The 57,671-nt window shown below is 44.1% G+C and carries 54 protein-coding genes, 1 tRNA gene and 2 pseudogenes (1 of these 57 running past the window's edge); 12 read left to right on the top strand and 45 right to left on the bottom strand.

The genetic code is table 11. The features are described from left to right. Window positions 1–43 precede the first annotated feature (43 nt). From VYM24_RS10750 to VYM24_RS10690, 13 genes and pseudogenes are all read right to left on the bottom strand, one after another. Complete coding sequence (locus VYM24_RS10750; protein ID WP_044262406.1) at window positions 44–481, bottom strand: helix-turn-helix transcriptional regulator; 438 nt, start codon at window positions 479–481, stop codon at window positions 44–46. Window positions 482–506: 25 nt separating this feature from the next. After that, complete coding sequence (locus tag VYM24_RS10745; RefSeq protein WP_291555310.1) at window positions 507–2,189, bottom strand: O-antigen ligase family protein; 1,683 nt, start codon at window positions 2,187–2,189, stop codon at window positions 507–509. Continuing rightward, window positions 2,189–3,079, bottom strand: a complete 891-nt coding sequence (gene lepB, locus VYM24_RS10740) for a signal peptidase I (protein ID WP_044262336.1) — start codon at window positions 3,077–3,079, stop codon at window positions 2,189–2,191. Before lepB ends, VYM24_RS10745 begins: the two co-directional genes overlap by 1 nt. A gap of 40 nt (window positions 3,080–3,119) precedes the next feature. Beyond that, a complete protein-coding gene (locus tag VYM24_RS10735; protein WP_044262337.1) occupies window positions 3,120–5,003 on the bottom strand; it encodes a hypothetical protein in 1,884 nt (627 codons plus the stop codon). Window positions 5,004–5,045: 42 nt separating this feature from the next. Then, window positions 5,046–5,207 (bottom strand): annotated as a pseudogene (locus VYM24_RS10730) (DUF1573 domain-containing protein); the annotation flags it as partial. 138 nt (window positions 5,208–5,345) lie between these two features. After that, complete coding sequence (locus VYM24_RS10725; protein WP_044262338.1) at window positions 5,346–5,693, bottom strand: hypothetical protein; 348 nt, start codon at window positions 5,691–5,693, stop codon at window positions 5,346–5,348. Between the two features lie 21 nt (window positions 5,694–5,714). Beyond that, on the bottom strand, window positions 5,715–6,584 hold the full coding sequence (locus VYM24_RS10720) for a DUF1573 domain-containing protein (RefSeq protein ID WP_044262407.1): 870 nt from the start codon (window positions 6,582–6,584) through the stop codon (window positions 5,715–5,717). A gap of 28 nt (window positions 6,585–6,612) precedes the next feature. Then, entirely contained in the window at window positions 6,613–7,620 is a 1,008-nt protein-coding gene (locus VYM24_RS10715; RefSeq protein ID WP_330942114.1) for a 6-bladed beta-propeller, read from the bottom strand. 227 nt (window positions 7,621–7,847) lie between these two features. After that, a complete protein-coding gene (locus VYM24_RS10710; protein ID WP_044262340.1) occupies window positions 7,848–8,801 on the bottom strand; it encodes a BF3164 family lipoprotein in 954 nt (317 codons plus the stop codon). Window positions 8,802–8,948: 147 nt separating this feature from the next. Beyond that, window positions 8,949–9,197: an NVEALA domain-containing protein gene (locus VYM24_RS10705; protein WP_044262341.1), complete on the bottom strand. Its 249-nt coding sequence runs from the start codon at window positions 9,195–9,197 to the stop codon at window positions 8,949–8,951. Window positions 9,198–9,461: 264 nt separating this feature from the next. Beyond that, window positions 9,462–10,535 carry a BF3164 family lipoprotein gene (locus VYM24_RS10700; protein WP_044262342.1) on the bottom strand — a complete coding sequence of 358 codons (1,074 nt, stop codon included), beginning with the start codon at window positions 10,533–10,535 and terminating at the stop codon, window positions 9,462–9,464. Continuing rightward, the gene (locus VYM24_RS10695) at window positions 10,510–10,737 is read right to left on the bottom strand and encodes an NVEALA domain-containing protein (RefSeq protein WP_425286644.1); all 228 of its coding nucleotides are present in this window, start codon (window positions 10,735–10,737) and stop codon (window positions 10,510–10,512) included. The genes VYM24_RS10700 and VYM24_RS10695 overlap by 26 nt, the downstream gene beginning before the upstream one ends. Before the next feature lie 152 nt (window positions 10,738–10,889). Next, on the bottom strand, window positions 10,890–11,951 hold the full coding sequence (locus tag VYM24_RS10690) for a hypothetical protein (RefSeq protein ID WP_330942113.1): 1,062 nt from the start codon (window positions 11,949–11,951) through the stop codon (window positions 10,890–10,892). 570 nt (window positions 11,952–12,521) lie between these two features. Between VYM24_RS10690 and VYM24_RS10685 the strand changes: the two genes are divergently transcribed. Further along, complete coding sequence (locus VYM24_RS10685) at window positions 12,522–13,433, top strand: DMT family transporter (RefSeq protein ID WP_291555322.1); 912 nt, start codon at window positions 12,522–12,524, stop codon at window positions 13,431–13,433. A gap of 82 nt (window positions 13,434–13,515) precedes the next feature. Here VYM24_RS10685 and meaB read toward each other — a convergent pair whose 3' ends face one another. The 6 genes from meaB to VYM24_RS10655 form a co-directional block, all read right to left on the bottom strand. Then, window positions 13,516–14,616 carry a methylmalonyl Co-A mutase-associated GTPase MeaB gene (gene meaB, locus VYM24_RS10680; protein WP_291554206.1) on the bottom strand — a complete coding sequence of 367 codons (1,101 nt, stop codon included), beginning with the start codon at window positions 14,614–14,616 and terminating at the stop codon, window positions 13,516–13,518. Between the two features lie 66 nt (window positions 14,617–14,682). Beyond that, window positions 14,683–15,753, bottom strand: coding sequence for a DUF1573 domain-containing protein (locus VYM24_RS10675; RefSeq protein ID WP_291554204.1), 1,071 nt, complete (start codon window positions 15,751–15,753; stop codon window positions 14,683–14,685). A 71-nt stretch (window positions 15,754–15,824) separates the two neighbouring features. Next, window positions 15,825–21,617 (bottom strand): alpha-2-macroglobulin family protein, encoded by a 5,793-nt coding sequence (locus VYM24_RS10670; RefSeq protein WP_330942112.1) that lies wholly within the window; start codon window positions 21,615–21,617, stop codon window positions 15,825–15,827. A 727-nt stretch (window positions 21,618–22,344) separates the two neighbouring features. After that, window positions 22,345–25,272: a collagen-like domain-containing protein gene (locus VYM24_RS10665; protein ID WP_330942111.1), complete on the bottom strand. Its 2,928-nt coding sequence runs from the start codon at window positions 25,270–25,272 to the stop codon at window positions 22,345–22,347. A gap of 444 nt (window positions 25,273–25,716) precedes the next feature. After that, complete coding sequence (locus VYM24_RS10660; RefSeq protein ID WP_291554198.1) at window positions 25,717–26,664, bottom strand: tyrosine-type recombinase/integrase; 948 nt, start codon at window positions 26,662–26,664, stop codon at window positions 25,717–25,719. A gap of 222 nt (window positions 26,665–26,886) precedes the next feature. Then, a complete protein-coding gene (locus VYM24_RS10655) occupies window positions 26,887–28,344 on the bottom strand; it encodes an aminoacyl-histidine dipeptidase (protein WP_291554196.1) in 1,458 nt (485 codons plus the stop codon). Between the two features lie 436 nt (window positions 28,345–28,780). Between VYM24_RS10655 and VYM24_RS10650 the strand changes: the two genes are divergently transcribed. Both VYM24_RS10650 and VYM24_RS10645 read left to right on the top strand, forming a co-directional pair. After that, the gene (locus VYM24_RS10650) at window positions 28,781–29,191 is read left to right on the top strand and encodes a hypothetical protein (protein WP_330942301.1); all 411 of its coding nucleotides are present in this window, start codon (window positions 28,781–28,783) and stop codon (window positions 29,189–29,191) included. Between the two features lie 32 nt (window positions 29,192–29,223). Next, window positions 29,224–29,466, top strand: a complete 243-nt coding sequence (locus VYM24_RS10645; protein WP_291554211.1) for a hypothetical protein — start codon at window positions 29,224–29,226, stop codon at window positions 29,464–29,466. A gap of 538 nt (window positions 29,467–30,004) precedes the next feature. On the opposite strand, the pseudogene VYM24_RS10640 reads toward VYM24_RS10645, so the two are convergent. The 4 genes and pseudogenes from VYM24_RS10640 to VYM24_RS10625 all read right to left on the bottom strand — a co-directional run. Further along, a pseudogene (locus tag VYM24_RS10640) lies at window positions 30,005–30,475 on the bottom strand (ATP-binding protein); the annotation flags it as partial. 300 nt (window positions 30,476–30,775) lie between these two features. Beyond that, a complete protein-coding gene (locus VYM24_RS10635) occupies window positions 30,776–30,958 on the bottom strand; it encodes a PD-(D/E)XK nuclease domain-containing protein (protein WP_330942109.1) in 183 nt (60 codons plus the stop codon). Between the two features lie 177 nt (window positions 30,959–31,135). Next, a complete protein-coding gene (locus VYM24_RS10630) occupies window positions 31,136–32,032 on the bottom strand; it encodes an Rpn family recombination-promoting nuclease/putative transposase (protein WP_330942108.1) in 897 nt (298 codons plus the stop codon). A 268-nt stretch (window positions 32,033–32,300) separates the two neighbouring features. Next, window positions 32,301–33,293 (bottom strand): lysylphosphatidylglycerol synthase transmembrane domain-containing protein, encoded by a 993-nt coding sequence (locus VYM24_RS10625; RefSeq protein ID WP_330942107.1) that lies wholly within the window; start codon window positions 33,291–33,293, stop codon window positions 32,301–32,303. A gap of 113 nt (window positions 33,294–33,406) precedes the next feature. On the opposite strand from VYM24_RS10625, the gene rsmA reads away from it, so the two are divergent. The 3 genes from rsmA (at window position 33,407) to VYM24_RS10610 (ending at window position 37,637) form a co-directional block, all read left to right on the top strand. Next, complete coding sequence (rsmA, locus tag VYM24_RS10620; protein WP_330942106.1) at window positions 33,407–34,198, top strand: 16S rRNA (adenine(1518)-N(6)/adenine(1519)-N(6))-dimethyltransferase RsmA; 792 nt, start codon at window positions 33,407–33,409, stop codon at window positions 34,196–34,198. A gap of 125 nt (window positions 34,199–34,323) precedes the next feature. Then, on the top strand, window positions 34,324–35,664 hold the full coding sequence (gene mgtE, locus VYM24_RS10615; protein ID WP_291554184.1) for a magnesium transporter: 1,341 nt from the start codon (window positions 34,324–34,326) through the stop codon (window positions 35,662–35,664). A gap of 116 nt (window positions 35,665–35,780) precedes the next feature. After that, a complete protein-coding gene (locus VYM24_RS10610) occupies window positions 35,781–37,637 on the top strand; it encodes a DUF349 domain-containing protein (RefSeq protein ID WP_291554182.1) in 1,857 nt (618 codons plus the stop codon). 67 nt (window positions 37,638–37,704) lie between these two features. On the opposite strand, the gene VYM24_RS10605 is transcribed toward VYM24_RS10610, so the two are convergent. Continuing rightward, on the bottom strand, window positions 37,705–38,883 hold the full coding sequence (locus VYM24_RS10605) for a phosphoribosylaminoimidazolecarboxamide formyltransferase (RefSeq protein ID WP_330942105.1): 1,179 nt from the start codon (window positions 38,881–38,883) through the stop codon (window positions 37,705–37,707). A gap of 439 nt (window positions 38,884–39,322) precedes the next feature. Further along, window positions 39,323–39,715, bottom strand: coding sequence for a hypothetical protein (locus VYM24_RS10600; RefSeq protein ID WP_330942104.1), 393 nt, complete (start codon window positions 39,713–39,715; stop codon window positions 39,323–39,325). Window positions 39,716–39,922: 207 nt separating this feature from the next. Here VYM24_RS10600 and VYM24_RS10595 point away from each other — a divergent pair, with 207 nt between their 5' ends. Both VYM24_RS10595 and VYM24_RS10590 read left to right on the top strand, forming a co-directional pair. Next, window positions 39,923–40,066, top strand: a complete 144-nt coding sequence (locus VYM24_RS10595; protein WP_330942103.1) for a hypothetical protein — start codon at window positions 39,923–39,925, stop codon at window positions 40,064–40,066. A gap of 111 nt (window positions 40,067–40,177) precedes the next feature. Then, window positions 40,178–40,591, top strand: coding sequence for a hypothetical protein (locus VYM24_RS10590; RefSeq protein WP_330942102.1), 414 nt, complete (start codon window positions 40,178–40,180; stop codon window positions 40,589–40,591). Window positions 40,592–41,236: 645 nt separating this feature from the next. On the opposite strand, the gene VYM24_RS10585 is transcribed toward VYM24_RS10590, so the two are convergent. From VYM24_RS10585 to VYM24_RS10545, 9 genes are all read right to left on the bottom strand, one after another. After that, on the bottom strand, window positions 41,237–41,437 hold the full coding sequence (locus tag VYM24_RS10585; RefSeq protein ID WP_330942101.1) for a hypothetical protein: 201 nt from the start codon (window positions 41,435–41,437) through the stop codon (window positions 41,237–41,239). Between the two features lie 134 nt (window positions 41,438–41,571). Further along, window positions 41,572–41,871, bottom strand: coding sequence for a hypothetical protein (locus tag VYM24_RS10580; protein ID WP_330942100.1), 300 nt, complete (start codon window positions 41,869–41,871; stop codon window positions 41,572–41,574). A 126-nt stretch (window positions 41,872–41,997) separates the two neighbouring features. Further along, window positions 41,998–42,213: a hypothetical protein gene (locus VYM24_RS10575; RefSeq protein ID WP_330942099.1), complete on the bottom strand. Its 216-nt coding sequence runs from the start codon at window positions 42,211–42,213 to the stop codon at window positions 41,998–42,000. A gap of 328 nt (window positions 42,214–42,541) precedes the next feature. Beyond that, window positions 42,542–43,003: an HU family DNA-binding protein gene (locus tag VYM24_RS10570; protein WP_330942098.1), complete on the bottom strand. Its 462-nt coding sequence runs from the start codon at window positions 43,001–43,003 to the stop codon at window positions 42,542–42,544. Window positions 43,004–43,577: 574 nt separating this feature from the next. Then, window positions 43,578–43,700: a hypothetical protein gene (locus VYM24_RS10565; protein WP_330942097.1), complete on the bottom strand. Its 123-nt coding sequence runs from the start codon at window positions 43,698–43,700 to the stop codon at window positions 43,578–43,580. Window positions 43,701–43,802: 102 nt separating this feature from the next. Then, window positions 43,803–44,309, bottom strand: coding sequence for an N-acetylmuramoyl-L-alanine amidase (locus VYM24_RS10560; protein WP_330942231.1), 507 nt, complete (start codon window positions 44,307–44,309; stop codon window positions 43,803–43,805). A gap of 86 nt (window positions 44,310–44,395) precedes the next feature. Then, a complete protein-coding gene (locus VYM24_RS10555; protein WP_330942096.1) occupies window positions 44,396–44,791 on the bottom strand; it encodes a DUF4248 domain-containing protein in 396 nt (131 codons plus the stop codon). Continuing rightward, window positions 44,763–45,374, bottom strand: a complete 612-nt coding sequence (locus VYM24_RS10550) for a hypothetical protein (protein WP_330942095.1) — start codon at window positions 45,372–45,374, stop codon at window positions 44,763–44,765. Before VYM24_RS10550 ends, VYM24_RS10555 begins: the two co-directional genes overlap by 29 nt. Window positions 45,375–45,747: 373 nt before the next feature. Continuing rightward, entirely contained in the window at window positions 45,748–45,999 is a 252-nt protein-coding gene (locus tag VYM24_RS10545) for a hypothetical protein (RefSeq protein WP_330942094.1), read from the bottom strand. 229 nt (window positions 46,000–46,228) lie between these two features. On the opposite strand from VYM24_RS10545, the gene VYM24_RS10540 reads away from it, so the two are divergent. Next, window positions 46,229–46,762: a hypothetical protein gene (locus VYM24_RS10540; protein ID WP_330942093.1), complete on the top strand. Its 534-nt coding sequence runs from the start codon at window positions 46,229–46,231 to the stop codon at window positions 46,760–46,762. Window positions 46,763–46,789: 27 nt separating this feature from the next. Here the strand turns inward: VYM24_RS10540 and VYM24_RS10535 are convergent, their stop codons facing one another. From VYM24_RS10535 to VYM24_RS10510, 6 genes are all read right to left on the bottom strand, one after another. Beyond that, window positions 46,790–47,074 carry a hypothetical protein gene (locus VYM24_RS10535; protein ID WP_330942092.1) on the bottom strand — a complete coding sequence of 95 codons (285 nt, stop codon included), beginning with the start codon at window positions 47,072–47,074 and terminating at the stop codon, window positions 46,790–46,792. 106 nt (window positions 47,075–47,180) lie between these two features. After that, window positions 47,181–48,440 carry a DUF4373 domain-containing protein gene (locus VYM24_RS10530; protein ID WP_330942091.1) on the bottom strand — a complete coding sequence of 420 codons (1,260 nt, stop codon included), beginning with the start codon at window positions 48,438–48,440 and terminating at the stop codon, window positions 47,181–47,183. Then, complete coding sequence (locus tag VYM24_RS10525; protein WP_330942090.1) at window positions 48,421–48,696, bottom strand: hypothetical protein; 276 nt, start codon at window positions 48,694–48,696, stop codon at window positions 48,421–48,423. The genes VYM24_RS10530 and VYM24_RS10525 overlap by 20 nt, the downstream gene beginning before the upstream one ends. Continuing rightward, window positions 48,663–48,902, bottom strand: coding sequence for a helix-turn-helix transcriptional regulator (locus tag VYM24_RS10520; protein ID WP_330942089.1), 240 nt, complete (start codon window positions 48,900–48,902; stop codon window positions 48,663–48,665). Before VYM24_RS10520 ends, VYM24_RS10525 begins: the two co-directional genes overlap by 34 nt. 15 nt (window positions 48,903–48,917) lie before the next feature. Continuing rightward, complete coding sequence (locus VYM24_RS10515; protein ID WP_330942088.1) at window positions 48,918–50,174, bottom strand: site-specific integrase; 1,257 nt, start codon at window positions 50,172–50,174, stop codon at window positions 48,918–48,920. A gap of 181 nt (window positions 50,175–50,355) precedes the next feature. Continuing rightward, a tRNA-Gln gene (locus VYM24_RS10510) sits at window positions 50,356–50,426 on the bottom strand. 218 nt (window positions 50,427–50,644) lie between these two features. On the opposite strand from VYM24_RS10510, the gene rsfS reads away from it, so the two are divergent. Genes rsfS through VYM24_RS10495 form a run of 3 tightly spaced genes read left to right on the top strand, consistent with a single transcriptional unit; the run spans window position 50,645 to window position 53,973 of the window. Beyond that, the gene (gene rsfS / locus VYM24_RS10505; RefSeq protein ID WP_007212354.1) at window positions 50,645–51,004 is read left to right on the top strand and encodes a ribosome silencing factor; all 360 of its coding nucleotides are present in this window, start codon (window positions 50,645–50,647) and stop codon (window positions 51,002–51,004) included. Window positions 51,005–51,012: 8 nt separating this feature from the next. Then, window positions 51,013–53,109: an ATP-dependent zinc metalloprotease FtsH gene (gene ftsH / locus VYM24_RS10500; RefSeq protein WP_291554178.1), complete on the top strand. Its 2,097-nt coding sequence runs from the start codon at window positions 51,013–51,015 to the stop codon at window positions 53,107–53,109. A gap of 21 nt (window positions 53,110–53,130) precedes the next feature. Beyond that, window positions 53,131–53,973, top strand: a complete 843-nt coding sequence (locus VYM24_RS10495) for a phosphatidate cytidylyltransferase (RefSeq protein WP_330942087.1) — start codon at window positions 53,131–53,133, stop codon at window positions 53,971–53,973. 51 nt (window positions 53,974–54,024) lie between these two features. On the opposite strand, the gene VYM24_RS10490 is transcribed toward VYM24_RS10495, so the two are convergent. The 5 genes from VYM24_RS10490 to VYM24_RS10470 form a co-directional block, all read right to left on the bottom strand. Then, entirely contained in the window at window positions 54,025–54,786 is a 762-nt protein-coding gene (locus tag VYM24_RS10490) for a NigD1/NigD2 family lipoprotein (protein WP_330942086.1), read from the bottom strand. A 170-nt stretch (window positions 54,787–54,956) separates the two neighbouring features. Further along, window positions 54,957–56,111, bottom strand: coding sequence for a lipid-A-disaccharide synthase (gene lpxB, locus VYM24_RS10485; RefSeq protein WP_330942085.1), 1,155 nt, complete (start codon window positions 56,109–56,111; stop codon window positions 54,957–54,959). Window positions 56,112–56,219: 108 nt separating this feature from the next. Then, on the bottom strand, window positions 56,220–56,984 hold the full coding sequence (gene surE, locus VYM24_RS10480) for a 5'/3'-nucleotidase SurE (RefSeq protein WP_291554171.1): 765 nt from the start codon (window positions 56,982–56,984) through the stop codon (window positions 56,220–56,222). A 124-nt stretch (window positions 56,985–57,108) separates the two neighbouring features. Beyond that, window positions 57,109–57,600, bottom strand: a complete 492-nt coding sequence (locus VYM24_RS10475; protein WP_291554169.1) for a DUF4625 domain-containing protein — start codon at window positions 57,598–57,600, stop codon at window positions 57,109–57,111. Further along, window positions 57,597–57,671: the 3' portion of a TonB-dependent receptor gene (locus VYM24_RS10470; RefSeq protein WP_330942084.1), read on the bottom strand. 2,085 nt of this gene lie beyond the right edge of the window; the window shows 75 of its 2,160 coding nt (coding positions 2,086–2,160); its start codon lies off the right edge, out of view; it ends in the stop codon at window positions 57,597–57,599. Before VYM24_RS10470 ends, VYM24_RS10475 begins: the two co-directional genes overlap by 4 nt.

The following is a 57,671-nucleotide window of genomic DNA, read 5'->3' as shown; positions in this document are numbered from 1 at the left end:
TACAAGTAGGCGTTGGCGGAATTGATATCTATATTAGTGACAATCAGCATTGTTGTATATACTTATCCAAACTATCCGTAGCTGATAATGCCAACTTATTTTTAATGCGCTGTTTTGCTTTCAATACAGACCGGGGAACTATATTAAACAGAAGCGCGATTGTCCTATTATCCAAGTGAGCACGTAACAGATAACACAACCTCAACTCCTGGGCACTTAAACGAAATGGCACTAATTCTTCTGACAGGCACCCACCATAAAACAAGTCTATGACGATAAACAGATCCCTCCATTCAGCCTCATCCTTGACTATACCATAAGCAGGTTTTTGATGAAGACACAGCAACTGCCCCATTGCCACTATCAAAGAAGAAGAACATCCGGCTAATGCCGAAGCCTTCTGATAATCCTTCAATTGTTTTGTCAACTGTTTATTGCGGTACAGCAGACAAGCATTCCAACTATCCTTATACGTATCCATATCCACCATGTTATATCATATTAACCTATTCAATCTTCGTATTACACCAGTCGTTCCCTATCTTTTCCACTTCGCCCCTCATTTCCCTGATAGCGGTGGAATGCACTTTCGGCTCTTTAGTCAATACAATCCGTTGCATCTTCTCAAACTTCTCCCTATTCCGATAGCCCGGTTCCGCATAAAGTTTTGCCAGCAGGTAGTAGGGATAAATCCGCCCCGGCAACCGGCGGACCGATGCCAGGTAATAAGTTTCAGCCTTTTCATAGTATTGCATTTCCTGATAATTCTTACCTATAATATTCAATACCATTGGATCAGCACTATATAAGACAGCCTGTTCCAGAAGCAAATTAGATTGATCATAACGACCGGACTTATGCAAACTATGCCCATATTCAAATAAGAATTCCCCCCTTTCTTCCAACTGCGGGTAGAGCTTACGGTAAGCCTCATCGGCAGCAGTATAATTTCCCTGATGATAAATCATCCTCGCATACACCCAACCCCGGCATGCATCTTCCTCCCGTTGCCATTTACCGTTAAGCCCCACTACCCATATCAGTGCACAAGCGCTGCAAATAAGAATTTTTCCGCCCACATCACCGGCTCCACAAGCAAACAGCAGACATATACCGGTTACCACGAAAACCGGAAAATACATGGGATAAGAAGAAAAAGAGAAAACAAGCAAGGATATGAGTGCTCCGCAAATTTCATAACGCCCCCATTTTGTCCCTAACCACAGAACTATCCCAATAGTCAAGAGGAACATGACACAAATTATAACTCCGGCTGTTAACGCCAGTTCCAGATATTCATTGAAAGCATATTCCGGACTTCCGGCCACGCGCTCTTCCCAAACAGCATAGTCTCCGCTACCAAAATATTTTTCCTGCGCTTCGCCATAGGCATAGGCAAATCCTTCATAACATCCCCAAGGATGTTCTACGATAGCTTTACAAGTAATTTTCCACATAAACAGACGTCCCATGGCAGAGTCAGGCTTCAAAAAGAAAATACCAGCACCTCCCAATATCAGAACAAAAAGCCCGACCACTCCCCATGTAAGGTAACGTTTCTTATATCTCCGCCACAATACGCCCCACTTACGTCTGTCACGATGCATATACGCCACCCATGCACAGCTTATTGCAGCAGCAATCCAGGCAGAACGGCTCATTGTAGCCGGTAGTACACATAAGATGAGAATGCCGGCAAGCCCTGCCGTCACTTTTTCTATTTTATGAAGAACATCTGTGCTTTTCCACTCACAAACACGTAAATACAAATGCAGGCAAACAGGTAATATCATCGCTAAATATCCCCCATACGGACCGGGATTGAAGAAAGAGCCTGTCAGTGCATACCGTGAATGCCCGGAAACAGAAAATCCATATAATTGCCGCAAGCCCCAAACGACTTCAATAGTCCCCAATAATACCAAACTCCAAGCCACATGAACAAAGAAATTCCGGAAAAACAAAATATCTGTCCAGGAAGCTTTTCCTAGAAGTTGTAGCAAACAAGAAGCAGTGATACAACCGGTCGAAACCAATACAGCTTTTCCAAACCACACCCATTGGCCGATGGTTTCGCCTGCAGGCAGTTCAGGAGTTGTCGCACATACCATACTCAACAAGGAGCAAACAGCTACAAACTGTAGCAAAACAACTGTAGCCTCTCTTATTTTATGTGTCCATCCTATCATTATTCTATCTTTTTGAATATCCTATTCCACCGCACTCTATCCGTCCTCTTATCCACTGATTTCCATATCCTGACAGCCTTTCCAACAATATATTCTTCTGGCAACAGCCCCCAATAACGGGAATCTTTTGAGTTTTCAGCTCTATCTCCAGCCATGAAATAATAGTTTTTTAAAAAACGATATTCAGCAATAAGGCTATCGCCCAAATACACATTCCCCGCTTCATGACGGAGGTTTCCTTGCCGCTCCCACTCCACTATATTCCCATAAAGTTTAACAGTGCGTCCATCCATCGGGATGGCGTCACCTGATTTGGGAATATACAGAGGCCCAAACTCTTTCACCGTCCATCTTATCAAAGAATCTTCGGGATATGCCCTCACACCGATTGCATCATCAGCAAGCGCCTGTTCATTTATCAGTGCCATGAACCTGTCCTGCGCATCCACGTACCCCAGTGTTCCGGCATAGCCATCCACCTTATAGCGTCCGTTTACAATGCGGAACGTATCTCCCGGCAACGCAACACACCGTTTCACATAATACTGCATCACATCCATTTCAATCCGCTTCCACTGTTTAGGACAAGGATAGTTAAAGACTACTATATCATTCCTCCTCATTCCACCCATTCCCAGCAAGCGTTTTATCTCCACTTGCTTTCCTGCAACGGCATCCATCACATTGAAGAGCCTTGCCCCATACGTTAGTTTATCCACCAATATCACATCACCAGCCAATAGTGCCGGCTCCATCGAATCACTTGGAATATGGAACGAGGTCACACAAAAGACTTGCGCCAACAGCCACAATACCACAATGCCACAGAACCAAAGGAAAAGATCAATTCCCTTATTTACGATTTTCTTCAAAGATGCACTTCTCTTCATCCCTCCATGAAATTAAAATCAAAACTATAGTTCCCGGTATTCATCTCACATAACTCAAATTACTGATAAATACTTGTTTCCCATCTTTTATGTGAAATACCTGTTCTTCTTCACCACGTGTCAAGCAACGCAAATGGAACAGTGCTCCACGAGGCATATTATCATAGACCAGTTCCGGCGCTGAAGCCGTTTTGCGTCCTAACGAAACCCATCCGTCCTTGCCGTCATGGTAATATAACTCGTAGGTGTCGCCAATGCGGATAAAATTGTCGTCGTTACGAGGGATAAAGATAAAACGATCCATTTCCACCTGCTTTCCAAAATCCATCAGCAAGGTGGCTCCCGGCAATCGCGTACTATAATAAGTCAACGGATCATCATCAAACATCCGCTCCTGCACATTCACCGGATTTTCCGCAGGTGCTCCTTTAACGGTTTCAGGATAATACCTTGTCTCCCCTCCCCAGAACAGCAACTCGCCTATGTTTGTGTTCTTCCATTCCATAGCCTGATATCGCACGTATCTACATTTCAACTGTTGCGGAAGCACCACTTCATTGTAACAGATTCTTGGGGTGTCCGGAACCTGATAAGTATACTTTATATGCCTAAAATCCTCCGTATCGGAAAAATCGAAGCGACCACCGCAGATCTCATCCAAATAAATGCCTATCCAGCCCATCAGGGGATGTTTGCGGTACAAAGTGACCTTCTCTTCGCGTTCCTTGTCGGGAATGTAGAAATGGAGATTCTTCCCGTCAAAATAAAACGGATAGTCCACTGTGGCGAAACTGCCGTCCTCCTTTTTCTCCAATACCGCATAAATGGCATCAGACTCCACATGCGGAAAAACCGCCTCGCCACGACGTACCTCCGCGACATCGGCAACCACCCATCTCCCCTTAGGATGAAAGATGCCCAGAAACAGATAATCCGGACTTCTATCCGGTACCCTCACCCTCAGCGTATCGGGAAAGTAGTCGGCAGAGGCATCCATATAACGGGGCGTACCGAAACGCTTGCGAAAGATCTTGCCCGATTTCCGGCCGTCACGGTACACCTGTCCGCGTTTCCACTCCTTGGCTGTCACCCACATGCCCCAGAAGGCTCCCGTGGTGTCGCGCACGGAGTTCCACGTATGTCCCTTCCGTGTTTCCGAGCTATATACATAATAATCCACGGCTACCGGAATGCCTAGAGAACGCATGGTATACAGGGTGAGGTCGCATGCATCCACGCAGGTTCCCGCGCGGTGATCCATCAGAAAAGAGGCCCCCAGGTGCGGCAACCCGAACTCCCAGTTATACTCAAACCCTTCCGTTTTCAGGCATCTTCCCACCGCGGCGGCGGCTTCCACTACATCCGTTCCTTTGTAGACGGAATCAAGCAGAAAAGCATACCGCTTCCCGTAAAGTCCGCGCCACTCTTCCAGTGGCTCATCGTCTATCCTATAAGGCAAAATAAACTCACAAAAATCATCAAAAGGCAGGTACTTATTCCAAGGGCGCCGCTTCCATAAGTCGAACGCATGGTCTATGTTGCGTATCAGGAAATCAGCCGTAATCACTTGTGCATCATAAACCTTCTCCAATGCCTGCATATCGGGATGTCCCCAGCGTTGCACAAGTTCCGGAAGTACCATTCCCGTCGAGTCCACCGTTGCCAACGCTGCCTTTCCCGAATCTACAGGTATCCCCCGCCGCTCATAATATTGCGGCATGTTCTCTATCAAAAAACGGGCTGCGTCATATTTCTGCCCGCTGTCCTTATAATACACAAGCACTTTTTCCAGTTCACCCCGATTGCCTCCGGCAAACTGCAATGCATATTCCAACCGGCCGTCTCCCCTACCGCAAGCTGTAAGTAACATTATAACCAGCAATACACATGCGAGCAAATATCTTTTTATTAATCTACAAACCATCTTACTATGTTTATTTCTGATCCGTTATTTGAAACATCTACCCTATTGGGCTGTGCCGATTATTCGCAAAACAATAGGAGAAAATGCTGTATTACAATATACAGTTATGGTTTTATCAAAATGTTCCGGATGCTCCGCTTTATACGTAACGCATAACTCTAAACTATCATTAGGCCTGACAGGCTTTTTAAAATACCGTGAACTTCTTTGCCTCCTCAGGCCTGAGTACAATTTCCAATACCCAGCCAAACGCTTTCTTCACATTCCCAATTAATTCATCTCTATATCCTCCATCAGCCACAATCTTCCTAAGTTTGGAACATCTTCCTTTCAGATTACCTATTACATCAATGGCTCCTTTACTATCATGAATAAATGAAAAGAGCCGCAAGCGCGCTTAATGGAATCCAGCACTTTATCTGGGTACATGGTACCTTTTCCATGAAGTTCAAAAAGCTTTAGGTAATCATTTAGAGCTTCACCTTCATAGCTATAGTGAAAAGGCAGGTTTTCGATAAGAAAAACAGCAGCCCTATACTTCAAGGAATCATCTCGGTATTTGTCAAGAACAACCTGCAATTTGGGATTGGCTGATAGAATATCTTCTAAGGAAGGACCAACCTTATTTTTAGTACAGGAAGCCAATATCAAAAAGAAACAGACTATTAATAGGATACCATGTTTCTTCATAAGTATTTCATTTATGTTATCTTATTCTGCATCGCCGGTTATTCTCAAAACAACAGGAGAAGATTCTGCATTGCAATATACTGTTATAGTTTTATCAAAATGTTCGGGATGATCTGCCTTATACGTCACATTCAGTGATATAGAATTTCCCGGACGAATGGGTTCTTTGGAATAATCAACGGAAGTACAGCCGCAGGATGTTGAAACTGCATCAATGACTAATAGTTTATTACCTGTATTTTTCAATGTAAAAACTGCTTTTTGCTCTTTTTCCCAGTCAAAATTACCCAAGGATAAGGATGTATAGTCAATACTGGCTTCTGTCATCAGACCTGTATCTTCATTCATCTGCGTAAATTCTTTTCCCTGAATAATCTTCAAATATAAATCTTTAACTTTTGAATTATAAATAGGATTTCCAATTGCTATAATCTTATTATCTCTATCTAACAAAAAAGTCTGATACTCCATTTCAGAAGGAAACTTATTCAATATATTCAACGAATCTTTTTCATCAATGCAAACAGGATAAACAAACTTTTCAGTTCTTAACACACTATATACCTCCTGATTCTTTTTGGGCGCAAAATAATACAAGAACTTAACCGAATCCTCTTTTATAGAATCAACCACATTCATAAATTTCTTCCAGTCCGACAACCGTAATTTACAACTGGTACATCCTATAGTATCAATATACGTCACAATCTTGTAATCACCACTCATATAAAAATCCACTGTATCTCTCCCCTGTATTGTAAAAATGGAAGTTATAGGAAATTTAACTTCATAATCCATCCATTTCTCTAACAGATTCTCAAGCTTATTTTGTCTAACATCTATGCAAGACAATACAGACAGGGTTAATAACAAAACTGCAAAATATTTCATCATTATTTTCTAATATTAGTTCTTCATTTTAGTCTATAAGTCCATCTAAATTTAAATAAGCAAATTGTATTTCATTGTCTAATACCATTATTAATCTATTCAGCTTCTGATCATAACAAAAGTTACAAATTTTACGACCTATATCCAACGTTTTAATATAATTCCCATTAAAATCATAGACTTGAAAACAATTAGGAAATCCCTCGTCACTCCAATTGCGTCCTCCTGCATATGCTGCAACAATCTTATCTTTACAAATCACCACAGCATCATAATAAACCATATCATTACTCGTCTTGTCATCCCAATAAGGACCATAAATATTGTATTTCAAATTACCATCAAGATCATGAATCGTCATTAGGTCATGATGAGCATAGCAATCAACTATCAGATTATGTTCCAATGATACCGCAAACTGGCTTCGCTTTCGTTCTATCTTAGGATGCCCTTCAACCAATAATTCCATTTCTCCGGTCAACATATTCCACCGCACCAAAGATTGTTGAAAATATTTGCTTTCTCCGACCATTATGGAACGTGCAATACAGAAAGTGTCATTCACATAAACAAATCTATCCGGAAATTGCAATTCTTTCATATCTCCTTTTACTTCAGGTCGATAAAAAGGATTTTTTAAGATACTATCCACACTATAACTCAAAACTTTCAATTTTCCATAATCAGGTACAAAAAATCGATGGTGCACTTCATCAGGCACAATTACCCCCATATTCGTAATTTCATTAGGTCCTTCCCCTGCATCTCCAATTCCCATCAAATAGGAGAAATTATCCTTATCAAAGATAGAGATTAATTTTTCTTCGGATTGAGAATCACTTATCAATAAATAATCATTTATAATAAAAGGTCGTGCCCAGCCTCCTATCAAAGGAGTGTCTATAACAATTTCTTTTACAAATTCCTTTACATCAATGATATTAGTAGAATGATTTTGAGATTTTTCCACATCAGAATTTCTAAAGCAACTACTCGCAAAGAAAACAAACAAAATAAAATAGACGATACGTTTCATCAAAAAATATTATTTGTATTATTTAAAACATCAATAGGGGAAAAATCAGCCTATATAGGCTGATTCTCCCTTATCATATTGACTATAGCAAACAACAAAAATGCCTAGTTGGAACATTCTAAACATATTTTAGTAGCTGTAAATATCAACTCCATTTCACTTCTCTTTTATCTAGCATAAATAACTCCATTTTGCCCACACTTAGCATCATTCGTTATTTGACTGTGTTACCTTATTGAAAGCTCTGATTTACCTATAGCATACTCTCCATCCTTGCCTATCATCAGCACATACATGGCAGAATCGTCATACGAAACACAAATATTGCGGACGGTAGGATTCACTTTGTACACACAATCCAATATACCATTGGCAGTAAAACGAATGACATAACGAAACTCTATCTTGTGAGTATGCCCTAAATCACTTCCATCATACAACATATAAAAATAATTTTCAGAACTACAAGCATCCATACAATTCCTTATATCGTCCTTAAAAAGTTCAAAGCCGGAACTCTCCGAAATTCTATCCTCAAATCCTCCTGTTCCCAAACAGAAAGAATCTTTCTTCACCCAACTGCCATCATCTTGTTCCGCATAAAAACCAATTTCGGAAGCATAAGATGGAGCAAACATCAGATACCTTGTCCGTTCGTTAAAAGCCAAACGCCCCTGAAACAGTCTATATTTGGCAGATATATCCTTTATGTCAAATCTAGAATAAAGGTCAATACATTCACTTTCTTTTCCTTTTGCATCAAAAAATGACAATATGCCTTGTTCAAACATCCCTAAACAAGCATATCCGTCATGCATTTGAGCTACCCTATCCGCTCCTTCCAAACTTGCCTCCTGAAAATCAAAAATTGAATCATTAAACAATCTATCAACCCGATATCTTCGGCAGATTCCACTTTGTCTTTGAAGCACGCTTATCGTATGATCCCTATCAGACACGTCAATAGCAAGAGGAGCAAGCACTTCACCGGGTCCCTGTCCTATGTTTAAAACTCGAACCCAAGAAGAGTCCGACAAATTATACAGAAACAATGCCTTTCCTTCAATATTATCCCCAATTATCAATATGCTGTCCACAATCTCTATCTGAAAAGGCCTGCCGAGAATTGTTTCCAACGATATTTCCTGAAAAAACAATTCGGAAGTTGCCAAATCTTCCATCGCCTTTCTTCCTTTTCTTCGATTGTCCTCAGAACAAGCCGACAACCCGGCCAATAAGACCACAAGAAACAAACATCGCAAATAACACATATACTATATATTTAAAATCGGATTGCTTAATCCCTAATTAAGCAATCCGAAAAATCATTATTTATAAAACATTTTATATCCCTTTCCTGAACCATCCGCAGGATAGAAAGTTCCACAAAAATCGCCATTACAATCACTACTGTTACAGCAATCTACAGTTCCACTATTTTCTGAATTATTTGCTAATGCTTCTACATTCGCCAACATCAAATCGGACATAGCATCTGTTTTCTGATTTGTGTAAACACCATAACCTGCAATTGCCGCAAATGCCGCAACAAAAGTTATTTTCATAAACTTCTTCATTTCTATATTGTTTCAAAGTAAAAATCTATTCAATTACCAATATCAAGTACACATATATTGTACAGTCGAGAAGTAAGATACAGAGTATCTCATTAGAGCATATTTCACACTGCACTATCGTAACAGCGGAAATCAATTTCCGTTTTGCTTAAAAATTTGTATCTTTGCCAGGCTTCTAAATTTTAGGGGTTACGGAGCATTCGGTATTCTATTGCAGCGAAACAAGTCGTTTACCGTCTGCTCCTTTTAATAAATTAATTAACTCTACATACCATTTATATGGTATTCTACTATCGGCTCATCCTCATTCACATCCGTAGCATAAATAAGTCCACGCTGCTCATCTACCGATATGCCACAAATGTAATGATCCAGTACATATTTCTTTAACGGTTTTCCCGTCAAGCTGAACACATAGATAAATTGCCCGCCATCCGGATGATCAATACCATTCCGGGCATCCCGTGCTATATCTTTGAACGAGCGCCCATGAAAGACTGCATAAATGGCCCGACCCGTCACCTGCACATCACTAAATCCCATGATACCCGTAGGAATACCATATCCCCCGGACACCTGAAACTCCGGCTCACCATGCGGTCCCATGCACACAACATGCGTACTGTCTTTCAGATTATAGATTTCGAACACTTCACCCAACTGAGTGGCAACAGCAAGTATCCCGTTTCGGGGATTATAGTCTATAAAACTACGCCACGCCTGCGCCAAAGCCGGACGGGCATTCTGCAAGGCATCCTCGTTGACAGTAGGAATAGCACCAAACTTATACATCAATTTTCCACTCTTGCTTACTTTGCAAAAGCGACTGTCACCCGAATAATCGGGAATGATAAAGGCAGAATCCTCACACATTACAAAATCCAATGCCCGGAGAATATCCTTATCCAGATTCACCGCTTCCTGACGAAGCAGTGAATCACCGGATAAAGCAAACCCAAACCTTGTTAATTCTGACTTATTGGAATCTAATGTCCACAAAAAAGCCCCATTCCATCGGAAATTTTCGGCAGAAAGCATATCCTGCGGTGCATCTCCACGCCTCCCGAAAGAAGACAGGTAACGAAAATCAGGATAGCTGAATGTATGAAAGAAATAGTCTGTTCCATGCAAATCAAGTACCACAGCTTTCCCGTCCCTGATATGCAGACGAGAAGGATAGCGGAATAAAGCTGTATCCAGCCGTATCGTCTTTGCCTTCAATTTTTGCTCCTGTGGGAAATCAGTATATGACGTTTTACCGGAAGCAACCGGATTCGAAGTACAAGAAATGAATAGCAGGACAGATATAACGCTAATAATATAAGCTATACGGAGCATAATAAGTATATACTTTATCGTGATTAAGCGGACAATCAACCAACCCTTTTCCAAAGCAAAGAACACCATCTGTTTCTGAATCTGCCAACGCTTCTATATTCTCCAACATTAAAGAAGACATCTTGACAGATGACTGTTTACTGTAAACATATCCTCCTATAGCAATAGCTACAACTCCCATAAATACCAGAATCTTTTTCATCTTGTTCTTCATTTTATTAGTATGTTTTTCATCAATAATTGTTATGCCGGCAAATGTAAATAATAAATAGATTCAAAATGCATTTACGGGAGTAAAAAAGGGGAGTAAAAAATTTATTACTCCCCCTTTCTATACTAATAATAAGGCACTTATCATTTTTCAACAAGCATATAAAAGCCCTGTTCTTTTTGCTCGTTTTGACCGGATTCTATCTTCACATGAGACTTCTCGGCGTCAAGTAACTTCCTGAGAAGGCTTACTGTTACTCTTCTGTTTTGATTAATATTGATATTTTCTAAACTCCAACCACAAACTTCAACAATCCGGTTATTCGATAAGAAATGATTTTCCGCATGGACAAATGCAGAAAGTAGTTTATAAGACTGCATAGGACATTTCACCACACTTCGATCTTCAAAAGTAAGCGTACACGCCTCTTCATCAAACAGGACTCCGCCTATTTGATATTTATTTTCGGAGATGCGCGTTACGCAATCATCCGGATCAACCGCTTCATCGTCGTTGTCCTTCTTTCGATTATGCCAAAAGAGAAGGACAAATATGCACAAGCAAAGGATAACTATAATGGAAGAAGAAACAATACCGGTCTTTCCCCAATCGGCACACAACCATGGGGAAGGAAGTGAAAGATAAGCCGTCAATTCAAGAAAATACATATCATCCAGATAGTAGGTTCCTAATTTGAACTTATCAGTCATCAGCGTTGAGTCTCCGGCCATAAACTTTTTTCCTTTCCTGTCACCCGGCAATTCCGATTGCAGCATAAGAGCACCGGAACAATAAGTGTGTCTATCATTCAAATCTTCTTGCCATAATTCATTCAAAAGGCTGAAAGCCGCTTTGTCCACCAAAAACAGGAAGCGAACCTTTGCACTTAGGTTATGTGAAGCAATCAACCGCTTTTCTTCCTTTATCGAATCGACCGCTACCACCGTCTCTCCTTCCGCCAGCACTATACGACGCTGCTTGCTTTCCTCTTTCGGTTCGCCTCCTCCAACAGAATAGGGAATTCCAAGTTTATCAAATTCCCTGTTTGCCCAAAGTTCCGTAACGGATTTCAGTGAAGCCTCCGCCTTTCGCTTACATATTCCGCGCCCTTCCACTCCGTTTTCATATACCTGAAAAGCAAGCATTCCCACTGCAAAGAGCAGGATTCCCCCTAATACGTATGATATTTTCCTATAATGTTTCACAATACAAACAAGGCATTTATTCAATAATATAAGTACATACACATTTTTAAAGACAAAACACAAGAAGTTTCACCTCTACAAGCAGAGGATGTTAAGTCACTTGTTTTTACAGAATACAAAAATAGCTCAAAAAAATAAGAAAAAGTCTTTCTACATGATTTAAAAGAAGATGAAGACGGTTGTTTCATGCCCGAGCGGTTATGAATCAGTTATAATGCACATACATCACTATTACCTTTCCTCCGTAAAAAGCTTGCATATCTACTGAAGCGTGACTACCTTTACTGCTCAAGATGGCATCTTGTGCTGTTCAAGATAGTATGTTACACCACACAAGATGCCATCTTGTGCAGCAAAACAAAGGGAGTTTCGGTTCTCAAGGTAATAAGTTTCAAGTGTCATGTCCCTATGCTACTGACATTGAGAAGCATAGTTTCCTTTCCGAGTGAATATGAATAAATGTGCTAATATGATTAATGCTTCCAACAGACCACAAGTATATAAAAAGAGAAAAGACTTTTTAGTTTCAGAAAATAGTTGTTCTTTTGCAGCCTCAAACGAAAAAAGAGTATGAATAAGAATGTACAAGGGCACATATTCGCCCTGACTGCCAATATTTTATGGGGACTGATGGCTCCCATCGGCAAATCCGCACTTATGGAGTTTTCAGCCTTATCGGTAACTACGTTCCGCATGGTAGGTGCAGCCGCCTGTTTCTGGCTACTGTCTGCATTCTGTAAGCACGAACACGTGGATCACCGCGATATGCTGAAGATTTTCTTTGCTTCACTTTTCGCACTGGTGTTCAATCAAGGGGTGTATATCTTCGGGCTTTCAATGACTTCACCCATCGATGCCTCCATCGTGACAACCACACTTCCTATCGTAACCATGATTATCGCCGCCATTTATCTGAAGGAACCTATCACGAACCTGAAAGTACTGGGTATTTTTGTAGGGGCCATGGGAGCACTGACGCTTATATTAAGCAGTCAGGCCACAAGCAACGGCAACAGCAGTATTATCGGGGACTTGCTTTGTCTGGTAGCACAAATCAGCTTCTCTATTTATCTGACTGTGTTCAAGAGCTTATCGCAGAAATATTCTCCCATCACATTGAATAAGTGGATGTTTATCTATGCGTCCATGTGCTATATTCCATTCTCATACCATGATGTAGCAGGCATTCAATGGGCGGAAATTTCTACTGCGGCATACGCACAAGTGGGCTACGTGGTAATAGGTGGCAGCTTCCTTGCCTATATCTTCATTATGACCGCACAAAGGTTGCTGCGTCCCACAGTGGTGAGTATGTACAACTATATGCAACCCATCGTAGCTTCTATTGTTGCTATTATCATGGGCCTGGGTGTATTCGGTTGGGAAAAAGGTGTAGCTATCGCTCTGGTATTCCTTGGCGTATATATCGTAACGAAGAGTAAATCGAAGGCGGACTTTGAGAAGGAAGGGAAAAAAGCGTGAATTAGTTACGAGCTACAAAGCTACAAGTGCCTTGCGGCATGATAGCGCAGCTACTTGTAGCTTGTAGCTCGTAGCTTTGTAACTAACTCTTCCTCATTTCTCCGAAATAGGTATCGAGCAAGCTCTTTGCCGCAACAAAGGAAGTGAGTTTGCCTTGAAGTACCTGCTGTTCTTTATCACTTAACATGGCTTCTATGGCCGGATTGTGGTAGAAACTATCGCGCAGACGCTCATTGATGCTTTCGTACATCCAGTATTTGCTTTGCTCGTTACGTCGATATTCAAAGTAACCGTTATCTTTCACAAAAGCAATATAGTCGTAAATCATCTTCCAGATTTCTTTCACACCCAGGTTATAGAAACCGGAATAAGTCATCACCTGTGGCGTCCATCCTGACTCGGGAGCAGGAAACAGATGCAGAGCATTGCGGAATTGCGATGCGGCCAGTTTAGCACGCTCCAGGTTATCACCATCTGCCTTATTGATAACAATACCGTCCGCCATTTCCATGATACCACGTTTGATGCCTTGCAGTTCGTCACCTGTTCCGGCCAACTGGATAAGCAGGAAGAAGTCGACCATAGAGTGTACAGCTGTCTCACTTTGTCCCACACCTACCGTCTCTACAAAGATTTTATCGAAACCGGCAGCTTCACAAAGAATAATCGTTTCACGCGTCTTACGCGCTACTCCACCCAAAGAACCTGCCGACGGACTGGGGCGGATGAAGGATTTTGGATGAACGGAGAGTTGCTCCATACGCGTCTTATCACCCAAGATACTGCCCTTACTGCGCTCGCTACTGGGGTCGATGGCAAGCACTGCCAGCTTACCTTCGTATTTTTCCAACACATGCAAGCCGAAGACATCAATCGAGGTACTTTTTCCGGCTCCAGGCACGCCACTGATCCCCACACGGATAGAGTTCCCTGAGTAAGGCAGGCATCTCTCAATAACTTCCTGTGCTAATGCCTGGTGTTCAGGCTTCACACTTTCCACTAAAGTAACTGCCTGACTCAGCACAGTGACGTCTCCTTTCACAATACCTTCTACAAACTCCGCTACGGAACGCTGACGCTTTTTAGGTTTCGGACGGCGATAGGGATTGACAGACGAAGGTTGCTCAATGCCTGCATTGACAACCAATCCTTTATAGGATTCATCGTTTTCAGGATGTTCCATGATAAGATTTATGATTTCTAATTTATGATTTATGATAAGATTTATGATTTATGAAATCATAAATCTTTAACTCGCTTTGATATTCATCTCAACCTTAGGCTGCATCGGATCATTCGTAATCATCAGAATGCGCAGGTGGCGTTTCTTCTTGGCGATATTCCTCTTATCTATCGTCACACGTAAGCGGGTGGTTTCGCCCGGCTGCAATACGCTCTTCTTCAGACTTACTCCTAAAGCTGGATTGAATACCTGCAATTTACTGATTTGCAACGGAGAGCCTCCGGTATTGGTGATCTGTATATCATGTTTCACCTTATTCTTCTTAGCCAGTTGTGCGCTCAAGTCTATATCTGTCTCCGAAAGACGGATTACCGGAGCATTCGCCTTGTCCATATCGGTCATACCGGAGAAATCAGGCAGGAGAATGGCAGAAAGAGGTATCTCGTTTTCATCACTCACCTTGTCACCTGTAAAGCGTGACAGGTAAACTGATGCCTGTGTCAGTCCCAGGTCTGTCAGTTTCTCTGTGTTGAGAGTTAATGTGATAAGCCCTTTCTCACCTTTCTGAAGTACGTTCGGTTCCACTTTCATATCCAGATAGGAAGGCAGATGCATCAATACCGGTTCATACGAACGATCCGACAGATTCACTACGCCAATCCGTATGACAGGCTTTTCGCCACGGTGAGTATCAGGGAAATCAATCTCATTTTTGTCAATGCGTATCTGTCCGATAAGATAAGGATAGGTTTTCGTAAAGTCTTTTATCTCGCGCACCACCTCACCTGTAAAGTGCAGGTAAGCCAGATTGGGCTGCGCATTGGAATAAACAGCTATGGACTTATCAAAATGTCCCAATGCCTTAGCATCAAAATCGACAACGATCTTCCCCTTCTCACCGGGAGCAATGGGAGTTTGTGTCCACTGGGCTACGGAACAGGCACAGGAAGGGTCTACATCTGTAAGCACCAGAGGTTTATCACCCGTATTGGTAATGACATACTGCACGCTAACGGGGTGCTTCCATTCGATCTGTCCGAAGTTGTGAGTTTCTTTATTGGATGAAAAACGCGGTTGCGCCGTAGCGGTAAGTGCTACGGCGGCAAGCGCATATATACATATCAAGGTTCGTTTCATTCGTTTTCATTTTAGGATGCACAAAAGTAGGTGTTTTAAATGAGAGTTCCTAAAAGCAAGTTTTAAAATTTCTACTCCACCTCGACCTTCACTGACGCTGAATGAGCTGCATACTCGGGAGCGTAGGCACATTGAATGGTTGCCAGCCCGGCTTCGTACTGCCCGCTACGGGCAATGCGATAACTGTATTCCAACACATACACACCTTTGTTCAGACTATCGAAGAAGAAATTAGTGGAAGCATCTTCTATCTCCACATAATAACCTATTCCACCGTTCCAGCGATAACCGGAAAGTGAATTCATCGGCTCAAAGCAGGCACCACGCTGATCTTTCAGTTGAACGAAATCCATGGCACGGTCCAGACGTATCGTCAGACGGGAAACCACTTTATCACCTACCGCCAGTTGCGTGGAAGCGGTGATGGGTTGCAATTCTTTCTTTCCACCTGTCAAAGTACGCTCTACATAGAGTTTCTTTTCTACAGCCAGCTCACCACCTTGCTGTTTTACATCGGAAACAGGTGACAGATATTGTGCATAGACTGCCCCCCAGGCAATGCCCGCATCCCTCTTTTCCACAGTAATGGACTTGGCGCGCAATTCAGGACTACCTGCTGCAAAGCTTTCCTTGATATATCCCAATCCGGGAACTGTGGTCTTGGCAGGTGAGAATGTTTCCAGCACTTTATTACCAAGAACAATGCGTACATCACCACGTGATGCCAACAAGTCACTCCCCTGGCAAAGCAATGCATAAATAGCGTCTGCCGTTGCAACAGGTGAGTTCCAGCTTGTAGTTTGTTTCTGCTTCAGTAACCAGAGTTTCATTTCTTCCACCAATGCATCATTGCCTCCTGCCATCCTCAGGGCTTCCATTACCTCCACATGAACGGAAATAGGTTGTGCTCCCCAAAGGAAAGGTCTTTCATAGAAAGCAAAGTATGCACCCCGTTCATCAGTTTGCACCAGATGCTCTTTAATGGAAGCGATAAATTCGTCAGCCTCAGCCGTGCGACCCGCCTTTTGCAGAATGATAGCTGACTGCGCCTTAACTCCCATTGCATTCGAACTTAGATTCTTGCCGACCATGGAGAGGAAGTAGTGATAAGCGTCTTCATTGACCGAAGGCACCTTCTCACCGGAGATAGCTATCAGATAGAGATACGTCATTGCCGGATATGAAAGATTATTGATCTTCGTCCCGTTTTTCTCCGCTTTACGGATATTCTGATATTCCTGCAATGCCTGGCTATGCAAATAGTTGAAAGCCCTTCGCTGCATGGAAAGGGCATCAGCGGAGTTCTTTTGTCCGGTAAGCAACGGCAAGCGGACAAGAAGTTCGGTGATGTATCCCGTCATACTGCGACTACCCGGCATACCTTTGTACCAACTCCAGGCACCATCGGCATTTTGCAATTCCTGTAGTTTAATAAGGGTGGTCATATTATTGTTCGACAGATTATTGAGATCGAACAAAGTAGCGATACGCGCTTGCTGTTCGGCTTCTGTAGTAGCTTCCAGCAACCACGGGCTCTCTTCGAGAAGGATATTCTTCACCTCCTGATTCTTCTGTAACTGGCTGAGGAAGTTTTCTTTCTTACCGCCTTGCATGCGCCAACTGTCGAACACGGCTTTAATGCGCGGCTGGCTGTTGGCAATGTAAGAAGCAAGGAAATTGGCATAATAAGCGGCTGCCCATGCTGTAGCATTATCTGTACGGGGCTGACTCAATACGGGCAATGCCTGTACGGCATACCAGGCAGGATTACCTGTAAATTCTACTGTCAGTCGGCGGTCGGTGGCCGTGCGACTGTTGTAATTGAACAGGCTGTCCAAAGAGAAAGTACGGGTTTCTTCACCACGTATCGGCATGGCAAGGGTCTCGGTAATGTATTCCTTATTGCTCAATACGGGCAACAAGTGTTGTTCTCCATCACTGAATGTGCCACCGTCAGCAATCATACGTACACCCAACATATCCTGTTTATCCGTCACTGTGAAACGGAAGCTTACAGGAACTGTCTTCCCGGCTTCTACCGTGAAAGCTTGGCGCCCGGTAGAAATCACTTTATCCGTCATCGGGTCAAAGAGAATAAATTTCGCAGTTCCCTTCAAAGATTTACCTGTCAGGTTGGTAATGGTTGCAGCAATGCTGGTCTTATCCCCTACCCGTACAAAACGCGGCATATTGGGAGACAGCATGAAGTCCTTCGCCGTAACAGCAGAAGCATCCAACTGACCGGTCAACATTCCCTTTGTATGGGAATATCCGCGGAAATTCCAACGCGTCAGACTTTGCGGCATCGTAAAGGAGAAGGAAATCTCACCCTGTTCATTGGTGCGCAGTTGCGGATAGAAGAACGCCGTTTCAGCGAAGTTTGTACGGAGTTCGGAGGTATTACCAAGTTCCGCATCGTCAGCTGTCTGTCCGGTTTCCTGCGACATTTCTTCTTCAAACGCCAGACCAGCCGCTTTTCCGGCCAGCATATTTGTCTGATCAGCAGAAGCATTATCTGCCATAGCCATCGATTTAGTTCGCGGACTTGCCATTCCCCGTATCTGTACGCTTCCTACCACATCCGCTTTCTTTACAGCATGATATCCGACTATCATTGCTTCATTTATCCCTTCTTCCGAATAAAAGGTATCGTAAATAAATACCGGGACTTTCCATTCCTTCATTGGGAAATGACAAGAATAGAAGGCTCCACCTACATATCCATAAGACCAATATATCTGAGAATTAAAACGGGGATAGTTCACATTAAAATTCTGACGATTGGGATACAGCTTATCCAAAGAAGCATCATACATGGTAGCAAGCATCTCAGCATCAGCCGGTGTACCTTGTGGTGTCTTTATCGTCAGACGCCACTCTTCTTCTTGTCCGGGACGCAACTTATCACGGAACACATCCCACTTCATCGTCAATGTTTTATCCGGTATACGCTTTTGTAAGTCGACCTTTTCAGAATAGAATTCACCCCCCTTGACAAAAGCAAACAGGTACTCTATCCCGTCTCCATACTCCTCTTTATAAGGAACATCAAAACGAACAATAGAGTCGGATAATTGAAGCACCGTACTACTCAAACGCTTTTTACCGCTGAATACATCCAGCATGACATAAGCATCCTTATAAGAAGTCCCCAAACAGAATTGGGCAGGGTGTCCGGCACCAAACTCCGTATTGCGTGCATAGAACCAGACAGGCGATTCTACAGGAGGGCGATTGTCATCATAAGAAAAGAGTACAATATTTTGCTTGTAATCAACATCCCTACCCTGATCGTCCTTCGCAGCTAATTGTAGTTCGTAAGCACCTGAAGGTAAATTCTTCCATTCCGGCAACAATACTTCCACATTCGAGGTAAAGTGTCCGCTGAAACGGACTTCCGGTTTTCCATCTACAGTTTGTACCAGACGATAATCACCCTTCACTGCAACAGGTTGCATATTCAGGTTTCGCGCCACGAATGTCAGACGAATACTATCATCCTTACAAATACGCTCTTCCGTTTCGACAGACAAAACAAGCGAACGGTTGCCTGCTGACAGCGTAGTCACACTGCTTTGTGTTTCACCGGCCTGATTGGTTACAGAGGCTTCTATCTGATAGGTATAAAAACCGGCATTCTCCCCTTTCACACCTTGCAGGCGGACAGGAATAGAAAACATTCCGTCATCCCCTATCGTCACAGTGCCGGAAGCCAGTGAAGTGGAACTCTGCCCATAAGATCTCCACCACGAAAACAGACTACGGGTTACGGTATAGCTCAGCTCCAATCCTTGCAAAGGCACACCATTAAAGGAACTCGCCGTACCTTTCACCTGTACGCTGTCTCCCACTTGATAGGAATCCTTCTGAGGATCAAAAACTATATCGAATGTAGGACGCTTGTATTCTTCCACTTGTACAAATGCCCGGCCATCAGTTTCCTCAACTTCAATCGTGTAAGATCCATTCAGGCAGGCAGCAGGCAGTATAAACTCTGTAGTAAACGAACCAAATTCATTGGTACGGACTTTTTTCTCTCCAATATCATTGCCATTCACATCCGACAGTTCCACCGTATAAGTTGCATTGGGAAGAACCTTGGCGGTATCTCCCTCTTGGGCATAAGCTATACCTTTTATATAGATAGTCTGTCCCGGACGATATATAGAACGGTCCGTCAAAATCTTCACTTCATCAAACTCTTCATTTGTGTTATTCCAGACTCCATTAGAGCTATTATAAATACGCTGCAATAGCATTGCCGTATCAGTACCTTTCGCAACACTCAATGCACGGAATTGCTTATTCCACGGCATTACCACCTTGCCCGAAGCATCTGTAGTTTTCCGCTCCAGCACCTCATTGTTCTTTGTTCCGTAACTGGAATAGAAAGTAATCTGAGCATCTGCAATAGGCTTTCCAGTCTCAGCATCCAAAGCCACAATCTCAAAATCTTTATTCGATAAAGGCAAAGTCAACACCTTGAAGCGAGTAAGATAGAGATAGTTTTCAGAAGTTTTGCCTTTCTTGTCATCAGGTACAATCTGCATAACATAAACACCTGGTTCGCCGGGCATCTGCATACTATACGTACTATCTGCCGACTGGTAATTATCCGGACGCAACAAAGAGAAGTGTTCAGTCTTCACTTTACGGGCATATTTTTTATAAAAAGAGGAATTGATCTGTGGCATATCTGTTTCCTCTTTCAATAAAGTAGTATGAAACAGGTTCACTGTAAATCCATCCAGATTACGATGGGTCACTCTCAACTTTAAAGAGTCACCGGGGTAAGTAGCCTTGCTTGCAGACATATTCAATTGCGGTTGCAATATGCTTTCTTTCAGTTCACGCAATGCGGATATGCGTTTGTAGTCAGGGTAAAGAGTAATAGCCTCATCACAGGCTTGCAATGCTTCCGGATATTTACGCATATTGCGGTAATAACGAGCTTTAGCCAGATATGCTTCTGCGCATACATCACGTTTACTATAGTCTTTAATGATACGGTCTAATGCACGTAGATATTGGTTCGGCGCTTCGCTCTCAGCTTCTTTTACTGCACGAGGACGAAGCAAAGCATCTCCTTCACGGTTACGCCAGGCCATATAATCCAGCATAGTCAGTACGGCAGCATCTTCCCGATCAGGCATCTTCCGATAGGTATTTATCATCTGCCCATAAATACCCATAATGTCTTTCTTCACCAAAGAATCCGTATCAAACCACGAGACTTTCTGTAAAGCATCAATAGCACGTGATGCCAGCAAATGATACATTTCATGATGGTAGTATTCACTTGCATCTCCTAAAATCACAAAAGGAATATAAGTACGCGAAGATGTCTTCAATAACTCGGTAGAATCTTTCAGGGCTTCACCGGTATATTTCATTACCTGGTTCACAAACAAATTGGCACTCCACTCGCGAATATCCGCCGGTAGAGCCGTCTCTCCCAGATTAAGCGAAGTGCGTTGTTGCAATTCCCACCGGTTATTATCGGCATAATCGGCATAGATACTCGCCACCAGTGAATTCAGCACTGCACGGCTGACCGGATTCTGCTCACGCAACGCCCATTGTTCCAATCCTTTCAGATTGACATAGAAACTATCGGGCGTCAGTATATTCTGATATGTATTCCGGCACATATAGGCTTTAAGCATCTGCGGGGTATTCTTTTCGCGTTCCCCCTTCCGGAATATCTCATCCGTCAGTTTAATCACAGTTTGCGGCAAACTCTTTTCTTGTGCTTGCTCCACTTGCTTCCACAACTTATCAAACGACTGCGCATGCAGCACAGGCACACAGCCCCAAAACGCTGCCAGCAGCACCAAACTACAAATTCTTTGAATTCTTTCCATGGATACTATTCTGTTAGTCTTTGTACTAACAACAAAGAAAGGGAATAAAGTTTAAACAAAAGCTGTTTTTTATATAAAAAAGCTTTCAAAGGGATATAAAAAAAGCGAGAAATACGTTTTCAGGACGTACTTCTCGCTTCATAAAGTCTAGTTCAAATGCTTTTTTACTTCTTCAGGGTATAACCCATCATCAACATCTCATTCCGACCTACTTCGGCGAGAATGTTTCTCCATGTTTTAAAAATCTTTTTTTTCATAACCTTAAAAATTAAACTAATACCTAAAAATCAAATACACACTCATAAAAAGGGGTTTAATAAATTGTAGAGTAACCCCAAACGTGCTTATCAGCTTCGCTGATGTGCTTAAAAATTTTCTTTAACATTTTCATTTTGTTATCCTCCTTAAAAATCTTGTTATCCTATTAAAATCATGTTTTATAACACAAAAATAATACCTTTGTTCGAAACTTCGAGCGATATATTATAGAAAAGCATGTTTTATAACACATTTCTTGATCTACATCAAAAATAAGAAGATTAGACAAGTAGAAAACAAGTAAGAATGGCAGGAAATGAAACGAATGACAAGGCAGGAGACAAGATGGCAGAAAAAGAGTGAGGCCGTTTCCCACTGGAAACAGCCTCACACAACAACATTTTACTTTTCACGATGGTGAAAAAAAGGACTAGTCTTCACAGAGTAGTTGTATCAATTAACAGGTTTATTAATTCTTTCCTTTAATCGTAACAGGAATCTTGCATTCTACAACAGAAACATTATCAAATGTAACTGTAGCTTTTACAGACAATTTATAAGTCTTTTGCAACTCAGCACCCTTATTATTCCAAGAAACCTGACCTGTAGTATGATCAATCGTCAAATCTCCATAAGGATCCAATGCCGTCCAAGCAGCGTCTTTTACGAAGTCATAAACAATAGTCGGCTCTGCTACTTTTAATGCTTTACCAGCCTCAGTGAATTCTAATTTCTTAGTAGTAGCATTCCAACAATAAGCTTTCTGAGCAGTACCAACAATAGTCTTAACACATACTGATGGAGCAGTTTCACCTGTAACACCACCAATCTTATTACCATCCATTGTTACCGTTGCAGCATCACCCGGTTCAAACGGATTTTCGAATATGATCCAATAGTTATAATTACACCACTCACCGTTGACTAACTGCGTCTTATAAGTCATGTTATATGCTTCATAAGTCTTTGTCAATTCATGATCTAATGCCACAGTCTCATCTGTAGAGAATGAATACAAAGGAGTTACACCTTTAGTATTAGCTGCAAATTTAAATTCAAGACTCGCAATATTACCCTTCGTCTTATAATAATCAAAGATATTATCTTTATTCGACATGATTTCAAAATGTTCACTTACAGCTAATGCCAATTGCCAGTTACCATTAATCAGCTGTCCTTTCGTTACGATACAATCCTTCAAGTTAGGATTATTATCGTAGTTTTGAACATAATATGGTTCTGCATACTTAAAGATTGCACAATCTTCTTTCACATAAACTTTTTGCGTAAGGACGATATCGCCTCTTGTCTTGATGTCATCAGACTTGATAGTAAGAGTAACAATATATTCGGCACCCCAACCATTTACATCCATATAGTGATTTTCTGTATTGATTCCATTGTTTACACCAATCTTGATGTTAGAAGTTTGCGTATCACCTTGATTCAACAGAACTTGGAAATCAAAACCTGCCCCGCTATAAGCATACACATCACCCATCAGACCATTGCCGGTAATAACAACAATCTCACGACCAGAATTCTGCTCTTTCGTCGTCACTTTCACCTCATACGCATTAGTGTTACCACCATAGTAGTTCCAGAAAGTTTGTGAAGTCAAGCCAGTTTTACCATAAAGAACATTATTAACAGCTCTCCAATCCATTTCTCCAGCTGTAGTACTCATAGTACCAGATTTCAGAGCATGATATTCATACTGCTTAGTAGAACTGATATCTGCTGTAATAGGATCCGCATCTTCACCCGGTCCAGGATTATTCGCTGTAATAGACAGCTTAATATAAGAAGAAGCAACCATTTTTTTAGTACCTGCATTAGATGTCATGTAAGCATCCACACGTACGACCGGAGTTTTTCCGATAGCCGGTGTCAAACCATTTTCCAAGTTTGTTGCATTAACTTTAACAACGCCATCATTCAACTCAACGTACCACTGTTGATTTGTCTTCTGCGTATCATTTGATTTATATTCGGTAGGAAGGCTGAATTCATAGCTCATGCCATAGAAACCAAGTTCAGCCAAGAATTTCTTTTTGTCTGAAGAGTAAAGACCTACATAGTCTTTCAAATCAATATCACCATCATATTTGAATGAAAGATTAGCATCTGCACTCAGAGCAACGAATTCCTTAACAAAAGCATCATTTTCCGTAGCACCCTTGGTAGTCTTATTACGAGGATAAAATTCTGTCAGAGTTCCACCTTTCGTAGCCATACTGTCTACCAACAATGCATTGATAGCAGTTGATTTTACATGAATATAGTCAGAAGTCACAGCATTCTGTCCTACCCATACCTGCATAGCTGCAATATCTTTTTTGCTGCTGCTTTGCTTTGATGCATTAATAGTAGCATTCATTGCAGCAACTCCATTAGCAAATGTCGGTTCACCAGTTATATTCAGCAAATTAGTCAAATCACCAGCAACCGCACGTGTAGAAACGCCACGATTTACAAAACCGGCAATCGCACCTTTTACGTAAGCATCATCAGGATTCAAACGATAAAGCATAGCTACAACATTAGATTTATCCCAGTTGGTTTGAGCCACCAGTACCTTTGTAGTTGCATTATATTTAGTCTCATCCAAGTAAGTAGTCAAATGATAGAACGGATTAGTTGTAGTAGGATAAGCAACTTCTGAACTCATTACTTCAGGAATGAATGCTACAGATCCTAATTGTTTTCCTACATAGATAACGACTGTTTGTGCATCACCATCTACTCCAGATAAAGTCAGTGTATTACCACTCAATATGGCACTAACTCCGGCAGCTTTCCAGCTAATTTTAGTAGCTTCAACCAATTTACCATCCTGGTAAATATCAAAGCATCCGGTTTCTATGTTAGGATAATAGTATTTACCGTCTTTGCCGTTAATACCATCTTTACCATCTTCGCCATCCTTACCGTCTTCACCATCAACGCCATCTTTGCCGTCTTCACCGTCAACGCCGTCTTTACCATCTTCGCCATCTTTACCGTTTACACCGTCAACGCCGATAGCTTTATATTCTGTTTTTACGCCATCTTCGTACCAATAACCATCAGCACCAATAGTCCATGCCACAGCATTCTTACCGTCAACACCGTCTTTACCATCTGTTCCATTTGCGCCATCTTTACCATTGGTCAATTTGTAAGACTTTCCATCACTCAACACAATAGTAATTCCATCATTCGTGCTGTTTACAGATGTAATAACGGATCCCGACTTTATCAACGCTTGCAATTCGCCTAATGTCACATTGGTTGCATCAATCTGCTTCTGCAAACCGTCAATGTCATCATCGTAATCCTTACAAGACGTAAATGTCCCCGCAGAGCCAACCATTAAAGCCCCGAACAGGATTGCACTTAGAAATTTTTTGTTCATAATAAAAAACTTTAAATTTATAAATTTAAAAAAATAAAGAATAATAATAGTCTAATCAATAATCCTCATCTCATTATATACCGTTACTTTATAGGTAACGGCATTGTTGAATAAAAAGAAAAAAGCATGAAAAGACTCCAGGAAAAGTCTTTTATTAGTCAAATAATATGTCGAAACATGGGAGAGATTACCTATCAAACTAATTTGTAAGAAAAGAGTACATAGAATAGAGTGAGAAAGAGGAACATTTGATAAAACCCACTAAAGAAAAACACGATATTTCACTGATAGGCAACAGCATACACGCAATGCATAAGCTATAAGAAAGGAAATAGGAAAAACAACCGGAGAAAATATCCCAGGAAATTAGCTGATTATTTGTATTTCTAGAACAGTCAAATATCAGCGTTTTATAATGAAACTCTATAAAATCCGCCCCAATCTTTAGAAGACAGCAGCATACCCTTTCACAAAAGAGATAACTTCTTGATTGGCTTGATCTATCCTTTGATTTTGAAAAGGCTTCAAATAAGTTTCCGTAACCTTGATAGATGAATGTCCCATCGCTTCTGATATGATGCCCGGATGTATTTCACAATGATAAGCCATTGTCGCCCACGTATGGCGAATAGTATACGTACTTAGATGAGCATGACTTCCCATCCATTTCTTCAACACAGACAATTTATAATTGAAAGCCCTCAATGCCGATTGATATTCATGATAGGCCGTTTCTGTGCCTTCAGGACTGGATAGGAAAGAGAATAGGTAAGGAGAATTCTTATCTGTATTAGCTACCATTCGAATCAATCTCATAGCCTCAGGGGTCAACGCCACCGTCAATGATCGACCGGTTTTCCGACGACGGTATTTCAGAATATTATCCTGGATATCCGCTTTACGCAAATACACCAGATCAACAAATGGGATTCCCCGCAGCAAAAACATAAGCGCAAATAGTATCTTTGTTTTTTGCACGTCTAAAGGTAAAGTACCATTAATAGGAACTTTCTCTGTTTCATAAAGTAAATTTCCAATATCAGTAGCATCTAAAGATCTTCTCTGATCAGCACATACACTTGTATGTACGTGCCTGAAAAGCCTTGGTATGTACAAGGCATAACCATTATCTACTGCACGGTTATAAACCGCCCGGAGCACCTTCATATAAGTAGATACCGTATTCCAACTACATCTTCGCTGGCGCAAATAAATTTCGAAACGTTTCAATAGGTTCGGATTCAATTTGCAGAACGGTATATCCTTATTATTATTAAATGCAGAGAAAGAATTCCGTGCGCTCCGGTATACATGTGCAGTGCCCCACTGACCATTGGCACGAAGTTCCAGAATAGTAGAGGATAGCATCTCCAATAATAATTTTTGTTTCATAATTGAATGTTTTTTGAATACAATTACTCTTTTTTTTAAGAATTATAGAAAAAAGAACAGCTTTATTTGCACATTTATGGAAAAACACTTATGTTTGCACCATATTTTGTGCCGTTACCTATAAAGTAACGGCATTTTTTTTAATAAAAATATCAAATAAAAAAAGCGGGGAGAATGTTCTAAAAAACATTCTCCCCGCTTTTAAAATCTATAGATATTTCTCTACTTTTCAGGTGTTTGTTCCAGCGTTGCTACCAGAAAATCGTAGAATTTAGAAACTGTAGGTATTAATGCACGTTCATCCGGTGAATGCGGAGAACGCAGTGTAGGTCCGAAAGAAATCATATCCAATCCCGGACAATTAGCACCAATAATACCACATTCCAAACCTGCATGGATTACTTTTACAGCAGGTTCTACTCCAAACTGTTGTTTATACGACAGCTTCATAGCATGCAAAATCGGAGAATCCACATTAGGCTGCCAGCCGGAATATCCTCCACTTAGTTCTACCTTCATACCTGCCATGGCAAAACAAGCCGTCAAACTGTCTGCCAGGAATTCTTTCATCGTATCGCAAGAACTGCGTGCCAGAATACGTACTTCCGCCTTACCACCACCAATGATAACAATTGCCAGATTAGATGAAGTTTCCACGGTATCGGGCACTGTAGGAATCATGCGCATCACGCCATCCTGACAAGCCATCAGCACATTAATCATATTATCCTGAATTTCAGCCGGTACAATAGCTGCAGGAAGTTCAACCGGCTCTATCGTCAAAGTAATGCCACTTTCAATTGGAGCATATTCCGCATTGATTTGCGCCTCATATTCTTTAATATAGTCTTCCAGCCCTTCCGTATCTTCCGGATTGAACACCAATACAGCACACGCTTCACGAGGAATGGCATTACGCATATTTCCACCTTCGAAACTTGCCAGCTGAGAATCAAATTCAATCAGCACATCGTGTGCCACGCGAGCCAAAAGTTTATTGGCATTACCACGCCCCTGATTTATTTCCAGACCGGAATGTCCGCCACGCAAACCTTTCAAGGTAATCTTACGGGCCACAGAATCAGCAGCGGGCGCTTCTTCCTTATATTCCAGTGTAGCCGTCAGGTCAATACCTCCGGCACAACCGATATAAAGTTCACCTTCATCTTCCGAGTCAAGATTCAGCAAAATTTCCCCCTTCAGTGTCCCCGGTTTCAAACCGAAAGCACCATACATACCTGTTTCTTCATCCTTCGTAATCAAAGCCTCCAGCGGACCGTGCTTCAAGCTATTATCTTCCAGCACTGCCATGATAGCAGCAACACCCAGACCATTATCAGCCCCCAGCGTTGTACCTTTAGCTTTTACCCAATCGCCATCGACATAGGTTTCAATAGGATCTTTTGTAAAATCGTGAACAGTATCATTGTTCTTCTGAGGCACCATGTCCATGTGTGCCTGAAGAATGACGCCTTTGCGGTTTTCCATACCCGGAGTAGCTGCCTTACGAATGATAACATTGCCTATTTCATCAACAAATGATTCTAAGCCCAAGCCTTTTCCAAAGTTTACAAGGAACTCTGTTATTTTCTCCATGTGTCCGGACGGACGGGGAATTTGAGTCAGCGAATAAAAATGCTTCCACACATTCTGTGGAGCTAATTGCAAAATTGTACTCATAACGTTTAAAAGTTAGTTTTCGCAAATATACATTTTTATTCTTAAACCATGCAATAAATACTGTACGAATTAAATCTATCAAACACGGCTTTTTCATTTAAGAAATATTGTTCATCACTTGTTGTTGTAGTAAAAATCCTTATATTCGTGCGCAGCGATGCGGAGGCACCGCCTTGGGTGTTTCTTCTTATCGTTCATTTTTATTTTTTATAGGCGGAATTCAATAAGATATGATGTTGATATTGTCTTCCGCCTTTGTTTTTGCTATCGCAAAAACACGATTGATTTCTCTAATATACATTTTTTTTGCGCATAATTCCGCTAAAAAAGAAACACCTTGTCTGTCTTCGTGGCAGCATTATGACTCATTTGAGAAAATTTGTATCCTCAGTCCCTGAATCCCGCAGAACAAGCAGGGGAAACTTCAAACACAAACTTGAAGACATACTCATGTGTCATATTGGGGAGGCTCAGCAAGTGTATTACCGAAACTGAAATACTTCAATTTGGCAAACGTCACTTGAAACGCCTGCAGGCGAAAGGGCTATTTCCGTATGGTTTACCGTCAAAAGCTACGCTTTGCCGTGTGTTTCAAAGCATAGACGATGAAAATATGGCTGATCGAATATCTGCTTTTGCAGACGTTTTCCGCAAGGAAATATCCTCTTGGGCAACTGACATTATTGGTATTGATGGCAAGGCCATGCGAGGTACCTTGTACGACAACGGACGTAACCCTGATATCGTCTCTTCATCCTCACTTGGTTCGGGCTTTACTTTGGCTATTGATATTTGCAAGGAGAAAAGTAATGAAATCAAATCCGTGCCCGGTTATTGGACAAACTAGACGTGTCAGGATGTATAGTCACCGCAGATGCCATGTCATTCCAAAAGGTAATAATAGATAAGATTAGAGATAAAGAAGCAGACTTCGTGATCGAACTCAAGGCGAATCAAAGATCTTTGCGCTATGGGCTTGAAGCCTCTATAAAGTCCGCCACCCCGACTGATGTCTACAAGGAAGGTCCATACTTGGAACACGGCAGGATTAAGTCAAGGATATGCCGTATATACCGTGGGAAAGAACTTATTGTCGACAAGGAAAATGGAATGGCAATTTGACAGTTATAGAAAAACTCACATCTACGCAGAAAAAGTTTAATGGCAGGACTACATCTGAACAGCGACTGTACATTTCAAGCCTGGATAGCCGTGCGGAGCGGCTTAGTTAGATAACCAGACAGCATTGGGCTATTGAAAGCATGCATTGGGATCTTGACCACAACCTCCGGCAGGACAGCATAAAGCGTAAGGCTGAACGGGCAGCTAGGAACCTGGACACAATCCAAAGGATGGTGTTGGCACTGATTGCCGTTTGGAAGAACAGAAGGAAAAAAAGATCAGATAAGCGAAAGGGTACGGCTGAGATAACAAGGGAGCTACCGGTAAGCTTCACTAATGTGTTACATTTTCTGGCTCAAAAATGAGGAAAATTTAGATTTGATATATTCGTAAATTATTGATCATCAATAATAGAATTAGCACCCATGCCGCATTGGCATGGATAGGGAGATTGTATCCCTAAATCAAAGTTTAAATGAAAAAGCCGTGTCGAAGCGAGGTTTTATTTCAATGTAAATAGCTATATATCATAGTCATTTCATTTTGCAAGTAAACCAAGAAATAACTGACCACATTCTGTTAGTCGGAACTTCTGAGCAGGATGGTTAAGCTTCTCAGGGATAATTCTTTCAATCAGGTTGTTAGCAATCAGCTTTTGAATAATTTTATTTAATTGTCCCGATACTTTCTTTTGTCCCAATGCAAGGGATATATCTTGCCTTGATAAAGCATTACTTACTATACAACGCAATACTTCCGAATACAATGTCGTCTTTTGCAACTCTTGCTGTACATCCTTTATCCGCTCTGCGTTCAGCATATAATCCAGCCTCACAAACTGTACCTGAAACGACAAGCCCACCTCTCTCCAACGAAGTTCGATGTTTAGGTATTCCTTCATTTCATCGGCAATCAACTTCAAGCCGTTGCCCCATTGGTCGATGATACCAAGACGTTTGAAAACAGGGGCTATTACTTTGTTGCGTACATCGCTCTGACGGCTTTCCATAAGACCCGGACGAGATAAAAGCAATATTAAAACTGTCAGATTACGGACGTTTGGGAAATGAAGTCTGGAAAATAATACATAACACCAAGTGGAGTATGGTAAACAACAATGGGAAATACGTTATTGGAGCGCTGAACAAAACACGAAAACAAGGGTAAAAGCCCGGAAATCAAGTGCGAAAAGCAAGCACTGATTATCAGCCTCTTACAAGAAGTTAACTTCCTGTCGACAAGGAGTTAACTTCTTGTTGACAAACTCCTAACTTTTTGTCGACAAGGCATTGCATCCTTGTAATTTAATTCAATTTATCCCAACTTTCACCACCGGAAGACCACACTGTGCAAAACGTTCAGGATAATTTTTAAGGTCAATCTGCCGCATGGCGACACCAGCACTCTCGTCAAGTTTCAACCCTACAACATAGAGAGTCGCTAAAGTATGCATCACTATATCCACATAACCGCAGGAAGTATGTACTTCCATATCACTGCGAGATAAAGCAAGGGAGTAATGAATCTAATAATTGAGACATGGGGAGGAAATTTCAAAAAAAAAATCATTCCAATATGCCAAAGTACGAAAGCTAGTTTAACATGTTGGAATGATTAAAATAGGGGGCGATGCTTAACTTTTAAGCATCAATGTGCAATATGTGTGATATTACAAGAGTTCTATTTCTTTTATAGACAATCCGGTACACTGAGAAATTAGATCGAAAGAAACACCTTGTTTTTTCATATTAAGGGCTATGAGATGTCGCTCTTTTGTCATCCCTTCCGCTAATCCTTCAGCCTTCCCTTCAGCCTTCCCTGCGGCCATTCCTGCAGCCATTCCTGCAGCTATTCCTCTGCGTTCCGCACTATTATACAGCGTTTTTTCCACACTGATAATATCCCAGAATTTTTCATAACCGGCCAATTGCGCATCTGTAAAAGCTGATACTTCCAAGGCATCAACAGCTTTTTTTACTTCGGGATTGGCCATTAGTTCTTCCGGCACTTCACGGGTCTCATCATTGATTTCAGTCAGGTATCGTAACCAAAGCACCTGCATCCTCTTTTCAGAATACGAATGCGGGGTGAATTTGGGTAGCTCTACAAAAATCAGTTGGAGGCCATCAATCACTTTATCAGAGTTTTCCACATGAATCATTTGATAATGATGATAATACCCTTCCAGTTCCGGTTCAAATATCTCATTTACCAGATTCAATGAATACACGGGTTGTAGCAACTCATACTCTTCGCCAACACTCATCTGGCGGACATAGACCTTAGAAGCATTGAACAACACACGTTGTTTAAACTCCGGTGACCAAATCATCTGCATTCCCACAATGAACTGTCTGCCCTGCTTGTCCTTGCAACGGACGTCAACAATACTGTTCTTACGTAACGGATTTTCGGGAACCATCTCCGAAGGGAGATATTCAATATCAGCTATTTCCTGATCGGCAGTCAGTGGCAGCAAGGCGTTCAGGAGACTCATCACCAAATCGGGATGTTCGCCAAAGACCCGCTTAAAGGTCAAGTCTGCTTTAGGATTCAAATATTTCATAATTCATCTAATTTTAAATGCAAATATATACTTTATACATTATAATATCCCTATAATGAGGACTTTTAATGCCTAACAAAGATACGCATTTATCATCAAGAATACCAGCAAAGTATTATAAAAATCGTTCCAACATGTCAAAAAACGAAAGCTTTGCAAATCCGCCGGGACAGATGCTTTTCGTGCAGAATTTGCAGGTAAAGAAGAAGCATTATCTTTGTTTTCAAGTTACTTTGAAAATAAGCCAAAGAAAACTGTAGCAATAAGTTCATAAATTCTGCCTCGTACGGTTCATCAGCGAAAGATGCAGCCATCCATAAAGTCCCAGCACAATAACCAACAATGTCTGTATGCCATGTACTATCAGGGCAAAAACTCCCGTATCGGTAGCATTGACACCGTATAGCATCATCATTGTAATGACAGCGAAATGCCACGATCCCGCCCCATTAGGAGTGGGGACAATCACAGCAAAAGTTCCGCCCACAAACATCACCAGACCTGCCAGAAAACTGAGATGTTCAGTAAAAGCGAAGCAATAAAAAGTTATATAAAAGTGATAAAAGTAACATATCCATATCAACACCGTGTAAAGGAGGAAAAGCGGTATATTCTTCACACTCTTCAATGACATCACACCTTCCCATACATTCAGCACCACTCCTTTCACTTTCTCGAAGAAAGAAAGCATACGCAGAAGAAAATAGAGTAATACTAATACACCAATGATACTAAAAAGAACAACATAAAACCAGGGAGATGTCACCAGATGCACCAGCGAGGGGACTTTCGTACCTGTCTCTTCAAAAAAACGAAGGAAGACAGGCATCTGCATCAGAAAAGTAATCCCGGTAATCAAAAGAATAGTCAATGTATCTATCAAGCGTTCCGTTACCACTGTTCCAAGCGATTTGGCAAAAGAAATATCGTCATATTTGGCAAGCACACCGCAACGGGAAACTTCGCCTACACGGGGTAAAACAAGATTAGCGGCATAAGAAACAAAGATAGCATCCACACAATCGCTCGTCTTTGGATAAGCTCCGAGCGGAGCAAGCGTCTGTTTCCAACGCCAACCACGGAAAACATGGCTCATCACACCAAAAAACAACGAAAACAGCATCCATCCCCAATTCGTTCCATGCAGAAGTACCTCCTTGGCGCATGCAAAATCAAAATCTCGATACACCCAATAAAGAATAAAACCGCCCAAAGCGACCGGTAAAAGGATCTTCAGTGTCTTTTTTAATAGTTTATTCATGCAGAATTCGTTATTCTTCGTCGAAAAGGATTACCTTTGTGGGCTGCAAATACAGCACTTTCCCAAAAGGAGGGTCTCCGTTTGCGGTGCAAAAGTAACGATTTAGTTGATAAATGAAATTAGTAAAGCCTAAAAAGTTTCTTGGCCAGCATTTTCTGAAAGATCTGAAAGTGGCACAGGATATAGCCGATACGGTAGACGCATGTCCCGGCCTCCCCATTCTGGAAGTAGGTCCGGGTATGGGTGTATTGACCCAGTTTTTGGTGAAAAAAGAACGTCCGGTGAAAGTGGTGGAACTGGATTATGAGTCCGTAGCCTATCTGCGTGAAGAATATCCGTCACTGGAAGACAACATCATTGAAGACGACTTCCTGAAAATGAATCTCCAACGTCTGTTCGACGGGCAACCTTTTGTGCTGACAGGAAACTATCCTTATAATATATCCAGCCAGATATTCTTCAAGATGTTGGATAACAAAGAACTGATACCTTGTTGTACCGGTATGATACAGAAAGAAGTGGCCGAACGTATTGCCGCCGGACCGGGCAGTAAGACGTATGGCATCCTGAGCATATTGATACAGGCATGGTATCGTGTAGAATATCTTTTCACCGTACACGAACATGTATTCAATCCGCCACCCAAAGTGAAAAGTGCAGTTATTCGCATGACACGAAACGAAACGAAAGAGTTGGGTTGCGATGAGAAGCTGTTCAAACAAGTAGTGAAAACGACTTTTAATCAACGCCGCAAAACCCTGAGAAATTCGATAAAGCCGATACTCGGCAAAGATTGTCCGCTGACGGAAGACGTTTTGTTTAACAAACGACCAGAACAACTATCGGTACAGGAATTTATCAGTCTGACCAACCGGGTTGAACAGGCCTTGAAAGAAATGAAGTAGCCACGAGTGACAAGCTACGAGCTACGAGTGAGCGACTAATATGAGTATAAGTTATATTGCTATGGGTTACGAACCTGCTGCACAGTCCTTGTAGCTCGTAGCTTGTAGCAAAAAACTAATAGATTATGGACGAAGAATACATTGACAATGTCAAAAACCTCATAGAACAAAAGGACGCCGAGAACGTCAAAGCGCTCCTTATAGACCTGCATCCTGCGGATATTGCTGAACTGTGCAATGACCTGAGTCCCGAGGAAGCACGTTTCGTATACCGCTTACTGGATAACGAAACGGCGGCAGACGTGTTGATGGAAATGGATGAGGACGTCCGTAAAGAATTCCTGGAAATACTCCCGTCGGAAACCATTGCCAAACGCTTTGTGGACTACATGGATACGGATGATGCCGTAGACCTGATGCGTGAGCTGGATGAAGAGAAACAGGAAGAAATTCTTTCTCACATTGAAGACATCGAACAGGCAGGAGACATCGTAGACTTGTTGAAGTACGATGAAGACACTGCTGGTGGTTTGATGGGTACGGAAATGGTGGTCGTGAACGAGAATTGGAGTATGCCGGAATGTCTGAAAGAGATGCGCCAGCAAGCTGAACAGTTGGACGAAATCTACTACGTCTATGTCATCGATGACGAGAACCGTCTGCAAGGTGTGTTTCCACTGAAAAAGATGATTACCTCCCCTTCTGTATCCAAGGTTAAACACGTGATGCGGAAAGACCCGATTTCCGTACATGTGGATACGTCCGTGGACGACGTGGTACAGATCATTGAAAAATACGACTTGGTAGCTGTTCCTGTTATCGACAGCATCGGACGGCTTGTGGGACAAATCACCGTAGACGATGTCATGGATGAAGTTCGTGAGCAATCGGAACGTGATTACCAGTTGGCATCCGGTCTTTCCCAAGATGTGGAAACGGATGATAATGTAATGCGCCAGACCAGCGCCCGCTTGCCATGGCTTATTATCGGTATGCTGGGTGGTATCGGCAATTCCATGATTTTAGGTAATTTCGATGCTACTTTCGCAGCCCATCCCGAGATGGCACTCTATATCCCGCTGATCGGCGGTACCGGTGGAAACGTGGGAACACAATCTTCGGCCATCATCGTACAGGGTCTTGCCAACAACTCGCTCGATGCGAAAGATACCTTCAAGCAAATTACTAAAGAATCCGTAGTGGCTCTTATCAACGCCACTATTATTTCTTTATTAGTATATATATATAATTTTGTCCGGTTCGGCGCAACTGCCACCGTCACCTATTCCGTTTCTATCAGCCTGTTTGCGGTAGTGATGTTTGCATCTATCTTTGGCACGCTGGTACCTATGACACTGGAAAAGTTGAAGGTAGATCCAGCCATCGCTACCGGTCCGTTTATTGCGATTACCAATGATATTATAGGCATGATGTTATATATGGGAATTACCGTACTTCTATCCTAAAACAAGAAAAATGAAAAAAAACTAAGGAAAAAAGTATGAAGTAATTGTTTTATTTCATTAATTTGTGACCTAATGTAACCCGAACGGGTAAAACCGTTTTTTAAAATGTATGTACAATGATGGACACTCATGACACTAATCTCCCCGAAAAGGCGGTAGAATTAGAAGAAGAAAAGAAAGCAGCTGAGGTTTCAGAACCGGCTCTGACGGAAACTCCGGCTGAAGAAGCAACGCAGGAAGAGCAGCCGGTAGAAGCCGCACAAAAGCTAAGTAAGGAAGAAATCCTGGCTAAATTGAAAGAGATTTCCGCAGATGTGGAAAACGCCGGCAAACAGGAAATAGATAGTCTGAAACAGGCTTTCTATAAGATTCATAATGCCGAACAAGAAGCGACAAAGAAGCTGTTTATCGAAAACGGGGGAGTAGCAGAGAATTTCATTCCGACAACGGATGCTGTTGAAGAGGAATTCAAAAATATCATGTCCGTCATTAAAGAAAAGAGAAGTGCATTGTCAGCTGAACAGGAACAACAAAAAGAGCTGAACCTGCAAATCAAACTTTCCATTATCGAGGAACTGAAAGAACTGGTAGAATCACCCGACGATGCCAACAAATCCTACTCAGAATTCAAGAAGTTACAGCAACAGTGGAATGAAGTGAAACTTATTCCGCAAGCCAAAGTCAACGAACTGTGGAAGAGTTATCAACTCTATGTGGAGAAGTTCTACGATCTGTTGAAGCTGAATAATGAATTCCGCGAATATGACTTCAAGAAAAACCTGGAAATAAAAACACATCTATGTGAAGCTGCCGAAAAGCTGGCTGATGAAGCTGATGTAGTGTCAGCTTTCCACCAGTTACAAAAGCTACATCAGGAATTCCGTGACACGGGTCCGGTTGCAAAGGAACTACGTGACGAGGTATGGAATCGATTTAAAGCTGCTTCCACAGCCGTAAATCGCCGTCATCAACAACACTTCGAATCATTGAAGGAAGTAGAGCAGCATAATCTTGACCAGAAAACAGTGATTTGTGAAATCATTGAAGCAATAGACTACAACGAATTGACCAACTTTGCTGCGTGGGACAATAAAACACAGGAGATCATTGCCCTGCAAAACAAGTGGAAGACCATCGGTTTTGCACCGCAAAAGATGAATGTGAAGATATTCGAACGTTTCCGTAAAGCGTGTGATGAATTCTTCCGTAAGAAAGGTGAATTCTTTAAAGCCCTGAAAGAGGGCATGAATGCAAACTTGGATAAGAAACGTGCTCTTTGTGAGAAAGCTGAAGCTCTGAAAGACAGCACCGACTGGAAAGCAACCGCTGACGAACTAACCAAACTGCAAAAAGAATGGAAGACTATCGGTCCGGTAGCAAAGAAATATTCTGATGCAATATGGAAACGGTTTATTTCCGCTTGCGACTACTTCTTCGAACAAAAGAACAAGGCCACTTCCTCCCAACGTTCCGTTGAGATAGACAACCTGAATAAGAAGAAGGAAATCATCGAGAAGTTGGGTGCCATTGATGAGAATATGGATACAGATGAAGCTACTCAGTTGGTACGCGAATTAATGAAGGAATGGAACAACATCGGTCATGTACCTTTCAAGGAAAAAGACCGTTTGTACAAGCAATACCACGGACAAGTGGATAAATTGTTCGACCACTTCAACATCAGCGCTGCCAATAAGAAGTTGAGTAATTTCAAATCCAACATCAGCAGTATTCAGGAAGGCAGCCCGCAGGCACTCTATCGCGAACGCGAGAAACTGGTACGTGCAGCAGATGCCATGAAGAACGAATTGCAGACTTATGAAAATAATCTTGGCTTCCTGACAGCTTCTTCAAAGAAAGGCAACAGCCTGCTGACAGAACTAAACCGCAAAGTAGAAAAGCTGAAGGCAGATATTGAATTGGTAAAACAAAAGATTAAGGTTATCGATGATTCCATTCGTAGCGCCGAATAATTTTAAGCCTATATATACAAAGAGGGTGTCTCAACATTTTTGAGACACCCTCTTTGTTATTTATATCTTAATGATGGAACAGACGAATACCTGTAAATGCCATAGCGATACCGTATTTATCGCAGGTTTCAATAACATGATCATCACGTACTGAACCTCCCGCCTGGGCAATGTATTCCACACCAGTCTTGTGAGCACGCTCTATATTATCTCCAAACGGGAAGAAAGCATCTGAACCAAGAGCTACTCCTTTCAGAGTATTCAGCCATTCGCGCTTTTCCTCACGCGTCAGTACTTCCGGTTTTTCTGTAAAGAACTGCTGCCAAATACCGTCAGCCAACACATCATCATAGTCATCGCTAATGTAAATATCAATCGTATTATCACGGTCGGCACGGCGGATTTTCTCTATCCAAGGTAAGTTCAATACTTTTGGATGCTGGCGAAGATACCAGATATCAGCTTTATTTCCAGCTAAACGGGTACAGTGGATACGGCTTTGCTGTCCTGCTCCGATACCAATCGCTTGTCCGTCTTTCACATAACATACAGAATTGGACTGCGTATATTTCAAAGTAATAAGCGCTATCATTAAATCACGCTTTGCAGCATCCGGAAAAGTCTTATTCCGCGTAGGAATATTAGCGAACAATTCGCTGCCATTCAGCTGAATCTCATTATGTCCCTGTTCAAAAGTTATTCCAAACACATCCTTACGCTCAATCGGTGCAGGTTTATACGAAGGATTAATCTTAATCACATTATAAGTACCCTTACGCTTGTTCTTCAGAATTTTGAGTGCCTCGTCCGTATATCCCGGAGCAATGACACCATCAGATACTTCCCGGTTAATGAAACGGGCAGTCGCCTCATCACAGACATCACTCAAAGCTATAAAATCTCCATAAGATGACATACGGTCCGCACCACGGGCACGCACATATGCACTAGCCAGAGGAGAAAGCGGCAGGTTATCAACAAAATAAATCTGCTTCATTGTCTCATCCAATTCCAGACCAATAGCAGCACCTGCAGGGCTAACATGCTTGAATGAAGTCGCAGCCGGCATTCCGGTAGCCGCTTTCAATTCTTTCACCAACTGCCAACCGTTCAGTGCATCCATAAAATTGATGTATCCCGGGCGTCCATTCAGGACTTCGATAGGTAACTCCCCCTCCTGCATAAAAATGCGGGCCGGCTTCTGATTAGGGTTACAGCCGTACTTGAGTTCTAACTCTTTTGCCATAGTTTTAATTATTTTGAATAGAATTGCTACCAAAATACGAATGGGATAAAACACAAAAAGCTACGAACTTATTACATTCGCAGCTTTTTTTAGTTGGGCTACCTGCCCTATATCATTCGGCCATATTTGGCTTTAAAATCAGCCTCATAAGTCGTAGTGTTTATTCACATGCCACCGAATTAGCCACCGAATTTAACTACATACCCCAAAATCACTCTTTCAATTGCTTTACATATTAGCAAGACAAAGGTAGAAATTAATTTCGAACAAAGAGACAAAAACGGATAAAAATCGTATTTAATTTTACTACCTTTGCAAAGACATCAGTCACTAATTAACTCAAAAAAACATGAATCATCAAACAAACAGCTACGGAACGAACCGCGACAATAAACGAAACATCTCTTATGTTACCCTTGGAATCTTGACCGTGTGTTTACTAATTATCTCCGCTTGTACGCCAGTGCTTCCCACCAGTGAGGAAGAAGAACAGGGATTTTACGGCAAAATTGAAGACTGGCCAGAGAGTGGCGACGTCAGCGCACCTTCCGATAGTATTCGTCCCGCCACACATCAAGACAGTATACGCCTCGGCATCATCCCACCTGACGCATAAGGTTGATAGCAAAACTTTGTCCGGGAATGAACCCGGCTGCCGGATATTGATAGCAATATCTTGCTCAGCTTCGTTGATCGAGTCAGGATCTCCCAGCTGTAGCGATAGCATTTTTACTTCCGGAAGATCTTGCCGGCGGAAGGAATTGCTATCAGTTCTGCGGATAGTACCGAAAGTGTTTCCCTGCGGCATGGGTGGCAGTGTCTTTATCACCACGCCACTTCCCCAATGCACCCGCCGCCTGCGCCTCCGTGAACTGCAGCGCAAGCGGCGACCGCAAAGGGCAAGCCGCGTTACGGGCGGCTGTTTCTGTCCCGAGGCAGCTATAAGGCTTCTGCGGTCATCAGGCTTCCGGCTCTTGCGCCCATGCCGCCTGCCCCTTTGGGTTTGTAACCATTTGGCGGGTCATGCCGCATTTACTGTGTGAGTTTAAGGAACGGGCTTAGAGGGTACTCCCTGCGGAGTGGTGGCGAAGTTACTACTGCATCCGTAGAAAGATTACTCCGCCTGTCAGGCAACAGGAAGGACAGTTTTGCCGCGCCTGCATCCGTTTCTCCGGAAGGATAGTGTTGCCGCGGTTAGAGTATCGTCGGGCCCGTCGCCCGTCGATGTTGCAGATACCCTTCCCCTTCAGTGGTATTTCCCTTTTATCCCTGCACAAATGCGGATAAAAGAGAGATGAGCTTAGTATTAAACATAATCGAAAAGATCGATATTGTGCAGGCGGAAATACCGCTATTCTGCACAATATCCCGATTATATTTAATACCGCAATTATCTACAGCCCCGCAGCTACCCGCTGCCAACGGGGCTGACCGTTCGGCATGGGTGCCCCGCCTGATGGGTGTCCGGCAGTCCGCTGTGCCGCCGTGCTTCGGGGTGCTGCATTGTGCGATTGTGCAGGGCTTCGGCTTAACTCTCGCACCCCGGTCGTGGCGGCAAGGCGGGGGAGCGGGCGTTTACTCAGGAAGTTTTCCGGTGTGGGCTTCCGCTGACAGTCCCGAGTTTCCTAAAGCTACTCCGCCTTGTGCCCAAAGTTACTCCAGCCTTACGCCGCCTGCCGTCCGGCCAAGCCCAGGGCGTGCCCGCTGAAGACGGGCACAACTCCCCCAGGCGGCAAAGCCGCCGTCTCTCTCCGCCTGCGGCGGGCGGACGGGAACGGGCACCGGAGGTGGACATACGAATATACTGATATAGACACGCTATCTTACCCATATGGACACGGGTACCTTATGGAATATACATACAGCATACCCACACACGCATTATCCTTTCCGATATGGACATATAGAATTATCGACATAGACAGGCCACCTCGCCGACATGGACAGGCCTTATCGACAGATACCCCGCCTGATTACGGCCTATTTTCTATTTCTTTTCTTCACAAAGAAAGATATTAGGTGTTGATACATCAAGGAACGCTACGCTATTTTTCAAAAAAAAATCCTGAGCGACCCTTTAGGTCGTGCGGTTTTTTTTTGAAAAATTCCTTGCTGCATCAGCACCTAATATCAAGGGATTGTTTAGAAAAAAAAGAGAAAAAATGGAGGTGCTGCGCTGTGATGACGAAGATATCTGCGGATGGTTGATAGCGATTCCGCCGTTTGCCCTGGCTCGATCTGCGAAAAAGTGATAGCAAACCCGCGAACCCGGAACGATTGGCCAATCAAAAGCTGATAGCAATTATCATCGAAACCGCGCTCATGAAGCCAAGCCCCCGAAGAAGAATTGCTATCACTGCCTCTTTGCCAGCCACTCCGCCGCCGAATGCAACGACTCGATTAACTTCTTCCTGTCTACAGATACATCTTCCAGCCGTAACCGCCAGCGGGGCTTCCGATAACGGCACAGAAACAACTCGCTGCCATCTTCCGACAGTTCAAAACCGTAACAGGGTTGCTTATTCAACAGGGTACTTTTATTCGGATTATCCATCACAGAAAACAGTTTTTACCGGGGTGTCTCCCCTTCCTGCGACAAATGTAATCATCTTCCCCCGAAAATCCAATCAAAAGAGACACAAACACAAGCGGCTACCGCCGCTTGTGTTCTTCATCTTAAAAGGGCGATTAGCAACATTCAGCTACTTCTTCCTCAAAACTCGGCAGCGGAATACCCGCCTCCTGGCTGAGCACTATTTCCAAACGCCGCAAAGTGTTACTAATTTCCGCATAAGCGGCCAAACGGCCTGCACCTTGAAAAAAATCAGGTTCGGGCATGTCCGGTTTCGTTTGCTGAAAAACCTTAGTAGTAGCTTCACTTACATCAGCCATCAATGACCGGACGAGCGACAAAGCTAAATCATAACGGAGAGTGTCCGCCTCCTGATGCACCTGGTGCACTTCATGTTTACATACGATTGTTTCCATATCACAGATTACAGTTTTTATCGGGGTGTCTCCCCTTCTAAAGTCCTACTAAGGTACAAAAAAAACACGTAAATTCCTAATAATCAGCTCGCCATTTTACACAAAAAATACCTGAAAAACAGCCGCTTACATAGCCTGTAATCGCACATCTCCCCATCCGCCTCCATCACGTAGCCCACCGCCCACACTGCGCAGCCCGCCCAATTTTTTCTCTTTTTTTCTAAACAATCCCTTAATATTAGGTACTGATGCAGCAAGGAATTTCTCAGAAAAAAACCGCACGCCTGAAGGGCGCTCAGGATTTTTTTCTGAGAAATAGCGTAGCGTTCCTTGATGTATCAATACCTAATATCTTTCTTTGTGAAGAAAAAGAAGAGTAAATACGCCGTAATCCATCCTGAGGAAACAGCATATCCTCCCATCGGCTGAGGCATCCGTTTACAGCACTTTAGATTAAGATAACTATCATTTTCATCCTCCGGAAAATCATCTGCAGACAGCAAAAAAATACCTCCCTACATATACTTACATGCAGTTGACCGCCTCACCGGCACACTCCGGACATTTCCCGCCAGTACTCGTGACTTTTCCCGGCAGAGAAAAAAAAATTCCCCCGACGATTTTTCATTTCGTCGGGGGAATTTAGAACGTTCAGAAGTTCGTTGGAGACTTAACCCAGTGGGTTTTCGTCCAAACCACCTTCACCACCTTCATTACCGCCACCTTCATTACCTGAGGATTTAGTGGCAACTCCGGTCTTTTTGAAGCTCAATGTCTTCATCAGCGACTTCAATTCAGGGCAGGGAGTAAAGACGATACGAGCTTTCGTAATCAACGTAGAGTTGAATTTGTCTTCAGATACGGCACCTTTCGAGCCGATAACAACACGGAAACTTCCGAGGTCCTGCAGACGGACAATCTCACCGTTGGCGAGCTTCTCCTGCATGGTAGTCATCAGACTATCCAGCACAGCCTTTGCATCGGATGCAGTCACCGTACAACGGTCGGCGGCAGCGCGGGTTAATGTTTTGAAATCAGCCTCGCCACTGGCTTTCGTTTGGGCGTAGAATTTCGGAGCCTCGTTTGGCTTAGCGGGGTTCTTGCGAGCGGATACAGAATAAGATACAGCCATTTTTTTAAAGGGTTTTAATGGGTTTATATTTAGGAATATGTTCCTGATGCCAGGAATACGATAACAAATGTACGCACGTACGCGCGAGGCGTGGCGGGGTTTGTGCGGATGAATACGGATTTGTGCGGTTATATGCATCGGACGTGTTTTTTTACCCCCGTAAAGTACCGGAGGCTTACGGGGTAAAATTCTGTTTACTCCCCGTAAAAAAAGAAGGTTTACCCCGTAAGATTTTCTTTACGGGGGGTAAGAAAATTCTCACAGGGACACTTTGAGGGGTAAGAAAATTCTTACGGCTGATTGTTACCATTGTTACCGGTGCTGTGACCGAATTGTGACGCAGCTATTACCAGCTGTTACCGGATTGTGACCGTAGCACCGTTCAGAACGCCTGTGGCGGGTATTGCTGTTACCTATTTGTTACCGCCCTGTGACTCTGCCGTGACTGCCTGTGACTGAATATTACACTTCTGTTACACTTTTCCTTCCGAATTGTTACCGCCTGTTACCACCGGACAAAAAAAAGCCGCTCCTCATGGGGCGGCTTTCTTTCGGTTGAACTCTTCACCAGTTACTACTTCCTATCAGACTTTCGGTCGCCCGATTTACCCAACAGGGAGGCGATGAGGTCGATAACTTTCTCGTTCGTAAACACGAATTTCAGGGCGCGGAACGCCCACTTCAGTACAGTTTTCATAGCAATATCAGTTGTTAATTGTTCGACGGCGAAGGTACGAAGCCAGGGCGTAGTGGCGGACAGTGCGTCAGGTTGGCGGCAGATGGCGGCAGTTATGTGCGGTTATCGGAACAGACGCCGCCGGAAGGCCTTGAGACAGAACGGGGCATATTCCTGAACCGCATCAAAACAGGGACATTGCTTTATCCACTCGCATGGCTCAATAGTACCGTTTCCGTTCAGGTCGGGGCTGAGGTCACGATGGCCGCAAACCGTGCTTTCCGGATAGATATCAAGCAACATGCGAATGAGGAAGCGCAACGACTGACACTGATCGGGCGTACGGGTATCGGCAGCGATGCCCTCGGGCGTTAACCCGCCTTCGTAGGCAATGCCGATGGAACGGGCGTTGAAGCCGCGAACATGAGCACCGACGCGGTCGAGCGGCCGCATCGGAAAGATGATGCCTTCGCGGGAGATGAAGAAGTGATAACCACAACCCTTGAAGTTGCGGCGGCGGTGTTCCGCCTCCAGGTCATCGGGGGTAAGACGGCGGTCGCAGCGGGAGGCGGTGCAATGTACTACAATCAGGTTGATACTGCGGATACAGTCCAGACGTAGCGTTGGCATGCTGTCGGCAGGCATTGCGCTGACGGCAACGGGAACAGGCTGACGGATGATGATTGGCTTCATGAGTTGAGAGTTAAAGGATTAGGTCAGAAGGGTGAGCCGAAGGCGTTTTCAATCATTCCAGCCTGACGAGGAGTTAGTACACGCGCCGTGAGGTGGTAGTTCGTACCGGCAAGGATTTGTAACAGTTCCGGACTATCTTTTATCCAAGCCTTCAGGCGGATGCTGGCACTGGCGGGGGCAATGTTGGGGAAATACAAGACGGCCAGTTCCTTGAAGCCGTAGGAACGGTTTTCGAGGTGTGCCGACACACCAGCCGGCACACTGCCGGAGGCGGTGCGTAAATGGGTGGTTACACCGCCTGTAGTGGCGGCGATATTGCGGGGTTTGGGGAGAAATGCGTCAGAGGTCATAATAATAATTGTTTGATTTACAACTGTAAATGTACGCTTTTTATACGGAAATGGCGTACAGATAGGCACGGAGGCTATATATAAGTATAGTTAGGAGTGTGCAAAACAGTGTGCAGGGTGTGACGGGGTGTGACGGAAGTGTGACTGAGACATGGCCGTAGTGTGCCGGAAAGTGTGCAAAGTGTGACAGAAGTGTGACAGGAGTGTGCAAAACAGTGTGCAATATCTTCCATGACAAGTGCCCGAAAAGTGCCCGATGTTCGTTCGGTAAGTGGTGGTAAGTATCCCGGTAAGTGTCGGTAAGTGACAGGCAGGTGCCCGATAAGTACCCGGTAAGTGTTGGTAAGTGCCCGAAAAGTGCCCGATATTCATTCGGTAAGTGCTGGTAAGGCCTCCGGTAAGTATTGGTAAGTGACAGGTAAGCGTTAGTAAGTGACAAGTTCAGTACGCAGACTGTACGCAAATGGGATGAAAACTTGTCCACTATACGACTAAAATTCTTGTCCACTTCCGACACTCTGTCCTGTCCGCCCACCGCAGGCGGAGGGAGACGGCGGCTTTGCCGCCTGGGGGAGTTGTGCCCGTCTTCAGCGGGCACGCCCTGGGCTTGGCCGGACGGCAGGCGGCGTAAGGCTGGAGTAACTTCGGGCACAAGGCGGAGTGACTCAGGGCATCAGGCGGAGTAACTTCGGAAACCTCCGGACTAAAGCCGGAAGCCCACACCAGAAAACTTCCTGAGTAAATGCCCGCTCCCCCGCCTTGCCGCCACGACCGGGGCGCGAGAGTGAGCCGGAACCTTGCTAAACCGCACAATGCAGCGCCCCGAAGCACGGCGGCACAGCGGACTGCCGGACACCCATCAGGCGGGGCACCCATGCCGCACGGTCAGCCCCGTTGGCAGCGGGTAGCTGCGGGGCTGTAGAAACCGGTATTAAATATAATCGGAATATCGGCTGGAATAGCGGTATTTCCGCCCAGCCGATATTATCTCGCCGATTATGTTTAATACTAAGCTCATCTCTCTTTTATCCGCATTCGTGCAGGGATAAAAGGGAAATACCACTGAAGGGGAAGGGCATCTGCAACATCGGCGGGCGACGGGCCCGACGATACTCTGACCGCGGCAACACTATCCTTCCGGAGAAACGGATGCAGGCGCGGCAAAACTGTCCTTCCGGACTATTGGCAGGCGGAGTAACTTTTCTACGCTGGCGGAGTAATCTTTCTACAGATGCGGAGTAACCTTGCTCCGGATGCAGTAGTAACTTCGCCACCATTCCGCAGGGAGTGCCCCCTAAGCCCGTTCCTTAAACGCACACAGTAAATGCGGCATGACCCGCCAAATGGTTACAAACCCAAAGGGGCAGGCGGCATGGGCGCAAGAGCCGGAAGCCTGATGACCGCAGAAGCCTTATAGCTGCCTCGGGACAGAAACAGCCGCCCGTAACGCGGCTTGCCCTTTGCGGTCGCCGCTGGCGCTGCAGTTTACGGAGGCGCGGGCGGCGGGTGCATTGGGGAAGTGGCGTGGTGAAAGAGATACTGCCACCCATTCCGCAGGGAAATACCCGCACCGCCATCCGCAGAACTAATAGCAATTCTCCGAGCCGGCAAGATCTTCCGGAAGCAATATTGCTATCGCTACAATCAGGAGATCTTGGCTTCATCAACGAAGCTGAGCAAGATATTGCTATCAATATCCGGCAGCCGGCAACTCTTCCTGAAAAGAAAATGCTATCAGTCACACCTGGTACCAAGGCGATATCTCCGGAAAGGTTGCTATCACCCCTCCCCTTCAGGTCCACTACTCCCGAAGTGCCACCGCCTGAAGCCGTTGCAACGCCTCCACATAACCGCACACCGCCCGGCGCATCTCCGCCGCATCCCGCTGCGCTTGCTGTTGCTTCGCAACGTCCTGTTTGTAGTGTTCTACAAACCGCGGATACTCCCGCATCACGTACTTCAACGCTTCGCTGCCCGTCGCCTTGTTCGTCAGCGTCTTCAACGCCTCCAGCTGAGCGGCTTCTTCCGCCGTCAGCCTGATGGTGAGTGTAGATACCTTCTCGCTACTCATGGCCGCACCCCCTTCCTGACGTCAGAAAAATGCTCTCCAGTACCTTCCGAAGCGGTTTCAGCCGTTGAACGTTCTGTCCCCTCAGGCGTTGCCGCTTCTTTCCGGTTCATCCGGTCCGCCCTGTCGAAGGCCTCCGCATACGTGGCGCAATTCACACCGAAACGCTCGATAGCCACTCCGCACACACTTACACGATGCGCCACACACCAGCCCCGCCGCATCTTACGGGGGTAATACCTGCCGCCCAGGTCGGCAGTTGTTTTCACTTGATTCTGTTCCATAATTCCTCCATTTCTGCACACGAAAGCCCTGTTCATGTGCGGTTATACACTGTTTTTGCTCGCCTCATTCGTGAGGTGAACAGACCAATCCTCCGGATTCTTCCCGTCACGAAGCTTCCGCAGGCGTCACCTTCCTGAGCTGCGCCATCAGGTACTTGCCGGGCATTGTTATCTTGCCTTTGCTCCGCCGCACCTCCGCAATCGCCTCCCGCAACACGGGTTCAAGCCCCGCCGCCGCTTTCAGCACCTTCTCGATGTCGTAGCTCGGCACTTTCACCTCCTGCAGCAACCGCCGCAGCTCTGCCGCCGTGTCCACCGTCTGAGGCCTTATCCGCAACCTTCCCGCCGCCACCAGCGAGCGAAGCGAGGGCATCACGTAGCCGCCGAACGTGTGCCGTCCGCCGCTCGCCTTCAGCTCTTCCACCAACTGCCACACCGGAGACGCCTCCGCCTCTACACCCTCTACCGTGCATATCCACCGCCAGTCCTGATCGATGCAGCCTACCGACTGCAGCAACAGGCGAAGCCGTTTTCTGTTCCTGGAGAGCGAAGCCTTGTCCGCCTCCTCACGGGGGGAGTCAGAGGAGGGTTTAGTTTCACTTGTATAGCTTTTAATAGATTTGTCGGATTCTTCCGGAGTTTTTCCGGAAGTTTCCGGAAACTTCTGGAAACCTTCCGAAACCTCCCGCACCTCCGCCGCCTCCAGTTCCTCCAAAACAGCGGTACCAATACCTTGAGGCGTTATTTTTTCGGCAACCGCAACCGCCGCCCGCCGTGGCGTTTCTTCGCGTGGTGACGGTGAAGCCGGAAGCGGTGCCACAGCCGGACACGACGGCGAAGCCGGAGAGGCGGCTGGAAGTGATGCCGCTACCTCACTTCCGCCTGTCGCTTCCGTGGCTATTCTTCCGGGAACAATCCGCATTGTTGGAAACTCTTCTCCCGGGAAGAGAGAAGGCAGTGGAGGCGGTGCTGGAGCCGCTTGTTCCGCAGGTACCAGCCGGAAGCCTTCCTCAATTATCGCCGTCTTCTTGCACACCTTGCAGATGTCGATGTAGCGTGCCTGTATGCTTCGCCCGGTCAACACCCCTTTTTCCTGCCACAGCTGAGCGGAGAACAGCCCGATTTCGGCACAGTAGCCGATGATTTCCGTCACCAGTTCCTCATCAATATCCCAGTACTCCGACACATCGAACAGATGGTCTTCGGTGAACTGCAGGAAGTAACCGCGCACCCGGTATATCTCATTCAGCACATACTGATACACGGCGTAGCCGGTACAGTGGTAGCGTTTCTTCAACCGCTTGATCTTGATGTCCTGAAAGCGGTCGGTCTCCGCCTTGTAATAGCTAAAGCCTTGTTTCGCCATCTTCCGCCCCCTCTCTCTTTATGTCGTTACAAAGCAATACGTTATTCAGCATCTCAGCCGCGTAGAACAAGCCACTCTCTTCGCCGCTATACACGCCTTCCAGATACACACAGCCTTTTTCCTCGTATCTTTTCCGCTTCTCTTCGCTCTCCTGTTGCATCGTTCTCAGCCTCTGCAGCAATCGGTTCAAGTTCTCCTGCAGTTTTTTTCCATCTTCCATGATTACCCCCTCTCCGCTATGATTTTTACGAGGCATGCCTCTATTTCCTCTCTTTTATAGAGGTACGTCTTCCCGAATCGGTAACAGGGCAGCGCACCACTGGCCCGCATCAGCTTCAGCGTGGAGTTGCTGATACTGAATATCCGTGTTACATCCGCACTGCGCAGATACTCCCTGTCTGTCATTTCCGTCAATCGTTCAGCTGCATCCAGCGCATTCTGTTCAATGAGTTTCTTCTTCATATTAATAATGTATAGTTATTGATTACTTGCTTTCTTCAGAGCCTCTTTCCTGGCATACGCTTCCTTCAGAGCCGACATATCATCCATGATTTTCTTATCCAGTACCTTGGCATAGATTTGCGTGGTTGTGAGGCTGGCATGCCCCAACATCTTCGAGACGGTTTCTATCGGTATCCCCTGTTGCAGGGTGATGGTAGTGGCGAAGGTGTGTCGGGCAAGGTGGAAAGTAACGACCTTGTTCACCCCTGCCACCTTGGCAATCTCTTTCAGATAGCGGTTTGTAGCCTGATTGGTAAGCATGGGGAAAATTTTCCGGCGCCCCTCCCCTTCCGGCCTGTAACATTCAAAGTGATCCAGTATCTCTTCTGCCGGAGGCAGCAAGGGCAACGACACCCGGAACCCGGTTTTCTGACGGTTAAAGTGTATCCATCGTGTCCGGTCGATACCGATCGTGATATTTTCCGGTGTCATGTTCACCATATCTATATAAGATACGCCCGTGTAGACGGCAAAAAGGAACATATCCCGCAATACAGCATGCGAAGGTGGCAGCACAGCCCTCTTTATCTTCTCTATCTCTTCCACCTCAAGATATCCCCGGTCCACCTTATTACGTTTCACGTGCAGCGTACAGACCGGATTCGATGCTATCCAGTCGTTCTGCAGAGCCAGGTTCATAACCCTCTTGAAACGTTGCATGTGTTTCATAGCCCCGTTCACGGTGCATACACGGGTTGCCCCTTCCCTCTTGAAACCTTGAAGGAAGGCATAGAACTCCATGACGAATGCTTTATCAATGGCATCCACCATGTAATCAGACAGCCTGTAACGGGTTTTAACGAAGCGCAGCAACAGCCGTTCCGTCACTTCATACAGTAAGTTTGTGGAAGGTTCAAGATTCTTTCCGTCGATGATTCGGTGGTACTCAAAGAGAGCCGACAGGGTTGAATACTCGTTCTTGTCATCTTCGAAGGTAAGCCGGAAGTTCCTCACATTGATTTCCGCCGCCTTCTTACGTAGTTTGTTCAGCGTATCTTCGATTTTGATACGCATGTCGTTTATGATGCGGTTAGCATCCTTTTCCTCTGCGGAGCGTCCGGTGAAGCGTTGTGCCTTGGCATCCCAGCCCTTCAACGGTGCGCAGAAGTTCGCATTAATTTCGTATCTTTGTCCGCAGATTGTAACCCTGCAAAACAAAGGTGATACGTTTCCTTGTGTTCTCGTGCGACGCATCCAAAACCTCACCGAGAACGTGTTCTTCTTCTCATCCATTGTCTTTAGTTTTATTTAACGTTCAGACAACTGAAAAGAGCGGCTATTCAGGGAAACTTGCCACCGATTCGACCACCGAATATATGCACCGAAATTTTCGGACAGGTCGGAAAAGCAACAAAAAAACCCACTAAAACTTGCGATTTTAGTGGGTTTTTGACTTAAATAAGCCGTTGGATAGTTGGGCTACCTGGATTCGAACCAGGAATGACAGGACCAGAATCTGTAGTGTTACCATTACACCATAGCCCAATAACAGGTCGTTCCTGTTTTGCGGTTGCAAAGATACAAAGAATTTGATAATCCAAAACAATTTCTCGTGTTTTTTTCTCTAAAATCTGCTAAGATGCCGTATGCCAAAGAAATATATACCTAAAAAAAATCAAAAATTGAAAGACTTTTTCCCTTTTAGGTGTTTGATACAAGAATTCAGCGTATATTTGTCAACTGTTTAATTTTAATAATAAGTAATGAACGAATCAAAGAAACTCATTCAACAAATAACCGAAGGTATACAAGATAAAAAAGGAAAAAATATTGTAATAGCAGATCTTTCTAAAATTGGCGATACTATCTGCAACTATCTCGTCATTTGTCAGGGAAACTCCCCAAGCCAGGTGACCGCCATTGTAGAGTCCGTAAAGGAATTCACCCGTAAAGGCGCTAACAGCAAACCTTTTGCAATAGACGGATTGCGCAATGCCGAATGGGTAGCAATGGATTACTCCGACATACTGGTCCATGTGTTTCTACCCGAAACGAGAGACTTCTACAATCTGGAAAATCTCTGGGCCGACGCCAAATTAACCCAAATACCTGACATTGATTAATAAGCCCTATGGACAACAATAATAATAACGCTAACAAAAAGCCCAATAAGGTAAATATGCCCAAGTTCAACCTGAACTGGCTGTATATGATCATAGCTATGATGCTTCTGGGCTTGTACATCACCAATGAAAACAGTACCGGAATCAAAAGTGTCTCTTATGACGAATTCCAGCAATACGTACGTGACGGCTATATGAGTAAAATCATCGGTTATGATGATAACTCTGTAGAAGCATATATCAAGCCACAATACGTTAAAAACGTATTTCAGGCAGACTCTAGTAAAGTAGGTAAAAATCCTATGATTACGACTGAAGCACCGTCTCGTGAAAGCTTGGGAAACTTCCTGCAAAAGGAAAAAGATGAACTGCACTTTGACGGTTCTATCAACTACGAAAAGAAACGCAATTATTTCGGGGTCGTACTGTGGCAGATTCTGCCTATTGCCTTCCTGATAGGTTTCTGGATATTCATGTCACGCCGTCTGAGCGGTGGTGGAGGTGCAGGCGGTGGCGGCATTTTCAATGTCGGTAAATCGCGTGCCCAACTGTTTGAAAAGGGGACTCCCGTGAAAGTGACATTCAAAGATGTAGCCGGACTTGCCGAGGCCAAACAGGAAGTAGAGGAAATTGTGGAATTCCTGAAAGAACCGCAAAAATATACAGACCTGGGAGGTAAGATACCCAAGGGCGCATTGCTGGTAGGCCCTCCGGGAACCGGTAAGACCCTACTTGCCAAAGCTGTGGCAGGCGAGGCCAACGTACCGTTCTTCTCACTGGCTGGTTCCGACTTTGTGGAAATGTTTGTCGGTGTAGGTGCATCACGTGTACGTGACTTGTTCCGCCAAGCCAAAGAAAAAGCCCCCTGTATCGTGTTCATTGATGAAATTGACGCCGTAGGTCGTGCCCGCGCCAAAGCTGCCGCAATGGGTGGAAATGATGAACGTGAAAACACATTGAACCAGTTATTGACAGAAATGGACGGTTTCGGTTCCAACAGCGGTGTAATCATCCTGGCGGCTACCAACCGTGTAGACGTTTTGGATAAAGCCTTGTTGCGTGCCGGACGTTTTGACCGTCAGATTCATGTAGACCTTCCCGACCTCAACGAACGTAAGGAAGTATTCGGCGTACACTTACGCCCCATCAAAATAGATAATACAGTAGACGTAGACCTGTTGGCGCGCCAAACCCCGGGCTTTTCCGGTGCTGATATCGCCAATGTCTGCAATGAGGCTGCACTGATCGCTGCCCGCCACGGCAAAAAGTTCGTAGGCAAACAAGATTTCCTCGATGCTGTAGACCGTATTGTTGGTGGTTTGGAAAAAAAGACGAAAATCACCACGGAAGCGGAACGTCGTTCCATCGCTATCCATGAGGCAGGACATGCTTCCATCTCCTGGTTGCTGGAATATGCCAATCCGCTGATTAAAGTAACGATTGTTCCACGCGGACGTGCCTTGGGCGCTGCCTGGTATTTGCCCGAAGAACGCCAGATTACCACCAAAGAACAAATGCTTGATGAGATGTGCGCCACATTGGGTGGACGCGCTGCCGAAGATTTGTTCCTGGGACGTATTTCGACCGGTGCCATGAATGACCTGGAACGTGTTACGAAGCAGGCTTTCGGCATGATTGCCTACCTAGGAATGAGCGAAAAGTTGCCCAACCTTTGTTATTACAGCAACGATGAATATTCTTTCAATCGCCCGTACAGCGAAAAAACAGCTGAACTGATTGACGAAGAAGTGAAGAATATGGTGAACGAACAGTACGAACGTGCTAAGAAAATACTTTCCGAACATAAGGATGGACACGCCAAACTGTCACAGTTGCTGATAGATAAAGAAGTTATCTTTGCAGAAGATGTGGAAGAAATCTTCGGAAAACGTCCTTGGGCTTCCCGTTCTGAAGAAATCAGCGCAAACAAGATTTCGGAAGACCTTAAGAAAGCTGAAGAAGCAGCTGCCAAAGAAGCAGTGGAGAGCGAAAAAGAAGTAAAAGCGGAAGAAGAAAACAATGTTGAAGGCGGAACAGAGACCGGCAAAACAAAGGTTTCAGCAGAAGGTACCAAAGTTTCTGTAGAACGACCCGCAAAAGAATAAAGAACTAAAAACGGAATTACCGTGAAAAGCAATTTCTTAAAACGCGCCATCACAGGTGTGTTATTCGTAGTAGTATTGGTGGGCTGTATCCTATACAGCCCCCTTTCATTCGGTATCCTGTTCACCATTATCGGTGCACTGAGCGTACACGAATTTGCCCACTTGATAAACCAAAACGGTGAAGTACAAATCAATAAAACAATTACCGCTTTGGGAGGCGCTTATCTCTTCTTGGCTGTAATGGGCTTTTGTCAATCCACTATCGGAGCCCAGGTATTTCTGCCTTATCTGGCATTACTGCTTTACCTGATAATTACAGAACTGTATCTGAAAAAGAAGAATCCCATTGGCAACTGGGCCTTTTCCATGTTAAGCCAGCTGTATGTAGCATTGCCGTTTGCATTGCTCAACGTATTGGCTTTCCAATATAACCCGACAGAAAGCAGCGTGATCTACAATCCCATCCTACCACTTTCCATCTTTATATTTATATGGCTGAGTGACACTGGCGCATATTGTGTAGGCTCGTTAATCGGCAAGCATCGTTTGTTCGAACGTATTTCCCCCAAGAAGTCATGGGAAGGAAGCATCGGTGGTGGTGTGTTCTCTATCGCTTCTTCATTCGTATTCGCCCACTACTTCTCATTCCTGTCTGTTTGGGAATGGGCCGGACTGGCACTGGTTGTTGTCATCTTTGGTACTTGGGGGGATCTGACGGAGTCGTTAATGAAGCGCCAGTTAGGTATCAAAGATTCGGGTCACATCCTACCCGGCCACGGTGGAATGCTCGACCGTTTCGACAGTGCTTTACTAGCAATCCCCGCAGCAGTGGTTTACCTCTACGTTTTAATGTTGATGAAATAAAAAAGGCCGGAGGAATTCACATTCACCCGGCCCCACACAAAACACTTTACTTTACTTCAATTGCATCTTTGAGAAATCTAAGTTAGAAGCTTTTGCGGAATTATCCGATTGTTTTTCAAAGGTAATTTCGACTTCATTGTTTACTTCTGAATTCAGCTTCAACTTGATACCTTTCGTTTCAGAAGTTATATTCAATTCTTTCAGATTGAACGACACTAATCCGGGAGCACGAACTCCACTCAGGTCATCATAATCATTGTATCGAAGTTCCAGATAGATATATCCGTCATCATTACCTTCTTCCGCTAAAGGCGCCTCGGCATCTTCAGCACGTTGTACCAGACTGATACGATGTTTCGTACCCGAATTCTTGGGCAGATTCTGCATAAAGATAACGTTCATATATCCCCCACTGATAGTGATATCCCCTTTATAAATAAATACCGGGTCATTACCATATTCCTCGTCATTCTCCGATGTCAGCGATTCCACACTTTTCGTCAGGGCATGCCAGATCTTCTCAATCTTCACGGCATGATCATATCCTTCATAATTATCATAGATGGGATTAAAGATTGTTATTATGCGCTGTCCGTCTACAGGCTGATACCAACCCATATTCGTATTAATAGGCCAAAGTGTTCCCCAAGTGTCACTTTCCAGATAGAAAGTATTCCCCTTCACGCGTACGGTGCTCCAATTCGGATAAGAAAAATCACCGATAGAGTATCCGTCATCTAAATCATCACATAGTTGCAAGGCAGGTAGTACTGCCAGACACATCATAAAAAATAGCCAATGTAATCTCTTCATAATCAAAGTCCTTTTGCTTGTTTTCGTAAAAATTGTTAGTTCATAATCTTTCGTGTATTCTGACTATAAAATACGAAAGCCGGGCATTTACTGCACCGGCTTTATCTCTTTTAACTATTTTATATCCTTTTGAAGCAAAAAGACTTTCATTATGTAACTCCTCTACTCCTTTAACTCCCACTACAATAATGCAGGTGTAACAGGCGTATCATTTCTTGCGCAGCATGCTTCGGAGCACCGGCATCTCCCAAACGCGATGCCATGTACTCATAGTCTTCAAGCATTCGTTGCCGATATTCCTTATTATATAAGATACGTTCCAGTTCAGCACGGGCCTGCTCTACTGTCATCGTATCAGCCACGAGTTCTTTCACCACCTCACGATTTGCAATAAGATTCACCAATGAAATATACTTTACCGTCAGTATATGACGGCGCAGGAACGAAATTACCTTCCCTATCGGCGTATGATAGCAAACAGCCTGCGGCACCCGGAACAAAGCCGTTTCCAGCGTAGCAGTTCCCGAAGTTACCAATGCAGCTTCAGCCTGTTGCAGCAAACGATAGGTTTGTCCGAAAAGGATCTTTACTTTCGCACCGCCTATATATTCATAATAATAGTCAGGAGAAATACCAGGTGCGCCCGCCAAAACCAATTGGTACTCAGGAAAAGCTGAAGCTGCACGAAGCATATCGGGCAAGTTATCTTTTATCTCCTGCTTCCGGCTACCCGCCAGTAAAGCGATTATCGGCTTAGACTCCAATCCGGTCTCACGAATAAAATCATCGTACATTTCAGGATGTTCCGCACGGAAAGCGGTCACTTCATCTACCGTAGGATTGCCTACATAATGTATCGGATAATGATGCTTGCCTTCGAAAAACTCCACCTCGAACGGCAGAATGGAGAACAATTCATCCACATCCCGCTTGATATTCTTGATACGGTATTCTTTCCACGCCCATATCTTCGGAGAGATATAATAATAGACCGGGATTTGCGTCTTAGCTCGCAGGAACTTGGCAATATTCAGGTTAAAACCGGGATAATCCACCAGTATCACTACATCCGGCTGCCATGCCACAATATCCTCTTTACATCGTTTCATGTTAGCAAAGATTGTACGCAAATGCAGTAACACCGGGATAAAACCCATATAAGCCAATTCCTTATAGTGCTTCACCATCGTTCCACCCACTGCTGCCATCAGGTCGCCCCCGAAAAAACGGAATTCCGCCTGCGGGTCTTCAACCTTCAAAGCTGCCATCAGGTGAGATGCGTGTAAGTCACCGGAAGCTTCACCGACAATCAAGTAATACTTCATATCAATTGACAATTAACAATTGACAATTGACAATTCATTGTTAACAATTGGCTATAGCTTCAATCTGCATAGTAATTGTCAACTTTCAATTGTCAATTGTCAATTGAATTAGAACCAACTCTGCAGCTCATCTATAAGTTCGTAAGCCGTAACATCCACCTTGGTCGGAGTAATAGCTACATACCCGTTATCAAGTGCCCAATGATCATTCTTTTCATTATCGGGATCAGTATTCTGGAACTCACCGGTCAGCCAGTAGTAATGGGTATCACCGCGATGCGCGAAATTCTCCCATTCATTGGTCCACTGTCCTTTGGACTGTTCGCAGACTTTAACTCCCTTGAGTTCCGGCACATTGGGGAAGTTTACATTGAGACAAGTCAACGGAGGCAACCCCTTTTCCAAAACCTGACGGGCTATCTCACGGATATAAGGACCGGAAGGCTCAAAATCAGGATTCGGATCATGACAGCAAAGAGAGAAACCAATGGAAGGCACACCTTTCAGGCAGCCTTCAATTACCACTCCCATCGTACCGGAATAATGCACATTCACGGCCGAGTTATCGCCATGATTGATGCCACCGACTATCAGATCGGGTTTGCGGTCGAGCACCGTATGTAAAGCAAGTTTTATGCAGTCTACCGGAGTACCGGAACATTTATAAACTGTCAGTCCTACATCCTTACGAACCAACTGATAATGAATGGGTTCCGTTACAGTCAGCGCACTTGCGCTACCCGAACGCGGCGTATCCGGCGCCATCACAACTATTTCTCCCAGCGGACGAAGAAACTTAACCAACTCACTAATGCCTTTTGCAATGACACCATCGTCATTGGAAACCAATATCAAAGGTCTCTGATTTTCCATATTCATCTTTATTTTCTATGCAAAAGTAGGCAAAAATAAAGAAAGCACCTAATACAATACTTTGCTTTTGTTGTCCCAAAGTTTGCGTTTCATTCGATATATCGAATAAAACCAGCGTAAACCGTTATTCTTCGTGATGTCCGTCATCTCCTCCCGTCGCACTCAACACGATATTGCGTGCGACATGTGCCTCATTTCCGGCAGCATCCGTACAGTAAACCATCAGGTGGTAATCTCCCGGAGTGGCATTAGCAGGTATCACGATATCATGATGATGGATATGAGCCGTCCTTTGTTCCGAAACATCGTAAGACTTATTAAAGGTGAAATCAATAGTCGTCTCAGCAGTGCGGGTATCATGCGAATGATGGTCGAAGTTATTGTGAATCTCTATCTTGTACGATTTCAACATGACATCATCCGATAAGTCCATCTCAAAATGTACTCCGTGTTCACTGCCTATTGCCAGTACTCCGCCTTCGGCAGGCGATTTAAGGTCAATCACCGGTTTTGTAGTATCACTAAGCGGATTGTCGCTGTCTCCGCAAGCAGTAAGTAATGAGACACTTATCACTAAAAGGGAAATAATCATCGGGAAATAAAATCTTGTTTTCATTTGAATAATTTTTTAAATGGTACTTTAATTAATAATTGAAAGTTTCGCCCCGGTTCGGGAATCTCCACTTT

Origin of the sequence: Bacteroides sp. MSB163 (assembly GCF_036416795.1) — a bacterium.
Lineage (GTDB): Bacteria > Bacteroidota > Bacteroidia > Bacteroidales > Bacteroidaceae > Bacteroides > Bacteroides maternus.
This window is presented reverse-complemented; position numbering and strand designations above follow the sequence as displayed.

Bases quoted from the DNA above. Each gene is read 5' to 3' on its own strand.
- VYM24_RS10750 (WP_044262406.1), bottom strand. From the start codon at position 481: ATGGATACGTATAAGGATAGTTGGAATGCTTGTCTGCTGTACCGCAAT.
- VYM24_RS10745 (WP_291555310.1), bottom strand. From the start codon at position 2,189: ATGATAGGATGGACACATAAAATAAGAGAGGCTACAGTTGTTTTGCTA.
- lepB (WP_044262336.1), bottom strand. From the start codon at position 3,079: ATGAAGAGAAGTGCATCTTTGAAGAAAATCGTAAATAAGGGAATTGAT.
- VYM24_RS10735 (WP_044262337.1), bottom strand. From the start codon at position 5,003: ATGGTTTGTAGATTAATAAAAAGATATTTGCTCGCATGTGTATTGCTG.
- VYM24_RS10725 (WP_044262338.1), bottom strand. From the start codon at position 5,693: ATGAAGAAACATGGTATCCTATTAATAGTCTGTTTCTTTTTGATATTG.
- VYM24_RS10720 (WP_044262407.1), bottom strand. From the start codon at position 6,584: ATGAAATATTTTGCAGTTTTGTTATTAACCCTGTCTGTATTGTCTTGC.
- VYM24_RS10715 (WP_330942114.1), bottom strand. From the start codon at position 7,620: ATGAAACGTATCGTCTATTTTATTTTGTTTGTTTTCTTTGCGAGTAGT.
- VYM24_RS10710 (WP_044262340.1), bottom strand. From the start codon at position 8,801: ATGGAAGATTTGGCAACTTCCGAATTGTTTTTTCAGGAAATATCGTTG.
- VYM24_RS10705 (WP_044262341.1), bottom strand. From the start codon at position 9,197: ATGAAGAAGTTTATGAAAATAACTTTTGTTGCGGCATTTGCGGCAATT.
- VYM24_RS10700 (WP_044262342.1), bottom strand. From the start codon at position 10,535: ATGCTCCGTATAGCTTATATTATTAGCGTTATATCTGTCCTGCTATTC.
- VYM24_RS10695 (WP_425286644.1), bottom strand. From the start codon at position 10,737: ATGAAAAAGATTCTGGTATTTATGGGAGTTGTAGCTATTGCTATAGGA.
- VYM24_RS10685 (WP_291555322.1), top strand. From the start codon at position 12,522: ATGAATAAGAATGTACAAGGGCACATATTCGCCCTGACTGCCAATATT.
- meaB (WP_291554206.1), bottom strand. From the start codon at position 14,616: ATGGAACATCCTGAAAACGATGAATCCTATAAAGGATTGGTTGTCAAT.
- VYM24_RS10675 (WP_291554204.1), bottom strand. From the start codon at position 15,753: ATGAAACGAACCTTGATATGTATATATGCGCTTGCCGCCGTAGCACTT.
- VYM24_RS10670 (WP_330942112.1), bottom strand. From the start codon at position 21,617: ATGGAAAGAATTCAAAGAATTTGTAGTTTGGTGCTGCTGGCAGCGTTT.
- VYM24_RS10665 (WP_330942111.1), bottom strand. From the start codon at position 25,272: ATGAACAAAAAATTTCTAAGTGCAATCCTGTTCGGGGCTTTAATGGTT.
- VYM24_RS10660 (WP_291554198.1), bottom strand. From the start codon at position 26,664: ATGAAACAAAAATTATTATTGGAGATGCTATCCTCTACTATTCTGGAA.
- VYM24_RS10655 (WP_291554196.1), bottom strand. From the start codon at position 28,344: ATGAGTACAATTTTGCAATTAGCTCCACAGAATGTGTGGAAGCATTTT.
- VYM24_RS10645 (WP_291554211.1), top strand. From the start codon at position 29,224: ATGTCATTCCAAAAGGTAATAATAGATAAGATTAGAGATAAAGAAGCA.
- VYM24_RS10635 (WP_330942109.1), bottom strand. From the start codon at position 30,958: ATGGAAGTACATACTTCCTGCGGTTATGTGGATATAGTGATGCATACT.
- VYM24_RS10630 (WP_330942108.1), bottom strand. From the start codon at position 32,032: ATGAAATATTTGAATCCTAAAGCAGACTTGACCTTTAAGCGGGTCTTT.
- VYM24_RS10625 (WP_330942107.1), bottom strand. From the start codon at position 33,293: ATGAATAAACTATTAAAAAAGACACTGAAGATCCTTTTACCGGTCGCT.
- rsmA (WP_330942106.1), top strand. From the start codon at position 33,407: ATGAAATTAGTAAAGCCTAAAAAGTTTCTTGGCCAGCATTTTCTGAAA.
- mgtE (WP_291554184.1), top strand. From the start codon at position 34,324: ATGGACGAAGAATACATTGACAATGTCAAAAACCTCATAGAACAAAAG.
- VYM24_RS10610 (WP_291554182.1), top strand. From the start codon at position 35,781: ATGATGGACACTCATGACACTAATCTCCCCGAAAAGGCGGTAGAATTA.
- VYM24_RS10605 (WP_330942105.1), bottom strand. From the start codon at position 38,883: ATGGCAAAAGAGTTAGAACTCAAGTACGGCTGTAACCCTAATCAGAAG.
- VYM24_RS10590 (WP_330942102.1), top strand. From the start codon at position 40,178: ATGAGCTTAGTATTAAACATAATCGAAAAGATCGATATTGTGCAGGCG.
- VYM24_RS10585 (WP_330942101.1), bottom strand. From the start codon at position 41,437: ATGGATAATCCGAATAAAAGTACCCTGTTGAATAAGCAACCCTGTTAC.
- VYM24_RS10580 (WP_330942100.1), bottom strand. From the start codon at position 41,871: ATGGAAACAATCGTATGTAAACATGAAGTGCACCAGGTGCATCAGGAG.
- VYM24_RS10570 (WP_330942098.1), bottom strand. From the start codon at position 43,003: ATGGCTGTATCTTATTCTGTATCCGCTCGCAAGAACCCCGCTAAGCCA.
- VYM24_RS10565 (WP_330942097.1), bottom strand. From the start codon at position 43,700: ATGAAAACTGTACTGAAGTGGGCGTTCCGCGCCCTGAAATTCGTGTTT.
- VYM24_RS10560 (WP_330942231.1), bottom strand. From the start codon at position 44,309: ATGCCAACGCTACGTCTGGACTGTATCCGCAGTATCAACCTGATTGTA.
- VYM24_RS10545 (WP_330942094.1), bottom strand. From the start codon at position 45,999: ATGGTGGCGAAGTTACTACTGCATCCGGAGCAAGGTTACTCCGCATCT.
- VYM24_RS10535 (WP_330942092.1), bottom strand. From the start codon at position 47,074: ATGGAACAGAATCAAGTGAAAACAACTGCCGACCTGGGCGGCAGGTAT.
- VYM24_RS10530 (WP_330942091.1), bottom strand. From the start codon at position 48,440: ATGGCGAAACAAGGCTTTAGCTATTACAAGGCGGAGACCGACCGCTTT.
- VYM24_RS10525 (WP_330942090.1), bottom strand. From the start codon at position 48,696: ATGCCTCGTAAAAATCATAGCGGAGAGGGGGTAATCATGGAAGATGGA.
- VYM24_RS10520 (WP_330942089.1), bottom strand. From the start codon at position 48,902: ATGAAGAAGAAACTCATTGAACAGAATGCGCTGGATGCAGCTGAACGA.
- VYM24_RS10515 (WP_330942088.1), bottom strand. From the start codon at position 50,174: ATGGATGAGAAGAAGAACACGTTCTCGGTGAGGTTTTGGATGCGTCGC.
- rsfS (WP_007212354.1), top strand. From the start codon at position 50,645: ATGAACGAATCAAAGAAACTCATTCAACAAATAACCGAAGGTATACAA.
- ftsH (WP_291554178.1), top strand. From the start codon at position 51,013: ATGGACAACAATAATAATAACGCTAACAAAAAGCCCAATAAGGTAAAT.
- VYM24_RS10490 (WP_330942086.1), bottom strand. From the start codon at position 54,786: ATGAAGAGATTACATTGGCTATTTTTTATGATGTGTCTGGCAGTACTA.
- lpxB (WP_330942085.1), bottom strand. From the start codon at position 56,111: ATGAAGTATTACTTGATTGTCGGTGAAGCTTCCGGTGACTTACACGCA.
- surE (WP_291554171.1), bottom strand. From the start codon at position 56,984: ATGGAAAATCAGAGACCTTTGATATTGGTTTCCAATGACGATGGTGTC.
- VYM24_RS10475 (WP_291554169.1), bottom strand. From the start codon at position 57,600: ATGAAAACAAGATTTTATTTCCCGATGATTATTTCCCTTTTAGTGATA.